This is a genomic window from Bradyrhizobium sp. CSA207, assembly GCF_029051685.1.
In the GTDB taxonomy this organism is placed as follows: domain Bacteria; phylum Pseudomonadota; class Alphaproteobacteria; order Rhizobiales; family Xanthobacteraceae; genus Bradyrhizobium.
Map to the genome: position 1 here is coordinate 1 of NZ_JAACFT010000051.1, position 47,145 is coordinate 47,145.

The 47,145-nt window shown below is 59.6% G+C and carries 34 protein-coding genes, 7 pseudogenes and 1 riboswitch; of the genes and pseudogenes, 30 read left to right on the forward strand and 11 right to left on the reverse strand.

The genetic code is table 11. The annotated features are described in order from the left end of the window. Positions 1–467, reverse strand: a 467-nt coding sequence (locus GWG65_RS36545) for a transposase (RefSeq protein WP_275200282.1), incomplete at its 3' end; no start/stop codon positions are given. Positions 468–707: 240 nt separating this feature from the next. Between GWG65_RS36545 and GWG65_RS36550 the strand changes: the two are divergent. The 3 genes and pseudogenes from GWG65_RS36550 to GWG65_RS36560 all read left to right on the forward strand — a co-directional run. Next, positions 708–923 (forward strand): annotated as a pseudogene (locus tag GWG65_RS36550) (transposase); the annotation flags it as partial. Positions 924–1,611: 688 nt separating this feature from the next. Further along, a complete protein-coding gene (locus GWG65_RS36555; protein WP_148740563.1) occupies positions 1,612–1,929 on the forward strand; it encodes a helix-turn-helix transcriptional regulator in 318 nt (105 codons plus the stop codon). Beyond that, a complete protein-coding gene (locus tag GWG65_RS36560) occupies positions 1,904–3,178 on the forward strand; it encodes a HipA domain-containing protein (protein ID WP_148740562.1) in 1,275 nt (424 codons plus the stop codon). The genes GWG65_RS36555 and GWG65_RS36560 overlap by 26 nt, the downstream gene beginning before the upstream one ends. A gap of 49 nt (positions 3,179–3,227) precedes the next feature. On the opposite strand, the pseudogene GWG65_RS36565 reads toward GWG65_RS36560, so the two are convergent. The 3 genes and pseudogenes from GWG65_RS36565 to GWG65_RS36575 form a co-directional block, all read right to left on the reverse strand. Continuing rightward, positions 3,228–3,386 (reverse strand): annotated as a pseudogene (locus GWG65_RS36565) (6-carboxytetrahydropterin synthase); the annotation flags it as partial. Positions 3,387–3,737: 351 nt separating this feature from the next. After that, positions 3,738–3,968: a hypothetical protein gene (locus GWG65_RS36570; protein ID WP_148740561.1), complete on the reverse strand. Its 231-nt coding sequence runs from the start codon at positions 3,966–3,968 to the stop codon at positions 3,738–3,740. A 398-nt stretch (positions 3,969–4,366) separates the two neighbouring features. Then, entirely contained in the window at positions 4,367–4,600 is a 234-nt protein-coding gene (locus GWG65_RS36575; protein WP_148740560.1) for a hypothetical protein, read from the reverse strand. 1,111 nt (positions 4,601–5,711) lie between these two features. Between GWG65_RS36575 and GWG65_RS36580 the strand changes: the two genes are divergently transcribed. Together GWG65_RS36580 and GWG65_RS36585 are read left to right on the forward strand one after the other, a co-directional pair. Further along, positions 5,712–6,473: an MATE family efflux transporter gene (locus GWG65_RS36580; protein WP_235939763.1), complete on the forward strand. Its 762-nt coding sequence runs from the start codon at positions 5,712–5,714 to the stop codon at positions 6,471–6,473. A 14-nt stretch (positions 6,474–6,487) separates the two neighbouring features. Further along, positions 6,488–6,967, forward strand: a complete 480-nt coding sequence (locus GWG65_RS36585) for an MATE family efflux transporter (protein WP_275200290.1) — start codon at positions 6,488–6,490, stop codon at positions 6,965–6,967. A 527-nt stretch (positions 6,968–7,494) separates the two neighbouring features. On the opposite strand, the gene GWG65_RS36590 is transcribed toward GWG65_RS36585, so the two are convergent. Continuing rightward, complete coding sequence (locus tag GWG65_RS36590; RefSeq protein ID WP_235939750.1) at positions 7,495–8,262, reverse strand: IclR family transcriptional regulator; 768 nt, start codon at positions 8,260–8,262, stop codon at positions 7,495–7,497. Positions 8,263–8,349: 87 nt separating this feature from the next. Between GWG65_RS36590 and GWG65_RS36595 the strand changes: the two are divergent. From GWG65_RS36595 to GWG65_RS36620, 6 genes and pseudogenes are all read left to right on the forward strand, one after another. After that, a pseudogene (locus tag GWG65_RS36595) lies at positions 8,350–9,108 on the forward strand (ABC transporter ATP-binding protein); the annotation flags it as partial. Beyond that, positions 9,082–9,867: an ABC transporter permease gene (locus GWG65_RS36600; protein ID WP_275200291.1), complete on the forward strand. Its 786-nt coding sequence runs from the start codon at positions 9,082–9,084 to the stop codon at positions 9,865–9,867. The pseudogene GWG65_RS36595 and the gene GWG65_RS36600, both read left to right, overlap by 27 nt. Before the next feature lie 54 nt (positions 9,868–9,921). Next, the gene (locus GWG65_RS36605) at positions 9,922–10,923 is read left to right on the forward strand and encodes an ABC transporter substrate-binding protein (RefSeq protein WP_235939736.1); all 1,002 of its coding nucleotides are present in this window, start codon (positions 9,922–9,924) and stop codon (positions 10,921–10,923) included. Between the two features lie 54 nt (positions 10,924–10,977). After that, positions 10,978–12,243: a CoA transferase gene (locus GWG65_RS36610; protein ID WP_275200283.1), complete on the forward strand. Its 1,266-nt coding sequence runs from the start codon at positions 10,978–10,980 to the stop codon at positions 12,241–12,243. A gap of 54 nt (positions 12,244–12,297) precedes the next feature. Then, a complete protein-coding gene (locus GWG65_RS36615; RefSeq protein WP_148740555.1) occupies positions 12,298–13,125 on the forward strand; it encodes a citryl-CoA lyase in 828 nt (275 codons plus the stop codon). Further along, positions 13,122–13,989 (forward strand): annotated as a pseudogene (locus GWG65_RS36620) (SMP-30/gluconolactonase/LRE family protein). The gene GWG65_RS36615 and the pseudogene GWG65_RS36620 overlap by 4 nt, the downstream one beginning before the upstream one ends. Before the next feature lie 27 nt (positions 13,990–14,016). Here GWG65_RS36620 and GWG65_RS36625 read toward each other — a convergent pair. Then, complete coding sequence (locus GWG65_RS36625; protein ID WP_275200284.1) at positions 14,017–14,238, reverse strand: hypothetical protein; 222 nt, start codon at positions 14,236–14,238, stop codon at positions 14,017–14,019. Positions 14,239–14,375: 137 nt separating this feature from the next. Then, the gene (locus GWG65_RS36630) at positions 14,376–14,891 is read right to left on the reverse strand and encodes a GNAT family N-acetyltransferase (protein ID WP_235939727.1); all 516 of its coding nucleotides are present in this window, start codon (positions 14,889–14,891) and stop codon (positions 14,376–14,378) included. Between the two features lie 595 nt (positions 14,892–15,486). On the opposite strand from GWG65_RS36630, the gene GWG65_RS36635 reads away from it, so the two are divergent. From GWG65_RS36635 to metE, 3 genes and pseudogenes are all read left to right on the forward strand, one after another. Next, positions 15,487–16,701 carry an EAL domain-containing response regulator gene (locus tag GWG65_RS36635; protein WP_148740554.1) on the forward strand — a complete coding sequence of 405 codons (1,215 nt, stop codon included), beginning with the start codon at positions 15,487–15,489 and terminating at the stop codon, positions 16,699–16,701. 615 nt (positions 16,702–17,316) lie between these two features. After that, positions 17,317–17,520 carry a 4Fe-4S binding protein gene (locus tag GWG65_RS36640; RefSeq protein WP_148740553.1) on the forward strand — a complete coding sequence of 68 codons (204 nt, stop codon included), beginning with the start codon at positions 17,317–17,319 and terminating at the stop codon, positions 17,518–17,520. 890 nt (positions 17,521–18,410) lie between these two features. After that, positions 18,411–18,611, forward strand: a riboswitch (cobalamin riboswitch). A gap of 98 nt (positions 18,612–18,709) precedes the next feature. Continuing rightward, a pseudogene (gene metE / locus GWG65_RS36645) lies at positions 18,710–21,024 on the forward strand (5-methyltetrahydropteroyltriglutamate--homocysteine S-methyltransferase). Positions 21,025–21,839: 815 nt separating this feature from the next. On the opposite strand, the gene GWG65_RS36650 reads toward metE, so the two are convergent. Beyond that, a complete protein-coding gene (locus GWG65_RS36650) occupies positions 21,840–22,907 on the reverse strand; it encodes a cytochrome-c peroxidase (protein WP_148740552.1) in 1,068 nt (355 codons plus the stop codon). Positions 22,908–22,929: 22 nt separating this feature from the next. Here GWG65_RS36650 and GWG65_RS36655 point away from each other — a divergent pair, with 22 nt between their 5' ends. From GWG65_RS36655 to GWG65_RS36665, 3 genes are all read left to right on the forward strand, one after another. Continuing rightward, positions 22,930–23,271, forward strand: coding sequence for a hypothetical protein (locus GWG65_RS36655; protein WP_275200285.1), 342 nt, complete (start codon positions 22,930–22,932; stop codon positions 23,269–23,271). Positions 23,272–24,889: 1,618 nt separating this feature from the next. Further along, on the forward strand, positions 24,890–25,207 hold the full coding sequence (locus GWG65_RS36660; RefSeq protein WP_235939725.1) for a hypothetical protein: 318 nt from the start codon (positions 24,890–24,892) through the stop codon (positions 25,205–25,207). 308 nt (positions 25,208–25,515) lie between these two features. Continuing rightward, positions 25,516–25,857, forward strand: a complete 342-nt coding sequence (locus GWG65_RS36665; protein WP_148740549.1) for a helix-turn-helix transcriptional regulator — start codon at positions 25,516–25,518, stop codon at positions 25,855–25,857. A 298-nt stretch (positions 25,858–26,155) separates the two neighbouring features. Here the strand turns inward: GWG65_RS36665 and GWG65_RS36670 are convergent. Further along, a pseudogene (locus GWG65_RS36670) lies at positions 26,156–26,458 on the reverse strand (superinfection immunity protein); the annotation flags it as partial. Positions 26,459–27,252: 794 nt separating this feature from the next. Between GWG65_RS36670 and nifD the strand changes: the two are divergent. The 12 genes from nifD to GWG65_RS36730 all read left to right on the forward strand — a co-directional run bounded on the left by nifD (position 27,253) and on the right by GWG65_RS36730 (position 45,087). Further along, positions 27,253–28,755, forward strand: a complete 1,503-nt coding sequence (nifD, locus tag GWG65_RS36675) for a nitrogenase molybdenum-iron protein alpha chain (RefSeq protein WP_148740547.1) — start codon at positions 27,253–27,255, stop codon at positions 28,753–28,755. An 81-nt stretch (positions 28,756–28,836) separates the two neighbouring features. Then, positions 28,837–30,396: a nitrogenase molybdenum-iron protein subunit beta gene (nifK, locus tag GWG65_RS36680; protein WP_148740546.1), complete on the forward strand. Its 1,560-nt coding sequence runs from the start codon at positions 28,837–28,839 to the stop codon at positions 30,394–30,396. A 117-nt stretch (positions 30,397–30,513) separates the two neighbouring features. Beyond that, the gene (gene nifE, locus GWG65_RS36685; RefSeq protein ID WP_148740545.1) at positions 30,514–32,157 is read left to right on the forward strand and encodes a nitrogenase iron-molybdenum cofactor biosynthesis protein NifE; all 1,644 of its coding nucleotides are present in this window, start codon (positions 30,514–30,516) and stop codon (positions 32,155–32,157) included. A 9-nt stretch (positions 32,158–32,166) separates the two neighbouring features. Then, complete coding sequence (gene nifN, locus GWG65_RS36690; RefSeq protein ID WP_148740544.1) at positions 32,167–33,573, forward strand: nitrogenase iron-molybdenum cofactor biosynthesis protein NifN; 1,407 nt, start codon at positions 32,167–32,169, stop codon at positions 33,571–33,573. Next, entirely contained in the window at positions 33,570–33,965 is a 396-nt protein-coding gene (gene nifX / locus GWG65_RS36695; RefSeq protein WP_148740543.1) for a nitrogen fixation protein NifX, read from the forward strand. Before nifN ends, nifX begins: the two co-directional genes overlap by 4 nt. A gap of 10 nt (positions 33,966–33,975) precedes the next feature. After that, positions 33,976–34,446: a NifX-associated nitrogen fixation protein gene (locus tag GWG65_RS36700; RefSeq protein WP_275200286.1), complete on the forward strand. Its 471-nt coding sequence runs from the start codon at positions 33,976–33,978 to the stop codon at positions 34,444–34,446. Between the two features lie 7 nt (positions 34,447–34,453). Continuing rightward, positions 34,454–34,654 carry a CCE_0567 family metalloprotein gene (locus GWG65_RS36705; RefSeq protein WP_148740541.1) on the forward strand — a complete coding sequence of 67 codons (201 nt, stop codon included), beginning with the start codon at positions 34,454–34,456 and terminating at the stop codon, positions 34,652–34,654. 13 nt (positions 34,655–34,667) lie between these two features. After that, positions 34,668–34,952, forward strand: a complete 285-nt coding sequence (gene fdxB, locus GWG65_RS36710; RefSeq protein WP_148740540.1) for a ferredoxin III, nif-specific — start codon at positions 34,668–34,670, stop codon at positions 34,950–34,952. Positions 34,953–35,097: 145 nt separating this feature from the next. After that, on the forward strand, positions 35,098–37,176 hold the full coding sequence (locus GWG65_RS36715; RefSeq protein WP_275200287.1) for a prolyl oligopeptidase family serine peptidase: 2,079 nt from the start codon (positions 35,098–35,100) through the stop codon (positions 37,174–37,176). Between the two features lie 846 nt (positions 37,177–38,022). After that, a complete protein-coding gene (locus GWG65_RS36720) occupies positions 38,023–39,141 on the forward strand; it encodes a TlpA disulfide reductase family protein (protein WP_275200288.1) in 1,119 nt (372 codons plus the stop codon). Positions 39,142–39,273: 132 nt separating this feature from the next. Then, positions 39,274–44,001 (forward strand): glutamate synthase large subunit, encoded by a 4,728-nt coding sequence (gene gltB / locus GWG65_RS36725; RefSeq protein WP_275200289.1) that lies wholly within the window; start codon positions 39,274–39,276, stop codon positions 43,999–44,001. An 876-nt stretch (positions 44,002–44,877) separates the two neighbouring features. Continuing rightward, positions 44,878–45,087 (forward strand): hypothetical protein, encoded by a 210-nt coding sequence (locus GWG65_RS36730; protein WP_187435963.1) that lies wholly within the window; start codon positions 44,878–44,880, stop codon positions 45,085–45,087. Positions 45,088–45,180: 93 nt separating this feature from the next. Here the strand turns inward: GWG65_RS36730 and GWG65_RS36735 are convergent. Both GWG65_RS36735 and GWG65_RS36740 read right to left on the reverse strand, forming a co-directional pair. After that, positions 45,181–45,380: pseudogene (locus tag GWG65_RS36735) on the reverse strand (hypothetical protein); the annotation flags it as partial. Between the two features lie 393 nt (positions 45,381–45,773). Further along, a complete protein-coding gene (locus GWG65_RS36740) occupies positions 45,774–46,364 on the reverse strand; it encodes a hypothetical protein (RefSeq protein ID WP_148740535.1) in 591 nt (196 codons plus the stop codon). Positions 46,365–46,679: 315 nt separating this feature from the next. On the opposite strand from GWG65_RS36740, the gene GWG65_RS36745 reads away from it, so the two are divergent. After that, positions 46,680–47,000 carry an iron-sulfur cluster assembly accessory protein gene (locus tag GWG65_RS36745; RefSeq protein ID WP_275200292.1) on the forward strand — a complete coding sequence of 107 codons (321 nt, stop codon included), beginning with the start codon at positions 46,680–46,682 and terminating at the stop codon, positions 46,998–47,000. Positions 47,001–47,145: the final 145 nt, after the last annotated feature.

Here is a 47,145-nt window from a genome sequence, read left to right on the forward strand (position 1 = left end):
GCGTGCGGACATTTTGGGATCAGGTGCGCGTGAAGGATTGCGTGCACTTCGTTCTTGATCCGGGTCCGATGCCGCACGACCTGGTAACGCCGGGCGATCAGCCTGCGCAGCCGTTCTGTGGCCGCGTCCGGCGTCCAGATTTCCGGCAGATAGCCGGCCGCGTACAAGCTGGCCAGCGTGCCCGCGTCGACCTTGTCGGTCTTCACATGGGCATGCGCGATTGCCTTCACCTGCAATGGGTTGGCGATGACCACCCGCTTCACGAACGGCGACAGCACCCGTGACACCGCCATGCAGTTGCCGGTCGCTTCGATCACCACCTCGTCTATCGGTTGAAGGCTTTTGCCAAAGCCTTCCAGTGCCGTGCGGGTCATATCGACGCGACCGGCCGGTCGAAGTCTGCCATCTTCCCAGAAAACCACCTCGCCGAAAGTTCGGTGGATATCCATTCCGATTATGCGTCGCATTTACACCTCCTGTCATATGACGGGAACGGTGGGCGACACGACAACTACGGATCCGCGCTCACGGCGCAACCGGGCTAGTCGTAGAGGCGGCCAGCTACTAACTCGAGCTCGTAGCTCATCGTACGCATCGGCCTGCCCACACCTTCGTGCTCCCGGTGCCTCTGTCCCGGATGGTCGCACCATACGCCACGATCTTGAAAACCGCAGCCGAACATCAGCACCGAGAATCTTATACCGGTTACCAACCCGATCGAGCGCCTCAACGGCGAGATCAAGCGGCGCACCGAGGTGGTCGGCATCTTCCCCAACGAAAACGCCATCACTCGCCTCATCGGAGCGATCCTGCTCGAACAGAACGATGAGTGGGCGGTCCAGCGCGCCCGCTACATGACGCTGGAAACCATCGCCCCGTTGAGCGATGATCCGACCGTCAGCCTTCCGGCTATCGCCAGCTGACCTGCCCGGCTCCTGCCGGTGAGCGCGGTGACCCGCCGTCAGCTACACCATGCCAGGGGACACGATCGAAGTCCTCGCATTCGAACGTGTATCTGTTCGCGAACCAATAGTCGTCTTGGTCGGCCTTCTCCCGAGCACGGGCGGTCTCGATCGGTTCGAAGTTATACGCATCCGTGTGGTAGCGTTCTGGCTTCCTTCGCGGAAAGTCCGGGGGCAGCCCGAGCAATGTCGAAGGCTCGCTCGCACGCATGTGGATTGGCCCGATCCAACATCCAGACGTGTTTTTCGCACTCGCGGATGGCACCGGCTTCCTGTAGTACCGCGATGGCCCAGCAGCGCGGCGTCCGGACCGGCGGCAGTCTCTCTTTATTCATCGGCATCGAACCACTCCTGCCGAGCGAATCTCTTTCGGCCGCCCGTGTATTCTCGGCGGGTAGCACGGAGCAGGGGTTCCGAATTGCCAAAGCAGGACTTGTGCACGTGTTCCTTGGCGGGCATTTCGCCTCCGATAGCCAAGACGCGCCTCTCCCGCGGTCGAGCCGTCGGGCTTGACCTTTTCCGATAGAAAGATGCGTTTGCGGATCATTTGATGGTTGAATGGTATGCAAACGGATCAATTAGTTGACAGCTTTGACCTGAAAAGATACCTTTGCGTTCCCTTGCTGGAAGAAAGATACGAAAACAGATCATGGAACGGAACTCAGAAGCGACCCATCACCTAGGACGGCTTCTCCGGGACGCGAGGAAACAAGCGGGCCTGACTCAACAGCAGGTGGCCGAACGCGCAGGCATTTCCAGGCCACGTTACCGGGATATCGAGCAAGGCGATGCTGCTGCGCGGGCAAACACGCTTATCAACGTCGCGCGAGCGCTCGGCATGGAGTTGATGCTGATCCCACAAGCAATGGTCCCTGGCGTCAACGCTCTGCTTCGCCCTTCCGACGACGAAGACCGACCGGCATTCACAACCGACGCGGATGATGAGTACCCAATTCCGCGCCCCTAATACCATCCAGTCGCTGGACGTGTTCCTTCAAGACCTCAAGGTCGGAACGGTCGTACGTACGCCAGGCGATTTTAACGCCTTCAGTCTCGACCCAGCCTATCGAGCCATGGAAGGGCCTCCGATCTTGAGCCTCTCGTTGCGCTCCGCCGATGGAGGCCTTCGCAAGGACCCGAAGCCTGCAGCGCACATGCTGCCGGCGTTCTTCGCAAACATGTTGCCCGAGGACAAGCTCCGCGAGGCGATGGAAAAACACCATGCGGGATTCGTGAGGCAGGGAAACGACTTCGATCTATTGGCGGCGCTCGGCACGGACTTGCCAGGCGCGGTGCGCGTCGTACCGAGCGACGGCAGCACTACGATAGCGGCTCGAGAAAATCCACGCGAGATCAAAGCTCGGTTTTCCTTGGCGGGAGTTCAGATGAAGCTTTCCGTGATGAAGAACACGGGCAAGGGGAGCGGGCTGACTTTGCCAATCGGCGACGAGCAAGGTCAGTACATCGCAAAATATCCTTCGACCAATCTGGTAGGATTGTCGGAAAACGAGTTCGTCATCTTAGCGTTGTCCGCCGCGCTCGGAATGGATGTACCGGAACGCGAGCTTGTAGAAAAATCCGATTTCGAGGGAATACCCGAAGAGTTCAACACTCTGTCGACCGGCAAGGTCCTGCTGGTGAAACGTTTCGACCGAGGACCCGCAGGCACCCGAATTCACATCGAAGACTTCGCTCAAATCTTCGGCCGGCAGCCGTCCAAAAAATATGATGACGCTTCGTACCACGACATCGCCTCCGCGCTGAACGTGGCGGTGTCGACAGGCGCCGCACTAGAATTCGTTCGCCGAGTGGCCCTTGCCGCGCTTGTCGGCAACGGCGACATGCACTTGAAGAATTGGTCCACGATATATCCGGGCGACGGTTGCACTCCGGCGATCGCCCCCGTGTACGACGTCCTATCGACCACCGCATATTTTCCAAAGGACGATATGGCCTTGTCCTTGGGAGGAGAGAAATCGTTCAAGGCGCTTACTGCAAACCGCTGGCGAAAGTTTGCCAATCGGGCGCGGCTGCCCGAACCGGCGGTCATCTCGGCCGTCGAGGAAGTCGTGTCGTCGACGAACGATCATTGGTGGAATCTCCCGGAGCGGGATGTCGTCCCGACCGCCGTCCTCGAGAAGATCGATGCCAAAATCAGGGAGATGAGCTTGGTTCTAGATCCCGGCCACGCTCCGAAGTCTTTGCCTACTCGCTGAAGAGTCGCGCGCATTCAATTTGACGAGTTTCGGCGAAGAGCGGGGCCGGCTCGAAAAAATCCACTACGAACGCGGTGTGCGGGTCGACCGGCCCGTTCAGCACGACCTCGATCCGATAGGAATGACCGTGCATCCGATGACAGCGATGTGTCTGGGGGAGTTTTGGAAGTCGGTGCGCTGCCTCGAACTTAAATAAAGCCCGGCGGATAGTTCGCCCACTCGGCCAGATGGATGTGACGGGTACTCTGTCGGTGGTCAGGACGGCTGGCGTCCCAGTCGCAGTTGAACCACCCGAGGTCGTATCCCGCGTTGCAGAACACGGTGCTGCCCCGGGGCCGGTGGATGATAGACTTGACCCAGCGGCCGACGGCCGACCGCATCAACGAGCCGTCGCCGACGATGCCAGCCGACGTAGCGGTCGAGCGTCTCGACGGTCTGCCGGATGTCGCCGGTGATGATCCCGTCGAGATCGATGTCGGACGGCGAGCCGTCGCTCGATCCGAACGGCCGCCACACGTGCTGATGGAGGGCAAGAACATGAGTGACGGCATAGTCGACGTCAAGTGCGCGCGCGCCGAGACCGGAGGCGAGACCATTGCGGATCGAGGTGATGGTGACCAGCCGCGAGGAGGACCGTGCATCCGAGCGCGTTCGCTACTCGCTGCTGAAATCCCCCGGCCTCAGTCAGCATGTCGCGCATCGTCAGCATGGTGCCCGGGTCGTTACCGAACGCCGGGAGCTTCGCGCATTCGTGCCTGATGTTGCCCTTGGCCGTGATCATGGAGTACATGGCCCGCGCGTCCTCCAGCGATATCTGGGTCGATCACAAAAGTTATGCACAGCCCAAGGTTTCGCGCGCATCGCCAGACCTGTTCGTGGTAGAATGGGTTACGGCGGCGACCGCAGCACGCGTCAGGTCTCTTGCCACGCCTTTCGCGCTGGTACGAGAGGAACTTCGGTCCGGGCTTGGTCCTGGACTTCCTCGGACTCACTAGAACCTCCAGGTTGATTTCCCGGGCTTCGTGTCGTGCATTCGCATCACAGCCTCGTACTGCGGCTGCGGCTCGGTCAGGTAGCCGTTCGCCTCGTAGTAGTCGGACAGCGACGCGAGGAACGTAACGGTGCTCAGGTCGGTCTGCGCTCGGTCCGTGCCTTGAGATAGGTTCCGATGTTGCCGTCGTATATCTTCTAGGGCTCGGTCTTCGGCCTCCGCTTGCTAGGCGGAGTTCGGTAGTCGGACGAGGCGGGGGAGCCGTAGGACATGGGCGCCCGAGCCGCGAAGCCGGACACGACATCCTCCCACGTCTTGCCTGCGGAGCGTATCAGCTTGTTGGCCATGCGCATGGCGGCGATGGCCTCGCCGTCGTGGTTGGACTCCGTGAGCCTCAGAATCTTGAGCAGGCGCTCGCGGTCTATTATCATCCCCTCTTCCCCTCTTCTCCTCTTCGATGGCCATCGCGAGCCACGTCCTGATCTGCGCTAGGTTCTTGTGACCGACACCCGGAAGAAGCAGCATGTCCCGGTCGGACATCGCCGCCACCGTCTTCAGATCGATTAGCTCGATCTCGAGATGGCGCATGATGGCGTGACCGCCGCGCATCTGCCACAGCGGTATGAGCACCGGGCTGAAGAAGTCCAGAAGCACGCCAGTCGGCGCGCCGATAATCGGGATCGACAACTGCAGAGGCCCCGAGCGGTCAGTGACCAGACGACACGTGGCGCAAAATGCGCACGGAGATCGAGGAGGCTGGCGGCAACGCACAAGCAGATAGCGAGTATCTTCATCTGATGCCCGATGTTTGTGGGTTTGCACCTGAGTCTCCATTTCGAATGAGCCAGGCAGTACGCGACGGCCTGCCGCGTCTGGTCGACCTCGTCGGGGCCCGGTCCCGGCCGGCGTGCGGGTCGGCGACCATCCCGTGCAAGCGCTTGATGAATCTCATGCAGACGCTGGAGCGTCCACTACAAGATCCCGTAGATGCCAAAGCCAACTTAAGGCCCTGGGGTCCCGCCCTGTTCCCCGCCGAAGGAAGCAGAAGTGAACGCAAACGACGAGAAGCCAACAAGGGGCAGAGCGGCACAATATGACCGGCAGAACCTAGGTGGCCACGCCACGCACACCTCAATCGGGGTCCTCGCTATTCTGTTAAGGGCCCCAGACGGTTACGATAGACGGGAGGCGTATGCCTACGGAAAATCGACATGGCAAAAATCAGCTTGTGAAAAACGTCAACCGGTCGACGCGATCACGGCGATCGACCGGCGCAGACGAACTTACCCGCGGCCGTGCAAGATCGGATCCGGAGAGGGTTGCACTGAGTACGCGATTCAGCGAATTTGGAACAGCTCGCGACACGTTCATCCATGAATGAGCCGGACACGGAATTCGCCATCGACAGCGAGCGCAACGTGATGCCCAAGAAAAACAGCACGTCGATTTATCGGACCCGAATCTCTCGGCGTTATCCTGCGGCTCGCCATTCCATCTGTAGTTGGGTTATCGATTCATGCGCTGCAGCAGCTCGTCAACGCGATCTTTGTTGCCGCACTTGGCGCACTTGGCACGCAGGCGATCGCAGCTGTCAGCATGACCTTGCCGATCGTGGTCCTGCTCGCTGCAGCCGGACAGGGGATCGGGGTTGGAACAGCGTCGTTCATATCTCGTCATCTGGGCGCTCGTGAGTACTTAGAGGCGAGTCGAGGCGCAAGTACAGCACTCGCGCTCACGGCTCCGATCGGCATAGCTACCGTCGCTCTGCTTCCAAATCTGCCAGGGATATTCGCAACGCTCGGAGCAACTCCAACCATCATGCCCGTGGCGCTCGACTACGCGGGAACGCTTTTGTTTGGGTACACTCTCATGCTTCTAAATATCGTCAGCGGGTTTATTGTCAGAGCCGAAGGCCGTCCACGATTCAGCATCTGGGCGATGATGACCGCGTTCTTACTGAACGCTGTGCTTGATCCCGTCTTCATATTCTTGCTTGACCTTGGTGTGCGAGGCGCAGCCCACAGCAACGCTGGTATCGCAGATCGCTGCTATTGGAATCTATATCACGTATTTTACGAAGCTTGGAGGGACAGTTCTCGTCAGGATATCTCACCTATCGCTGCGAGAAGATCGCATCAGACAGCTCGCGTTGGTGGGCGCGCCGGCGACAATAGTATTTTATCTGCGCTTGCCGTTATGCTCTTGTACGGAGCTGCTGCGCCGTTCGGCGATGTTTCCATCGCCGCGGTTGGAATAGCTGTGCGAATCTTGATGGTCGGGGCACTATCACCGGGTTCTGTATAGGCGCTCAAGCTATCCTGGGGGCCGGTTGGGGCGCACGCGACTATGCCCGTATTCTGAAGGCAGCGAAGTTCATGCTCTTCGTGACGGTCGCATTCTCCGTGGTGTATTCTGCGGCCGTTGTCATTTTTGCAAGGCCTTTGGTGAGCCTATTTAGCGATAACGAGAAGGTCACGGAAATTGCCGTCTCGACCTGCATCGTGTTCCATCTCTTCTTTGGACTGTTTGGGATTCAGAGTTTCGTGACGGCAATGCTTCAGTCTTTTGGGAGAGCACGCCTCAGTGAAATTGTGTCCCTGGCGAGGCAGGGGTATCGCTTCATACCGGCCGTACTGTTATTCCCGGTGGTCGCGGGTATTAACGGACTGTTAGCCAGTCAAGCAATCGCTGAGCTGGGCGCCGGAATGATCGCTCTGTTCGTCATGTTCTACCAGTTCGGTGAGCTCAGACGAGCGCTCCGGCGCCGTCCTTCAAGAGCGATCGGGATAGCGGGTTGACCTGAGAACGTATGTCATCGAAGCCCAGAGCATTGGGCGCAAGCCTCCTGGGAAGCTCGCGGCAAGATGCGCTGCCAGTGGGCACGGATTTGCCGCGCAATCCGCGCAACGTGCTGGCCGCGCTTGCATCGATGTCGGCGCGCCGCGGCTTGGCTGTCAGCATATGCCGGCTCCAGAACACGCACACCAGCACATATATCGAGCAGCGTAATAGCCTTTGAAGACGCCTCTCTCCTGATGCCCCGTGCATGGGGGGCATCGAAATCGAGAATGATCTGCGGCGGATCACTTGGGCGCCTCCAGGAACAGCTTCAGGGGCGCTCCACCACTCCAAGCTGATCTGGCACTACACTCTGTCGTCTTCAGGGCATTCCTTGAACCACCAAAAAATCCGGTTGCAAAAGAACGCCTCGCCCATGCGCGCTCCGATGCGCCTCAACAATGTGAGAAAAGCACGCTACGCTCAGGAGAGGTCCTTGCGGTACCCGCTGAGCTGTGCGTCATAAACAGAACGCTGCCATTGTAGCTCAGCGCTCGCTTGCAGGCAGCAGACCAATCAGCGCTTTAGCCTCGGACTTCAGAACTTCAATCGCAGCCTTCCGAGCATCTGCATCAAAGCGAGTCCGAATGGCGGAGACCGAGAGGGCGCCGCGCAATTGGCCATGTATGTCGATCACGGGCACAGCTGCGGCCGCGACCTCAGGATCCCGCTCGCCGATCGAGACGTAGAAGCCACGATCTCTGATCTTCTTTCCATCGGCTGATGCAGAATCGCGGTAGGCGGTAAGAACACGGCCGGCAGCGCCGCGGTCAATCGGCAATCGCTGACCCTCTTCGAGGTGATGCCGGACCGAACGCGGAGAATTGACGCGATAAAGACAAATGCGCTCGTCGCCCTCCGCGATGTAGAAGGATGCGGTCTCTCCAGTTGCCTCGACCAGACGATGGAGCGAGGGTCTGATCAGATCAGCAAGGTCGAGCCCGCGCTGATAGAGCGCCCCAAGGCGCCATAGCTCCGGTCCGGGTCGAAAAAGTCGGTCAGTACCCCGCACCAGGAATCCATCCGCCTCCAGAGATGCGGCAAGGCGAAGGACTGTGCTCTTGTAGAGGTCAGTCGCATCCGCAATCTCCGTCAGAGTCATCGCGGCGCGCTCGGGGTCGAACGCCTTAAGGATTGCCAGTGCCCGCGCCACCGCATCAACCCCTGTTCTTACCATCAAATTCTCCGGTTCTGTTGTGCAGAAGCTATAAATCGGAATCCGCTCCGGAGTCCAGCCAGCTAGTAGAAGCGCCATTCTGCCCACCAGAATACGATTGACTGCTCACTAGACGCGGTGCTACCGCAGTTTCGAAACATAGAACAAGTTCTATGGAGTGAAACAATGGACCGGCCGGGAGTTGCCGTGGACTTGCGCGACGTGATGGTTCGCTTCGGCGACTTCACGGCCGTGAAAAGCATGAACCTCCAGGTGGGCGAGACTGAATTCGTTGCAGTGGTGGGGCCGACCGGCTGCGGGAAATCGACCATTCTCAACACAGTCACCGGACTGCTGAAGCCCGCCGCGGGAGATGTTCGCATCTTCGGCAAGTCGCTTACGGGCCTGAACGATCAGTCCGGCTACATGCTGCAACAGGAAGGCTTGCTGCCCTGGAAGACGGCCCAGGACAATGTCGGCCTCAGGCTCGTGTTTCAGGGCAGCTCGATCGCGAAAGCGCGCGAGCAGGCAAAGCCCTGGCTCGCCAAGGTCGGATTGAAGGGATTCGAGGAGCGCTATCCGAATCAATTGTCCGGCGGCCAGCGCAAGCGCGTTGCGATGGCACAGACCCTAATCATGGAGCCCAAGATCGTTCTCATGGATGAGCCGTTCTCCGCGCTGGACGTTCACACACGCCGCCTCATGCACCGCATCCTGCTCGACCTCTGGCAGGCGGACCGGCGCTCGCTCGTCTTCATCGCCCATGATCTCGATGAGGCGATCACGATGGCGGACCGCGTCGTTGTGGTTGCCGACGTCAGGATTACGCTGCCTCGTCCACGCGACGTTTCGGCGCTGCAGACCACCGACGAATTCGTCGCGCTCTATCGTGAAATTTGGTCGCTGCTCGGCGCCGAAGTGGAGAAAAGCTATGCCACGCGGGGTAAGGTCGCTCTCACGCAGTTCGTCATCGTCCTTGGCGTGATCCTGATCTGGGAATTGGGCGTGCGGGCCGGACTGATCGATCCCTTCTTCTTTCCGGCACCGTCGACACTTGTCGTAAGGATCGGGGAGTGGATGTCGACGGCGGACTTTTGGACCGATGTTGGCATAACATTGCTGGAGACGGTCCTGTCGTTCCTGGTTGGTATCGGGATCGGCACAGCACTTGGTATTTGGCTGGGCCTAAGCCCCTTCGCTGCCGAAGTCGTTCAGCCCTTCATCAAGATGTTCAATGCGATCCCGCGCATCTTGCTTGGACCTATTTTCGTCATCTGGTTCGGATTGGGCCCCACCTCCAAGGTTGCGCTCGGCGTGACGCTGGTTCTGTTCGTCGCATTCTTCAACACGTTCCAGGGCGTCCGCGAGGTCAATCCGGTCGTGCTGGCGAATGCCCGCCTCCTGCGTGCATCGAAGTCCTCCCTGCTACGGCACGTCTACCTGCCATCAGCCACGACCTGGATTCTGTCGAGCCTGCGGGTGTCCGTCGGCATGGCCGTTATGGGATCCGTAGTCGCCGAATATCTCGGCTCGTCCGCAGGATTGGGGCACTTAATTGCGCAGGCCGAAGGTGTCCTCGATGCGACCGGAGTGTTCGCAGGAATCATCGTCCTCTCCGCCTTCGTCGTTGCCCTCGACGCCATCGTCGACCGCGCGGAAAAGCGGCTCCTCGTCTGGCGGCCGGCGCTTGCCCAGGAAAGCTGATCGTACGCTCGCCCATCAATCATGGAGGTTCGCATGCACGTTTCCATAAGACTGATGCCGGTCGTGGCGCTGGCCGCTTTCTCGGTCATTTCGGCGCACGCCACCGAGCCCGAGAAAACAAAATTGAAGATCACCGTGGGGTCACAGATCCTGAACTATATGCCTCTCGAACTTGGCTTGAAGCTTGGCTCCTTTAGGGAAGAACGCCTTGACGTTACCGTCGAGAACTTCCAGGCTGGTGGCTCAAAGGCTCTGCAGGCCCTGATCGGCGGCTCCGTCGACGGGGCCATCGGCTTTTACGATCACACCATTCAGATGCAGGCGCAGGGCAAGCAAATTTCCTGCGTGTTCCTGCTCAATGACATTCCCGGCGTCCTGCTCGGTGTCCGCAGCGACCTCGCCGACAAGGTCAAAACCGGCGCCGACCTGAAGGGTCTCAGGCTCGGGATCACGGCGCCGGGGTCATCGACGGATACTATGGCGCGTTACTACATCAAGAAATCAGGATTGGGTCCACGCGATGTGAACATCATTGCGGTCGGCAGCGGCGCACCGGGCATGGTGGCGCTTGAGGCCAAGAACGTCGATGCCCTGGTCTATTTCGATCCTATCGCGACGCTTCTCGCGCGCACGAAGAGCGCGACAGCGTTGTTCGATGCGCGCACGATCGAAGGCTCAAAGCAGGCCTTCGGCGGATCCTATCCGACCGCGTGTCTCTACCTCCAGCAGTCCTTCATCGACAGAAATCCCGAAACGGTCCAGCGCCTGGTCAACGCCTTGCTCAAAACTCACCGCTGGATCAACGCAACGCCGACGGAGCAGCTCGTCGATACGATTCCTCCTGGTTACAAGACTGACAATCGCGAGGTGAACATCGAAATCATGAACGCGTCGAAAGCGCTGTTCTCGCCAACCGGGCAGATGGACATCGAGGCGGCCAAGGTCCCGCTAGCTGTCCTGAGCGACTTTGATCGAAGAATCGCTGCCGCAAAGATCGACCTGAGCAAAACCTTCACCAATCGCTTCGCGGAACGCGCCGCGCAACAACTGAAATAGCTGCCCGCAGACCAAGCCCTCACCTTCGGATCACCTAAAGGAAGGCTTTTTCAGATGTCTCTGCCGCTAACCGGCATCCGCGTCCTGGACCTGTCGAACGTACTGGCCGGTCCGTTCTGCGGTTATCATCTCGCGCGTCTTGGCGCGGAGGTCATCAAAGTCGAAAACCCAAACGGCGGCGATCTCGCGCGGCGCCTCGGCGCCGATCCGCAAAGAGCAGAACGCCTGCAGGGACTCTCCTTCGTCGCGGTGAACGCCGGCAAGCAATCCGTGGCGCTGGACTTGAAGTCGGAATCGGGCCGCGAGGTATTCCTGCGACTCGTCAAGGAAGCCGATGTGGTGCTCGAAAACTTCCGGCCGAAGGTAATGGAACGGCTTAGCCTGGGCTTTGATGTGCTCAGCAGGCAGAACCCGCGTCTCGTCTACTGCGCGATCTCCGGCTTTGGGCAGAGCGGACCGTGGTCCGCCCGTCCAGCCTATGACCAGATCGTCCAGGGTCTGTCTGGTGCCATGAGCGTCACCGGCGATACGGCCTCGGCTCCCCTGCGCACGGGCTTTCCGATCTCAGACACGATTGCGGGACTGACTGCTGCCTTTGCCATTGCCGCGGCTCTGGTCGAACAGCGGCATAGCGGCCGCGGTCGGTTCATCGACGTGTCCCTGCTCGAAGCCACCGTTGCAGCGATGGGATGGGTGGTCTCCAACCACCTCAACGCTGGTGTCGAGCCGCAGCCCATCGGCAACGAGAACTTCACCGCGGCTCCCTCCGGCACGTTCCGCACCGCAACAGGCCCACTGAACATTTCCGCCAACGAGCAGAAGCAGTACCAAGCCCTATGCGACCTGATTGGCCGACCGAACCTGAAGACGGATCCACGCTTTGCTGGGCGCGAGATGCGCAAGGTCAATCGCGCAGCGCTGAACGCGGAGTTGAACAAGGCGTTGAGTTGCAAGCCCGCTGAAGAATGGGAGGCCCAAATGAATCTGGCTGGAGTCCCCGCAGGCTGCGTGCTGACGGTCTCGCAACTTTTGCAGCAGCCACAGCTCCTCGAGCGCGGATTCGTCGAGACTTTGGCCCCAGAACAAGACGGTGCGCAGCCGTTACGAATCACGCGGCCGGGGTTCCGGCTGGATGAGGAGTTTTCGGTGCCTTCACCACCTGCGACGCTCGGTGCAGACACCGAGCGATGGCTGCAGCGGCTCGGCTATTCGTATGCGGAGGTTGAGCAACTGGTCTCAAGCCGGGCTGTCGGGACGCCAAAGCAACGAGAGGCTGATTTCCTGCCCGTGCGCGTAGCCGCGGACGGACCGATATCATGATATCCGATGGCTTGCGGCGGTTGCCGATCGGCAGGTTGAATGGACGAACCGGAAATGAACGAAGAAGAATTGCGACAGCAAGCGGCCCGTTGGTGGCGAACCTCCATCTGCGATATCGCGCCCGGTCGCATCGCCTATCGAGGCTATCCAATCGAAGAGTTGATAGGCCGGATTTCCTTTCCCGCCATGATCTGGCTGATGTTGCGCGGCGATCTGCCGACGCCAGCGCAGGAGCGGTTGCTGCAAGCTGCGCTGGTTGCGTCCGTTGACCATGGTCCGCACGCGCCCTCCATCGCAATTGCCCAGATGGCGGTGAGCTGCGGCCTGCCCCTGAACGGTGCCATGGCCTCGGCGATCAATACGCTCGATGACGTGCATGGCGGAGCAGGGGAGCAGGCTATCGAACTCTACGAAGATGTGCTGCGACGGCGCGAAGGGCGAGAGATCGAGCAGGCCGCTGGCGCCGCAATCGACCATTTCACCGCAACACGCAGCAAATATCTGCCGGGCTTCGGCCACCGGTTTCATCCAGTCGATCCGCGCGCGGCGCCGCTGTTGGCGCTGGTGGATGCCGCAGCCGACGAGGGCCGTGTCGGCGGCGATTATGCCAAGGCCGCTCGCGCGATCGAGCGCGTGATGCAACAGCGCAAGAGCAAACTCATTCCGATGAACATTGATGGCGCGACCGCGGTCATCTACGGCGAGCTGGGCTTCGCCTCTCCGCTCGCGCGGGGGGTCTTCTGCTTGTCGCGCGCGGTCGGAATCCTAGCGCACGCCTGGGAGCAAGCTGGGCGCAAGGATCGCAACAAGGGCCCGATGCCCAAGCAGTTCGGCTACAACTACGAGGGCCAGCCGCGCCGCGGGCTGGAAGGCGCATCATGATGTATCTCGAAAAGCCGCCCAAGCTGATTGAGACCCGCATGTTCTCGTCGATGCCGCCGGAGTTTCGTCGCCCGGGTGTTTCCTCGGAATGGGCAGACGCGAACCGCGGGGGACATCCAGTAGATTGTTTCATCGAGGGACCATCGTTTGACAAGTCCGGGAATCTCTATGTCGTCGACATCCCCTTCGGCCGCATTTTACGGATTTCACCGGATCGCGCCTGGTCTCTGATCATCGAATATAGCGGCGGCCTAATGGACTGAAGATCGCGCCGGATGGCCGGATATTGGTCGCCGACTACATGAACGGCCTCATGGAACTCGATCCGCAGCGGGTACTATCAGGCCCTTTCTGGGGCACCGCAATTCCGAGTCCTTCAGAGGCTGCAACGACCTGCATATCGCGACCAACGGCGACATCTATTTCACCGATCAGGGGCAAACTGGATTGCACGATCCGACCGGCCGAGGTTGCTTGATTTCCAACGGGCCGAGTCCGAACGGCCTGGTGCTCAGTCCGGACGAGACCGTGTTGTTCGTTGCAATGACGCGCGACAACAGCGTCTGGCGCGTGCCGCTGATGCGTGACGGCGGGGTTGCGAAGGTGGGACGCTTCAGCTTGTTCTTCGGGACGAGCGGTCCTGACGGACTGACGATGGATCAAAAAGGGCGGCTCTTTGTCGCGGATGCCTCCCTTGGCCAGGTCTTCGTCATGGCGCCGAACGGCGAAACGATCGCCCGCATCAAGTCCTGCGCTGGGGTGACCTGCACGAACCTCGTATTGTAGGCGGCAAACGGCACATTGCTCATTACGGAATCCTCTACCGGATCAGTGTTGATGGCTGATCTCGCTCACCTTCCTTGAACGTTCGCCAGCAGGAGTGACAAGGTCCTACCGAATTCTTTCACGACGGTCCGCCGAATTAAGATGCAGGCTTTTAGCCGGGCAGGTCTCGGCTCGCGGTCCACGAGCCTTGAGAAGACCATCGTATCGCTTCGCACAATGAAGAACGATTTGATGGCTGATATTTTGAACGTTGCCGCCAAGAAGGTCGAAGAGGTAACCGCTCGCAGTGGGAGTAAACACCGCATCAGCGTCGAGGTTCTCGATCATGCTCGGCCGCGACGCACGCGTTGGAGCGTTCGTTTTGAGAACCAACAAGCCGCAGGATCTGCTGCTTTGAAAGATTTTACTGATAGCACGCTAGCCCAGGAGCGCTTTAACTCTGTGGAGCAGAGATCGCAGTACTGTCACAGCCTCTTGCGCGCGCGCAATCCTGCAACCCGATATCCCCTCTCCTCGTAGAAACGGCGTACCCGTTCTAAGGCCGGATAGCCATCCGGAGGCAACGTAACCTCAATCATCTGCCAGCCTCGGCGCTTCGCCTCCGAATGTACCGCATCGAGCAGATGCCGACCGTGGTGAGAGCTTCGGAAATCGCGAGAAATCCATAGCTCCTGAAGCACACCGTACGCTCCGGCTGCTCTCACGGCCTGAACGGCCGAGACGGTAGCGACCCCTACAATCTGCCCCGTGGCTTGTTCCTCGATGACAAAAATGAAGCCGTCTTCGGGATCCCGAATCAGGCGCAACGCTGCCTGCTTCGTGCCTTCAAGGCTGAACTCTGGTCCGGGGCCACCTAATTCAGAAAGTAGCTTTTCGACCGCTTCTGCGATCGCGTTCTCATCTCCTGGCAGGCCTTTGCGCAAAGCCATGCCCCCGTGGGGCAGGCCTTGCGCTTCAGCGCGAACCCGAACACCCGTCACGTTAGTCCCTCGTGAAGAAATCCAGACTCAGGAGGATACAGAAAACGCAACTGAGAGCAACTATCAAGCTCGGTAGGGAATAGGACGTCCGCACTCGCTATAAGCAACAGAGGTGAGGTAATTGCAAGCTGTTGCCGTTCTCAGAATCGACTGCGGCTTGACCAGCTGCGAACTCATGATGGACTTCCTTCGATTGGAAACAAATCCACCAGACGGCACATTCGCGCGTGGGCAGGCCGGCCATGCCAGATCAAACATTCGTAAGAGTGATTGCCGATCGTCACTCACGAGCTACTTCATTCAGTAGTAGATCTTGCACCATGATGATCGCCGCGCCGTAGGGCGCATCAGCTCGGCGCGTCCGAACGTGAGAGTTCCCACACTCGCGTGCGTTACTCGTACAAAGTTGCGCGAAGCGCGACAGGTATCATAAGCGTGCGCCCGACAAAATCGTCTGAACAACATCGCGAAAGAATTTGCACGCTAATGCACTATCTTAAGCTTACCTCGAAGAATCGAAAGATATTGGGAAGCACGGCTTGTTTGGACCTCCGCTCCTCGTTTAAGGGACCGTCACGGAGCGGGAGTGGTTGCGATGGAGCATGGGCAGGCCGAACTGGTCGGAGGGAAACCTGTAATCTTCGGACAGCGTAAGGTGCGGCCGCGAGCGTGCGTGGCCGTCGGCAAGCGGCATCTGCGCGCCTTTCTACGGGATGTGCTGGAGGATATGGGGTTTGTTATCTGCGAATGCAGGACTGCTGACGAGCTGCCGCACGTACTTTGCACTGAGTTCCCTGATCTGATCCTGCTCGGCATTGGCTCGGATCGCATCGAGCCTGGACGATTGCTCGAGATACTCGTACGCGAAGAATTTGCAGGCAGAGTGCTGGTGTTCGGCGCCCGCGAGTCGATCGTCGTGACGGCAGTGCAGCAGGTTGGTGGGGAATATGGACTTGCTATGCTGCCGCCGCTGAGAACGCCGTTTGCAGCCGAGACGCTGCGCGATCGGGTCGCCATGCTCTTGCCCAGAGAGCCGGCGCCCCGACCCGCGGTCCATGTCGGAGAAGCCTTACACGCCGGCTGGCTTGAGCTCTGGTATGAGCCGACGTTTGACGCGTGTACCCTCAGCCGCCGGGGTGCCGAGGCGCTTGTGCGAATGCGGCACCCGACCTGGGGCGTTGTTCCACCGGCCTATTTCATCTCGGAGCCTCACGATCCACATTTTAGGGAGTTGTCGCAGTTCGTGATCGACCGCGCGATCAAAGATTGGCAGTATCTTCTGGAGCAGCAAACTTCGATCGATCTCTCCATCAATCTCCCGGCAGCATTCCTGATTGACCCGCAGGCGGTACGCGATCTTTGTCAACGCATGCCGTCGCACCCCGCTTTCGGCGGCTTGACGATCGAAATCGAGAGCGAGGAAGCCATCCAGAACCTAGATCTCCTGATCGAGGTCGCGCGTGAGGTTCGCTTTCACAACATTGGCCTTGCAATCGAAAATGTCGGCGACAATTGGCCGCAGCTGATGGGGGTGGAGAAATTCCCGTTCATGAAATTGAAAGTGGACCGGCAGTACGTCGCCGGTTGCGGAAATGGGCCCCTGAAGCGAACGGTGTGCCGCCATATCGTCGATCTAGCCAATGAATACAGTGTGCGCACCGTCGCCGAAGGTGTGGAGAGCCATGCCGACCTGATCGCTGTGACCGAACTCGGCTTCGACCTTGCGCAGGGCCACCTGTTCGGAAAGGCAATGCCGCTGAAGCAATTTGCACAGTCATCTTTCAGCACTGCTCCACTTCTTCCAAAATAGTTGCATGAGGAGTGGCTGAGCACAGTCAAGCAAAACGTAGCAGCGCTCGCCCACACCGCCATGCTTACTCGGCACCAGGCATGAGGCTGACTGCAATTCTCGGTCAGTTTGCAAAGCCAGTGTCGCTCGTCCCGGCGCGACTTCATTTCCCTCCGAAGCGACGCCGAAGCTTATTGTAGCACAAATCCGTTTTGGCAAGCCTCCAGCGAGTCAATCCGCGGAGGTAACGTTGCAGCCATGAGCGAGGCTTGCACAAAACCTCCAGTCAGGGCGTGTGCCGGAGGTTTGCCGAGATCCGGCGTAGACGTGCGTCGGCTCGCGGCTTTTAGTCGCGGCGCCGGTTTCGGAATCGTCGAGCGTCGCTTGGCCCCGCGCTGCCGTGCCGGACAAACCGACGGAAGCTCGCAGCGCTCGAGTCGCGACTGGCTCTCGGAGTAGGGCCCGAGGGCTCTCATAGCTTGAAATTGAAGCGGCCTGTTGTGTCGCAGGTGCAACATGGTCTCAGACCCGGGACAGCACAATTGCGCAAATTGCCCGCCATTGAGCGCGTCTGTGTTTGGCACGGCATTTGAAGGGGATCGCCAATGGCATCGCTCGCCTAAGGAGTCGGAAGGCATGGCTTACAAGATCGTCGCTTCGCAATGCACCGTTTGTGGTGCATGTGAGTTCGAGTGTCCCAACGCGGCGATCAGCCTCAAGCGCGACATTTACGTTATCGATGCCAAAAAGTGTACGGAGTGCGAGGGCCATTCCGACACGCCGCAATGCGCGGTCGTCTGTCCGGTGCCTGACACCTGTGTCCCGTCTAAGACAGCATAAGCAGCCCGCGTCCATAAGGCTTCATCTATGTCGCGAACGAAGTAGTCTATGTCGACTCCGAGAAGCTCTCGAAGGGCTCTGTCGGAGGACACCGTCAAATTTATCTCGAATAAGGACAAGGCCGCTTCGATGCTCCAATGGCCGCGTTGAGGCTTGTCGTCGCTGGCTGACGAGCCGAGGCGAGGTGGACATGCAGAATATCTAAAACTACGTCACGCCGAAGCCGAAGAGACGGTCTCCTCGCGCGACGAGATCGTTCCGGAGATCCTGAAGACGTACGAGAAGCTCGGCCTCCGCTTGCCCGTGGTCACCTGCACGAGTGCATGGAGCGTAGGGTCATAGCGCGATCCCGCCGCCCGCGCTCTCGCCGCTTACTCCAGTTTCGCAACTCAGCATGCATCCTGAGGTCAGGAACTGTTCCTGCATATCGCCCGGCCAGCGTCCAGGCTCCACTTGCCAAGCGGCGACGGACGCATCGAAGGCGCGCGCCAAAGTCGCTCAGCACGTGAATACCTGCCGCACCGAGGAGATCATCTTGACCAACGTCACGGAGGCGATCGAGCTCATGGCTCGTCGCGGGGCCAGCCGAACACCAAGCAGTCCGACCTGATCATCCGTGCGATCCTAGAGTAATCCGGCATTGGCAATTCCTAAGCCCGTCGCGATCACACAGATATCGAAGCGGCCCGGGTTCGTTCCGGTCGCGGAGCTCATCCGGTTACCCGAACAGGGTATTGAACGCGAACGCATTCACAGGCGGAGCCTCCACAGATCCACGCGTGTTCACCAGACCGGGAGCAAGGACCGTCGTAGCCAACCTGGTCCAGCTCGCAATCACTTGGGCAATATCGCAGTGACAATCAGTAGGTTGACGCATCGATCCTCGTGCGCATAATGCCAGCCGTCGTGGTCTCCGGATTTCGTTTGATCCGGAGCTAAGAGGGAAGCCGGTGCAATGCCGGCGCTGCCCCCGCAACTGTAATCGGCGAGCCGCTGTCCAACGAAGTCACTGAAGCCATGCAGCTTCGGGAAGGCCGGACGGCAGCGACGACCCGCGAGCCAGGAGACCTGCCTCGACAAGATATCGTCCACGGCGGGGTGTCCCGGTGTGCGCCAAGCAGCTATCGCTCACGCGACATTCGCTGCATGCGTCCGCCATGGCCTTTGCCCCAATCATGGGGTCTAAGCTATGTCTATTCTTTCGCTTCCCGTTGCCACACTGGGGACGTCACGCATCGGCCCACGACGCGAACTCAAATTCGCGCTCGAGAGCTACTGGGCGGGAAAGTCCAGCGAAGCCGAGCTCCTCGAGGCCGGGAGTGGACTTCGTGCCGCTAATTGGGCACGGCAGAAATCCCGCGGTGCGACCGTTATTCCTTCGAATGACTTCTCGCTCTACGACCATGTGCTCGATACCAGCGTAATGGTCGGCGCCATTCCCGACGTCTGCGGCTGGACCGAAGGTCCTGTGTCGCTCAAGACCTACTTCACCATGGCGCGTGGCGCTCAGGACGGTGGTCACGCTCAGCATGGGCCTGGCGTAGCGGCACAGGAGATGACGAAGTGGTTCGATACCAACTACCACTACATGGTGCCGGAATTTCACCAGGAACAGATTTTTAAGTATTCCTCTCGGAAGCCGATCGAGGAGTAGGAGGAGGCGAGAAGCCTCGGCTACCAGACGCGCCCCGTCCTAGTTGGCCCAGTCACTTTCCTGAAGCTCCGCAAAAGCGTAAATCCCGCATTCAATCCGCTGTCGCTGCTTGATCGTCTCCTCCCAGTCTATGTCGATGTTCTCCGCGAACTAGCCTCGCGCGGTGCTGAATGGGTTCAGCTCGACGAGCCATGCCTAGTGATGGACGTCGACGAAGCATCTCGGGCGGCTGTCCGCCGAACCTATGCTCATTTCGCTAAGGCTGTGCCGGCCCTTAAAATCATGCTGGCCACATATTTCGGGGCCGTTGGCGACAATCTTGAAACAACCTTGGCCTTGCCCGTTGCCGGGCTTCATGTCGACCTGGTTCGGGCACCCGACGAGTCGGATGCGATTGTCGCCACAGCCCATAGAGATCTCGTAGTCTCGCTAGGCGTCGTTGATGGTCGCAACGCGTGGCGCTCCAATCTCCCGGCGCTGCTCGACCAACTTGATCCTATGGTCAAGAAACTGGGCAAGGACCGTGTTCAGATTGCTCCCTCCTGCTCGCTGCTTCATGTTCCGATCGACATTGAGCTAGAGACCGATCTCGATCCCAATCTGAAGACGTGGCTGGCGTTCTCAGTTCAGAAGATCGAGGAACTTTCGATATTGGGCAAAGCGCTGGCCGGCCATGCTGCCGAGGTGGCCGATGAACTCGCGCTCTCGGAGGACGCAGCCGTCACCCGCGAAACATCGCCCAAGATCCACAATGCGAATGTCGCCGGACGAATGGCCGCGATCGACGATAGCATGCGTCGCCGTCGCAGCGCGTTCACCCAGCGTGCCGACGTCCAGCGCGTCGCGTTCGCATTGCCGATTTTCCAACGACAACCATCGGATCATTTCCGCAAACGGCCGACGTCCGGAATGCGCGTGCGGCTCATGCGCGGGGAGCGCTGAATGACACGCAGTACGAGCAGCTTCTGAAAGCGGAGACAGCCCGTACCGTCCAGTGGCAGGAAGATATCGGCCTGGACGTGCTCGTACACGGTGAGTTCGAGCGCAATGACATGGTTCAATACTTCAGCGAGCAGCTGTTGGGTTTCGCTTTCACCAAGCACGGTTGGGTTCAGTCTTATGGCTCGCGGTACGTTCGTCCGCCCATCCTGTTCGGAGATGTCTCCCGGCCGAAGCCTATGACCGTTGAATCGTGGCGCTATGCGCAGTCTCTGACCAAAAAGCCCATCAAGGCTATGCTGACCGGACCGGTGACGATCCTGAACTGGTCGTTTGTCCGTGACGACGTCTCGCGGAGCGAGACATGCCGACAGATCGCTCTCGCGATCCGAGATGAGGTCATCGACCTTGAGGCGGCTGGAGCGACCATGATCCAGATCGACGAGGCTGCGTTGCGGGAGGGATTGCCGCTACGCAAATCGCAGTGGAAGAACTATCTCGATTGGGCAGTAGACAGCTTCCGCGTTTGCTCCTCCGCTGTGGCCGACGGAACCCAGGTCCATACCCATATGTGTTATTCCGAGTTCAACGAAATCATCGATGCGATCGCAGCAATGGATGCCGACGTCATTTCAATCGAGACCTCGCGTTCTAGAATGGAATTGCTCGACGCCTTCAAGAGCTACAAATATCCTAATGAGATCGGGCCCGGCGTCTATGACATTCATTCACCGCGCATTCCCGCAGCGGCGGAAATCAAGCAGCTGATTGTGTTGGCGCGGCAGCGAGTGTCTGATCGGCAACTCTGGATCAATCCCGACTGCGGACTGAAAACTCGAAAGTGGGAGGAGGTGCGTCCCACGCTCGTCAATATGGTGGCCGCCGCACGCGAGTTGCGGGCTGAGCCATGATGATGCGGAGCGTTTCGCCACGCTTTTGTGAATGAGATGCACACGCTTTGGGGGCCTGCGATGTCCTTGCGAGCTTCCCAAAGTTCCCAGAGACGGGGAATGCCGGCTGGCATTGGCCGAGGCGGTCGCATACAGCCGGCGACAAGCTCGATTCTCGATCCGACGGCCGATAGCCTGCCGGCGATGCCGATCGAAGTCATTAACGCTCGACGCTAGCGTTAGCCCTACTTTTTCATTTATCCATCGCGTGGATGCGTCCCATCACAACAATCTATTTTACCGCCCTTACGGAATGTCATACGAAATTGGCGCCTTGGCACGATCTTCGGGAAGATAATCGAGCGTTGCTGGTGTTTTGGGGATGCCAAATGCTGCTGCGCGACGGCAAGCGGCCGCTTGAGTTTCAGGGCGCGGCGCCCAAGCCGCTTGCGCGAAGGATCCCAGTTCGATCAAGGCACTGCCTTGCCAGCCGGACGCGGGCGAGTGGTCGGCAAGTCCTGAAGTGTCCCACAGGAGCGGAAGGCAAGCGGCTCCAGATTTCGCTGAGGCGATATCCGCTTCTCGTTGTTTGACGGCGAATGCCCTCGCCGTAAAGCGATCGCCGGTAGTCCTCCCTACCGACGAAAGCTGGTGCGATGCGTAAAGCAGCGTCGCTCCTGCGTGACTTTCGCCCGGCCTCCCGAGTAGGCCGGGCGCTTTTTTATGTGCCTGGTTATGAGTGACAGCACGGGATCATTCATTTTGACGTCATTGCGGGACGCCGGGTACGTGCATCGCATCTGCTACAGCAAAGCATGAGGCCGGTGCTGTTAATCCTATCTGTCTATAGAAGGCTTTGGCGTCGTGTTCGTACGCGTGGGTAGTATCGGATACTCGATCTTAGATACCCGCCCGGTCAGCGAATTCAGAAACGCTACGATATCGTTCTCTTCCTCATCGCTAAGCTTGGCGCCGAGCTGGATTTCACTCATCAGGGCAACAGCTTGCTTCAGGCTCCAAACTTGGCCCGAATGAAAGTAAGGGGCTCGCAACGCGACGTTCCGCAAGGGCGCCGCGCGGAAGACATATTCGTCACCGACTGCCTTGGTGACCGCGAACCGGCCCTTATCGGCGGCCGGAAGCAGGCTTGCGTCAGGCTTTTTCATCATGCCGAATGGGAAGTAGGCCTGTCCACCGATGTTGATTCCATTGTGGCAAGCGGAGCATCCCTTCTCTATAAACAGCGCCAACCCTGACTTCTGCTGATCATTGAGAGCATGTGTATTGCCCTCCAAATACTGATCGAATGGGGCCGCAGGTGTAATGAGAGTCGCTTCAAAAGCCTCGATTGCCTTCGCAAAGTTTTCGAAGGTGACTGGTCTGGCTTCGTTGGGGAAAGCGTTTTTGAACAGGGCGACATAGGTGGCCATTGAGTTCAAGGTGTCGAGCACATGATCCGGAGTCGCATTCATTTCGGCACTCGCCTGCACAGGGCCGGTGGCTTGCGCCTTGAGGTCCGCGGCGCGTCCGTCCCAGAATTGCGCCGCATTGAACACTGCGTTGTAGACGGTTGGGGCCCGACGTAGGCCGACCTTCCAGCCGTGACCGACGGAGGTCGGACCGGCATCGACTCCGCCGCTGCCGAGATTGCGGCACGTATTGCAGCTAATGATCTCGCTTGCCGATAGCCGCGGATCGAAGAACAGCAACTTGCCAAGCTCGACCTTTTCATGCGTGACTGGATTGTCCTTTACCGCAGGAATGACTGAGGGGATCGGATGGAAGATCTGCTTGGCGGTTCTCATCAGATCATCGTCCGCGTTAGCTCCTGACGACATCAGCAGCCCAATCGCCAAAACAGATGCTTCAGCCACAAGCCGAAGCTCCCGGATCGATTTGTTCATTCACCCGCCTCATCAGTTCTGATTGTTAATCAAGGAACAGTCGAAAACGATGCCACCCTCCGTTGCTTCAACCGGTCGGCGCAGCATGCACCGGATCGTCTGCAAGCGAGACTGCATCAAATGTGCGATTTCGAGGTGCTCACTGCCGGCGTTCGCCCACGAAGCTTTCGGCCCTTATTTGATTGGCGAGTTCGCTTTGAGCGAGATCACGACGTTCGTGTTGGTAGATCAGACTCGCGCCTCAACCTTCGGCGTGATGATCGATCTGACTACAACAGGTGTGCCGCAAAAGGGTAAGCTGTCCGGTGGCCGCATCGGTGCTCCATTAAGCGATTGGGTGGCCAATACGCTCCCGCGAAGTTGATGTTCCGTCTTACACCGCTGGTCGCGCTCACGGTGTGGCTGGACAATAGCAACCGCGATGCCAGTTGCATCTGACATGCAATCTGCTGATTTAGTTGCAGAACGAGTCCGGGCGAACAAACAACGTCGGATGTCTTGCTTTGATGACTACATGCGGTGTCACAGATGCGACAAGCGCCAGTCCCGGCTAGACATCATCGCACAGAGACTTTTGTGATGAGATCCGATTGCCAGCTTGCGGGCCGCACGCGGGAACGGCGGTAATAAGATCTACGCAGGTGTGGCGAGACACTGAGCCGAGGCGCCCGGCGGTTCGCATCGCTCAAGATTTCGTTGAGCCCTATCCGGGCTGCTCTGGCGCGCCGCCGCCGCGAAATCCCGCTCGTTTGTAACAGACGAGCCCTCGAGCCTGAACATGGCTTGTCTTCAATCTCACCTGAGGTTCGCTGGCATGGCAATTGCTGACCTCAAATCTGAAAGGCGCGGTTACCAGAGCTTGACGGTGCGACCGTCCGATTAGTCGATACTCCCATTCGGCACGCGCTTAAGTGGCCGGCCTGACACGTGATCCGGCCGGGTGTTGGTTGGAACAAGATAGCCATTCGGTCCATCCACGGGCTAAGCCGGCTTTTGAAATCCTGCGCGCTCATGGCAAAAAACGCTGAACTTCTGCAGAAGCAACCGTCACTTCGTGCTCTTGCGTTGAAAGACTGCGATACAAGAGGACTTGCTGGGAGCAAGATCGTGACATCATGTCCGCAGATGGCCAGGTCGTGAGATCTCATCGGCGTCTTACCGAGGAAGGACGTGTTGACCAGTTGTCCATGGCTGGTTCAAGTTGGATACGGTATCCGTGATGGCTTCGATTGACGATCGCTTGAATGAGATCAGATACGTGCGGAATGACATTTGGCGCTATCGCAGAAGGCTTCAAAGCGAGCTAAGTGATCTCGAGCGTAAGATCCTCGAAGAGCGTCTGCTTGAGCGGCAGTCTGCCTTTGAACGGCTCCTAGCGACCACGTTTCCTTTTACATTGACACTGTGAAGCAAAATTCCGGACCTGCGCCGCGGGGTCATTCCGCGGAAAATGGCGTCCGCTACAGAACGCCTGCGCCTGCGTCAGGAACGTAGCGCTCCGGCGCCGCGGGCCGTCGCGCCCCTCATGGCCGCCGCCGAGCTGAAAGGCGTCGGTCCACAGCCGTGGTTCACCGACGTGCTGGCCCGGCTGCGCACCGTGAGGCCGACAATGAAACCGTTCGAGGCGCCCATCCAGGCTACTCACGGTGACCGCGGTGTCGCAGAAACGGGGCGATCTGTATCCCTCCGGCGGTGGCCTGTCATCCGACAGAACGATCGAAGAAGCTTGAATCGGCCGTAGCGTCAGATTGTACAGAGCAGGCGAACGATATTTCCAGACCAGGTGTAGCCGAATGACAAAACCCGTTCTCGCTTTTGTATTATGTTCCGCTTTCGAGTTACTCGGGCCAAGCACGGGCGCAGTTGCGGGCACAAGGCGGTACGCATGCACCATCACTGCCGCCGATCGAGAGCCGGTCGGAGTTCGGAATGAGCGGGCCATTCTTACGGTTCAATATGGCTGTCGGATCGCGGATGGTCTCTTGAGCGACGCGGGGATCACAGCAGTGTCGGTCAGCGAGTGGGCTGCTGACAAAGGAACATACTTGGCCTCCCTGGAATTTCACCGCGCGCTGGAGGGAGTTGCAATTGGGCAACTCTCCGAGGCGACCGGATTCTCTAGCATGGAAGGCGAGCAAGGCGTTGCGGTCGCAACTTCCGGCACGGCAGTATTCAAGTTCGCATCTGGCTCATTGGCCGCCCTTTCAGGCAAGACCCTTAAATTCACGACCAAACTCACTGGCCTACGTAGCTTCGAATTGGAGTTCACAGATTGGCCAGAATCTCTTCTATGGAAGTGACTCGTGTCTTACTCTGATTTCCGCTGGCGCTCGGACGCACCAATTACTGTCCATACTCTTCGCCTCACACAATACGTGCTCCCGGCCTGTGTGCCGTCCTCCAAGACGAGCACCCGCAACAAGTTAACCTAAAACTCCGAAGGCACTCGAGCGCGGTAGAGCGTTCAAATTAACCTTCACCCGAGGCGATCAGCAGCTCTTTAGGGCACCGATCAGCATCAGGGACGAACTGGCCTCGCAGAAGGGGGCATCTCTTCGGCAGAGCCTGCGCGGCACCGAAGCTATCCACAAGGAAAAAAGCCAGCCCGATGATGAGCACGAAGAAGAAGCTGCCCGCCCACAGCCGGGGCTCCGGCAACATTTTTACTGATCTCGGCCTGCCGAATGCCCACGAGCACCAACTCAAGGCTGCCCTCGTCGTACAACTGAAGCGGTTGATGGCGGAGCGGGAGATCACGCAGACCGAAGCCGCGAAGCTGGTGGGCGTGAAGCAGCCCAATCTTTCCAAGCTGCTTCGGGGGCAGTTCAGGCTGGTTTCGGTGGAAAAGTTGCTGCGTATGCTGACGGCGTTCGATCAGGACGTCGAAATAACGGTAAAGCCACGTCGGAAGAGTGGCAGAGCGGGCCGGATCACGTTTATTCCGGCCTAGGAGCTGCCGAAAGGGGAGGGTTCATGACATCTAACGCGACGGCGGCCAAAACCGCTCATGAACCCACCCTGTAGTGCCCGAACTGCAATGATAACATTCGGCTGACTGAATCCCTCGCCGACCCTCTTCTCGCAGAGACCCACCCGCGTTTCCAGGAACAAGTGGGCGAGCAAGGACGCGGAGGTCGCCCGAGAGACCGAAGCGCCCCAGCAGGAGCGCGAGAAGCTCCAAAGGGATCGTGAGCAGGTCGAACGCCAGGTCGTGAACCGACTGGCGGCTGAGCGCAGCCAACTCGTCGCTACAGAAGCGAGGAAGGCGCGCGCGGCAGCTTGATGGATTCGGCTGATTCCACCGGGGCTCCCTCTCTCTCGAAGAAGATCTCGGCTTGCAAGACGGGCATCTTCCATCCGGAGCGCAGATCGTAATCGGACATCGTTAAAGCGGGATCCCCGGCTGGAGTCTTCGCCAGGCCGAGTGCCGAACGCTGTGACATGGCGTCCAATGCGGATTTCCTAGGACCAATCAGCGCCCACACGAAGAACCCAAGCCAGCCGAGCACGGTGAAGCCAAAGACGACGTTCAGGATGGCCAACACCCAGGCGTAGTGATGCCGAACCTAGAAGGCGATGATGGTTGGCAGAAGGTACGCCGCGGCCAGCGGGATCATTCCGACCAAATCCGACGGACATGCTCATCAAAGCGGAAAGCGCGATGATGGCGGCGATGAGTCCGATCCCGAAATGCAGGTGCTCGGTGATGTTCGAGGTGAGCGATGTCTCCTTGGCGATATCTTTCTTCGTCCCTGACTCGACCTTCGATGCAGCGAATAACCGATCTTTGGCGGCGTCGATTTCGCGGAGAGCGCAACTGATTGTTTTGTTTCAGACAGGGCGTTAGCGGGTATGCCTGTCGGTGCCAGACAGGGTCAGGTTTCTAACAATCCGCATCCTGCCAGCTATCTATCTCTACAGACGTGGGTTTTTGTATTCAACCAGCGCTGGCACACTCGTTGCAGACCCCTGCGCAAGAGGCGGCTGTTAGCCCTTTGCATCAACATGCAGAGGGCCACGCCCCTGATGGCAGGCAGTGAGTAAAGAAGCCGATATGACCAACCGCTGGAGAGCAGGCATGACTTCACCGAGACGCGTCTTGGTCAGCGATCCCGTCGACAAATCAACAGCGTCACACACACCGCGCTCGCAAGCGCTCAGCCGAGATGAACTACAAGATCGTGAACGACCGCTGCCGCATGGTCCAGAAGGCTGCGAAGTTGCGATCGGTAGGACCGGTCACGGAGATTCCACGCTTTACACCTGAACGCCGGATCGGAAATCCGTCGGTCTACCGGAAAAGCGTCGCTTCTTGATTTGAGACGACAATCGAAAGGAAATTTGTATGAGCCGAGCAACTACCCAGAGCGTCGCTGAGATCAAGGCGCGCAACAAGCAGCTAATCGATGAGGTGTTGAAGGTCTACCCAGAGAAGACCGCCAAAAGGCGCGCCAAACATCTCAGTGTTCACGAGGCGGGGAAGTCGGATTGTGGCGTCAAGTCGAATATCAAGTCCATTCCGGGCGTGATGACCATCCGTGGCTGCGCCTACGCAGGGTCCAAGGGCGTGGTCTGGGGGCCGATCAAGGACATGATCCACATTAGCCACGGTCCGGTCGGCTGTGGTCAGTACTCATGGGGCTCGCGGCGCAACTATTACGTCGGCACGACCGGCATCGACACCTTCGTGACACTGCAGTTCACCTCCGATTTCCAGGAAAAGGATATCGTGTTCGGCGGCGATAAAAAGGTCACCAAACTCATCGATGAGCTCCAGGAGCTATTTCCTCTCAACAGGGGCATCACCATTCAGTCCGAATGTCCGATCGGTTTGATCGGCGACGATATCGAGGCGGTCTCCAGAGAAAAGTCAAAGGAATATGGCGGAAAAACCATCGTGCCTGTGCGGTGCGAGGGTTTTCGTGGCGTGTCACAATCGCTCGGCCATCACATCGCGAACGACGCAGTTCGAGATTGGATCTTCGACAAGAGCGCCCCAGAGGCCAGCTCTAGATTTGAGCCGACGCCATATGATGTTGCGATTATCGGCGACTACAACATCGGCGGCGATGCCTGGTCCTCACGGATCCTGCTCGAAGAAATGGGTCTGCGCGTCATCGCCCAGTGGTCCGGGGATGGATCTCTGGCTGAATTGGAGGCGACGCCGAAGGCGAAGCTCAACATATTGCATTGCTATCGCTCGATGAACTACATCTCACGGCACATGGAGGAAAAGTTCGGGATTCCCTGGTGCGAGTACAACTTCTTCGGGCCTTCAAAAATCGCGGAGTCGCTGCGCAAAATTGCAAGCTTCTTCGATGATAAGATCAAAGAAGGCGCCGAGCGCGTCATCGCGAAATATCAGCCGCTTGTCGACGCGGTGACCGCGAAATACCGGCCGCGGCTCGAAGGCAAGACCGTAATGCTGTTCGTCGGCGGCTTACGTCCTCGCCACGTCATCGGCGCCTACGAGGACCTCGGCATGGATGTTGTCGGCACAGGCTATGAGTTCGGGCATAACGATGACTACCAACGCACCGCTCAGCACTACGTCAAAGATGGCACGCTGATCTACGACGATGTCACCGGCTACGAATTCGAGCGCTTCGTCGAAAAGATCCGGCCAGACCTCGTAGGTTCCGGTATCAAGGAAAAATACGTCTTCCAGAAAATGGGCGTGCCGTTCCGTCAAATGCATTCCTGGGACTACTCGGGTCCCTACCACGGCTACGACGGCTTCGCGATCTTCGCCCGCGACATGGACATGGCGATCAATTCCCCGATCTGGGGGAAGACCACGGCACCTTGGAAGGACGCTCCGCGGCCGAGCCTCATGGCGGCGGAATAGGAACGCCGACGCCCGGGCCCTTTCTTCCGCAGCGGAGGGCAAGGGCAGGAGAACGAACACAAGAACCCAAAGAGTGCCATGATGACACAGAACGCCGAACACATACTCGACCACTCTGAGCTTTTCCGGGGAGACGAATACCAGCAGATGCTGGCCAATAAGAAGGCGCTATTTGAGAATCCGCACGATCCCGCCGAAGTCGACCGTATCAAAGAATGGTCCAAGACGCCCGAATACCGCGAGAAGAACTTCGCCCGCGAGGCGCTAACCGTTAATCCGGCGAAGGCTTGCCAGCCGCTAGGTGCGGTGTTCGCCGCGCTCGGGTTCGAGAGCACACTGCCGTTCGTCCATGGCTCACAGGGCTGCGTCGCGTATTATCGCAGCCATCTGTCACGGCACTTCAAGGAGCCGACCTCATGCGTCTCCTCGTCCATGACGGAAGACGCGGCTGTGTTCGGGGGCCTCAACAATCTCACCGACGGGCTTGCCAACAGCTACAACATGTACAAGCCGAAGATGATCGCGGTCGCGACGACCTGCATGGCGGAAGTCATCGGCGACGACCTCAACGCCTTCATCAAAACATCAAAGGAAAAAGGTTCAGTCCCCGCGGACTACGACGTACCATTCGCTCACACTCCTGCATTCGTCGGTAGCCACGTTACGGGCTACGACAACACGCTCAAGGGCATCCTCGAGCATTTCTGGGATGGCAAAGCCGGCACGGCGCCAAAACTCCAGCGCAGAGCGAACAACACGATCAACTTCATCGGTGGCTTCGACGGCTACACTGTCGGCAACATCCGTGAGATAAAGCGCATCTTCAAGCTGATGAGGATCGGCTATACGATCCTCGCGGATAACAGTGACGTGTTCGACACCCCCACCGACGGCGAGTTCCGCATGTATGATGGCGGCACCACACTGAAGGATGCCGCGAACGCAGTCCACGCGAAAGCAACCATTTCCATGCAGCAATATTGTACGGAGAAGACGTTGGCCTTCATCAAGGGGCACGACCAGGAGGTCGTCGCCTTCAATCACCCGCTGGGCGTCAGCGCCACGGACGAGTTCCTGATGACGCTGTCGCGTATCACCAACAGGGCAATTCCAAATGCCCTGGAGCGGGAGCGCGGGCGTCTGGTAGACGCAATGGCTGACTCCAGCGCGCATGTTCACGGCAAGAAGTTCGCGATCTACGGCGATCCGGACCTCTGCTATGGCCTGGCCGCATTCTTGCTGGAGCTCGGCGCTGAGCCGACCCACGTGCTGTCGACGAACGGGAGTAAGGCCTGGGAGCAGAAGATGCAGGCGCTGTTCGCGAGCTCGCCGTTCGGTAAAAACTGCCGCGCCTTCCCAGGCAAGGATCTCTGGCACATGCGTTCGCTCCTGTTCACAGAACCGGTCGACTTCCTGATCGGTAACACCTACGGCAAGTATCTCGAGCGTGACACTGGAACGCCACTAATCCGCATCGGGTTTCCCATCTTCGATCGCCATCATCACCATCGTTATCCAGTGTGGGGCTATCAGGGTGGCATGAATGTGCTGGTCAAGATTCTCGACAAGATCTTTGATGAGATCGATAGAAAAACCAGCTCGGTTGGCAAGACAGACTACAGCTTCGACATCATACGCTAAGGCGAGCGCCCCGCCTCATCGTCCGCAGGAACAGCGGCGCTGTGGCGGGGATCACAGGTTATCCGCCGGCCATCCTCTTGGTCTGTGCGGTGTCTTGACATCCCCGAAAGAGACACCATGACTTCGCTTCCCACGACCATACAGGACGTCTTTAACGAACCGGGCTGCGCCAGGAACGCGAGCAAGTCGAACGTCGAGCGCAAGAATGGATGCACCAAGCAGCTGAAGCCGGGCGGCGCCGCCGGCGGGTGTGCCTTCGATGGCGCCAAAATCGCACTGCAGCCCTTCACCGATGTCGCCCATCTTGTGCATGGTCCAATCGCCTGTGAGGGCAATTCCTGGGACAATCGCGGTTCCGCCTCCTCCGGCTCCGATCTGTGGCGCAGAAGCTTCACCACTGACATGAGCGAGACCGACGTCGTGTTCGGCGGCGAGAAGCGGCTGTACAGGGCAGTCAAGGAGATCACAGAGAAATACAACCCGCAGGCCATCTTCGTCTACCAGACATGCGTGCCCGCAATGATCGGTGACGACATCGATATGGTCTGCAAGGCGGCCTCTGCCAAATTCGGCAAACCGGTCATTCCCATCAATGCACCGGGATTTGTGGGGTCGAAGAACCTTGGTAACAAGCTCGCAGGCGAAGCACTGCTGGAGCACGTCATCGGTACTGGAGAGCCCGATTACACCACTCCGTATGACATCAACATCATCGGCGAATACAACCTGTCCGGTGAGCTCTGGCAGGTCAAGCCGCTGCTCGATGAACTCGGAATTCGGATCCTGTCGTGCATCTCGGGGGACGGCAAGTATCGCGAGGTCGCTTGTTCGCACCGAGCCAAAGCCGCGATGATGGTCTGCTCAAAGGCAATGATCAACGTCGCAAGCAAGATGAAGCAGCGCTACGGCATCCCGTTTTTTGAAGGCTCGTTCTACGGTATTGAGGATTCCAGCGATTCACTGCGCCAGATTGCGCGCATGCTGATCGAACGTGGCGCGCCGGCTGAGCTGATGGAACGAACGCAAGCCCTGATCGCACGCGAAGAGACCAAAGCCTGGACTGCGATCGAACGTTTCAAGCCGCGGTTTGCCGGCAAGAGGGTCGTTCTCATCACCGGTGGCGTGAAATCCTGGTCGATGGTGGCCGCTTTGCAGGAGGCCGGGCTCGAAATCGTCGGCACGTCCGTGAAGAAATCGACCGAGAAGGACAAGGAACGTATCAAGGAATTAATAGGCCAGCACGCCCATATGATCGAGGACATGTCACCTCACGAGATCTACAAGATGCTCAAGGGCGCAAAAGCCGACATCATGCTCTCGGGCGGCAAGTCGCAATTCGTCGCACTAAAGGCGGCGACGCCATGGCTCGATATCAACCAGGAGCGCTGCCACGCCTATATGGGCTATGTCGGGATCGTCAAGCTCATGGAGGAGATCGAGAAAGCGCTCTACAATCCGATATGGCATCAGCTCCGCCAAGCCGCGCCCTGGGATGAGTTCGATTGGAAGCGTCAGGCAAAGGCGGTTGCGCAGATGCATGCGCAAGCGGTTGATCCAGTTCGGGGCGCGAACACGAACGGCGTCAAGACGATAAGTTTCTCCAACAAAAGTGAGGTCGGCGATGGTGAGAGCGCGATTGCGGCGCATGGCCCGAACCTCGTCGAACCCGCCAAGTCGTGCACCAATTCCACCGCAAGGTGTCTTGCTTGTAAGGACATTCATTCCGATCTCCAGCCCCCGGCGCTGCAGGCGGCGGAGTAGGAGAACGACATGGCGATCGTCACTGCCTCGAAGAAAGCCTGTTCGGTCAATCCGCTCAAGATGAGCCAGCCGATCGGCGGCTCATTTGCCTTCATGGGCCTGCGCGGCGCGATGCCGCTTTTGCACGGCCCGCAAGGTTGCGCCTCCTTCGGGCTGACGCTGTTCGTGCGCCATTTCAACGAAGCCGTGCCGATGCAGACGACCGCCATGAGCGAGGTTGCCACCGTGCTCGGCGGTCACGAGAATCTCGAACAGGCGATCCTCAACATCTACAATCGCGTCGAGCCCGAGATCATTGGTATCAATTCGACTGGCGTCACCGAGACCAACGGCGATGACGTCGAGGCCTTCATCCGGTTGATCCGGCAGAAGCATCCGCAGCTCGAAAAGCTTCCCCTTGTCTACGTCTCGACGCCGGATTTCAAGGATGCCTTTCAGGATGGCTGGGGCAAGACAGTGGCGCGGATGATCGAGGTGCTCGTGGCTCCCGTCGACGCAGCGAGACCGCGCGATGGCTCCCGCGTCAACGTGCTACCTGGCTGCCACCTCACGCCCGGCGATCTCGACGAGCTTCGCACGATCTTTGAGGATTTTGGGCTCAAGCCCTCCTTCCTGCCGGACGTTGCCGGTTCGCTTGATGGCCACATCCCCGACGAATTCACGCCGACCACGATCGGCGGCATTGGATTGGACGAGATCGCGACCATGGGGCAGGCGGCCTGGACGATCGCGATCGGCGCGCAAATGCGCCGTGCGGCCGAGATCATGCGGGCGCGGACAGGCACGCCGTTCCGTCTGTTCGAGCGGCTCTGCGGCCTTATTCCAAATGACGAATTCATCGCGTTTCTGAGCGAGATCAGCGGCCGGTCGGTGCCTTCGAAATATCGCCGGCAGCGTGGACAGCTGGCAGACGCCATGCTGGATGCCCATTTCCATATCGGCGGCCGCAAGCTCGCGATCGGCGCCGAGCCGGACTTGTTATTCGATCTCTCCAGCTTCCTCCACGAGATGGGGGCGCAGGTAACGGCTGCGGTGACGACGACGAACTCACCGGTGCTCCAGCGGGTCAGGACCGAGGACATCCTGATCGGCGATCTGGAGGATCTTGAAGAGCTTGCAAGGTCACGTGACTGCGACCTCTTGATGTCGCATTCACATGGTCGGCAGGCCGCTTCGCGACTCAATGTTCCGTTCCTCCGGGTGGGCTTTCCGATGTTCGATCGCCTTGGCGCTGCGCACCTCACGACCGTTGGCTATCGCGGCACGCGCGATCTGATCTTTGATATCGCCAATCTGATCATCACCGACCGCGAAACCAACCATGGGCCGACGCCCGACACCTGGCCATCACCTGCGGTGACCTGCAGGTCCATCCGCCCCAGTTGCATTGAGCAGGGAGAGAGAAAACACGGATGAAAGTTGCATTCGCCACTCAGGACTTGAAGCACGTCGATGCGCACTTTGGCTGGGCCAAGAACATCGCGATCTACGAGGTCGGCCCGGACGGGCATCGGTTTATTGAGGCAGTTCAGTTCGGCGGTGACCTCACGGAAGACGGCAATGAGGATAAGCTGGCGCCGAAGATCGAGGCGATCAGGGACTGCGCAATCCTCTATGTTGCGGCGATCGGCGGCTCGGGTGCTGCGCGAGTCGTCGCGAGCAACATCCATCCGATGAAGGTGCTGCAACCAGAGCCCATCGACGACCTTTGCGTCAAACTCGAAACCGTGCTGAAGGGGTCGCCGCCGCCCTGGCTGCGGAAGCTGCTCACCAAAAGCCCGGAACGTACGGTGGATTTCGAAGCCTGAAGGAAAGAGGATGCCCGATCGGTGTGAAATCACTCCAGCCGCCGCCGCGGCGGAGCGGCCATTTCTCAAAGAGCTCATCAAGATCTGGCGCGCCCAGGACACCCACGGCGCCTGGGAGGGCAAGAAGGACCTCGACCTGCTAGAACCCTACATTCTCGACAAGCGCAAGCGCCGTGCGCTGCCGATCGTCGGCAATCCCGACCCCGCCACGACATGGCGGCTGCAGTTGTTCTTTGACGCCATTGCGCTTTCGATCGAGAAGGCGACGGGTGTGATGATCTCGCCAATACTGAAGATGCATCATGAAGGGTTCGGCCGGATCGTGCTGATCGGGGGCCGGCTCGTTGTCGTGAGCAAGCAGCTACGGGACGTGCATCGCTTTGGTTTCAACGATCTCTGTCATCTTGCGGACCAAGGCGACAAAATCGTCAACAGTGGTGTTGAGATGATCCGCGAGTTCCCGGAAGTGGCGAATTATTGAGGCAAGTATGAGCGATGTTGAAAGCCTGAAAGCGGAAATAAAGAAGCTGTCGGCCAAAGCGACCCAGGCCAAGATGGACCTCCACGACCTCTCCGAGGAGTTGCCTGTCAACTGGACCGCGATCCTGAGCGTGGCGCAGAAGGCCCACGACGCCTTCAGCGAGCTCGAAAGCAAGCGCCAGGATCTCCAGGCGCTACACAAAGCATAACGGACCTCAAGCCATGTCATTCAGGACCCGCGACGGCCGCGATTGGAGGCCGGATTACCTGGTTTGGATCGATCCAAACAAGTGCATCGGCTGCGGCCGCTGCTACAAGGTCTGCGGCCGCGAGGTCATGACGCTGAAGGGTCTGAGCGAGGACGGCGAGATGATCGATCTCGATGAGGACGACGATGAGGTCGAAAAGAAGATCATGGTGATGAAGGACGAGGGGGCCTGCATCGGCTGCAGCGCCTGCGCCCGGGTCTGCCCGACAAACTGTCAGACCCACGCGCCAGCTGCTTGAACCGACTTTTCTCTCGCTATGAACAGGGGTGGTTTGCCAGAGACAAAGGTAGCTCGGGAGATCCGGCATCGAGCCGACGACATGTACGGCGCGAAGCCTTGAACCCTGTCGAAAGTGCGCGTCAATGCTAAGCTTGGAGTGAATCATGGTCAAAAAAGGTGTGCCGTTGAAGTCGCGGATTGAAAGGCCAACGGCCTCGACTCCAGATGATGATCCCTATCTATGGTTGGAAAAGATCGAAGGCGGACGGGCGTTGAACTTCGTCGAGCGGCAGAATAGCAGAACGGTACGGGTGTTTGGCGGAGCGGCGTTCGAACGCGACCGCGATACGCTCGCCGCGATCTACGATCGGCCCGACAAGATCCCCTATGTCAGCCGGCGCGGCGAGCATCTGCACAATCTCTGGAAGGATGCCACGAACCCGCGCGGCCTGTGGCGGCAAACCTCGCTCGCGGAGTTTCGGAAACCGCGGCCGGCGTGGGAGACCGTGCTGGATATCGACCGGCTTGCGGCGAGCGAACGTGAAGACTGGCTGCTGAGTTCTATCAGCTCGCGGCCGGGAAGTTCGCGAGTCATCTTGAGCCTGTCGCGCGGCGGCAGCGACGCCGTCACCCTGCGGGAATTCGACGTCGACACGAGGAGCTTCGTCGCGGACGGCTTCGCACTGCCGGAAGCCAAGGGTGGCGTCGATTGGCTCGATCCGGATACGCTGCTGCTGTCCAGCGCTTATGGCGAGGGCATGGTCACGAGCTCCGGATATGCGAGGACCGTTCGGTTGTGGCGGCGCGGCCAGCCTGTCGATCAGGCGCAAGTGATCTTCGAGACCACGGCCGATCGTATGATGGTCTATGGCAGCGCCGACGACACCGGAGCTAGGCCGCGCACCTGGATCACCGACCAGATCGACTTCTTCCACTACGGCATCTGGCTGCGCGATGAAGCCGGCACCACGAAAAAGCTCGACCTGCCGACCGGCATCTGGCTGCAGGCGCATAGCGACTGGTTCGCGATCAAGCTGCGCGAGGCCTGGTCGAGCGAAGGACGAACCTATGCCGCTGACGCCGTGCTCGGCATTTCGCTCCCGGCGTTCATGGCCGGCAGCCGCGACTTCACGCTGCTGTTCGAGCCGGGACCGCGGACCGCGTTACAAGGCTTCTTCTGGACCGCTGGGAAGCTCGTGCTCTCGATCCTCGACGAGCTTAAGCCGCGATTCGAGATTTGCACGCCATCCGCTACGGGGTGGCGCCGCGAGACACTCGGCGGCCTCCCCGACATCGGCGTCGTCGACGTCTGGCCGCTCGATTGCCATCCGTCCGAGAGCAATGGCGATTTGCTTGCCAATGTGCAGGGTCCCCTGACGCCGCCCTCGCTGCTATTGATCGAGCGCGGCGTCGAAAGCCCGACCGTGTTGAAGCAGGCGCCGAAGACGTTCACCGCCGATGGCCTTGTCGTGACGCAGCACGAGGCGATCTCGATCGACGGCGAGCGCATTCCCTATGTCCAGACCGGCCCCGCCGGCGAGACCGGCGATGCGCCGGTCTATATGAGCGCCTATGGCGGCTTCGGCCATTCGGTCAAGCCTTACTACGATCCATCGCTCGGCAAGCTATGGCTGGAACGCGGCGGTACCTCGGTGCAGGCGAATTTGCGCGGCGGCGGCGAGTTCGGCACGCGCTGGCACGATGCCGGCCGGCTCGCCGGCAAAAAACTGTCGCACGACGATTTTGCAGCCGTTGCCGCCGACCTCGTGCGCCGTGGCGTCACGAAAGCAAAGCGCATTGCAGCCGAAGGCGGATCAAATGGAGGCATCCTGATCACCAACATGCTGGTGCGCTACCCGGAGCGTTTTGGCGCGCTGTTCTGCACCATCCCGCTGATCGACATGCGCCGCTACACCAAGCTGCTCGCCGGCGCGAGCTGGATCGCGGAATACGGCGATCCCGACAAGCCGGAGGAATGGGACTGGCTGAAGACCTACTCCGCCTATCACAACGCAAAACCCGGCCAGCCCTATCCGCCGATCATGATCGCCACCACGCGGCGCGACGACCGCGTCCATCCCGGCCACGCGCGCAAGATGGCGGCAAAGCTGCAGGCGATGGGTTACGAAGCCTGGTTCTACGAGCCGGCGGCGGGCGGCCACGGCTACGGCAAGGACAACAAGGAGCGCGCCGGCTTCGAGGTGCTCGGCTTTGAATTTCTGAAGAGCAAGATTGGCTGGTAGGACGGGGAGGCGTCAGCCAGCTGACGCAATTGCCAAATGACATTCGTACGATATCGACCAGAGCGAGGGCGATCTGACCGACGTCCAGAACTCCCGCACGACCGATTCGAGATCCTGCGCGCTTGAACCAACGCATGGTGGAGTTAGTGTCTCGCCGGGACTTTGATAACGACCGTTTCTCTTCACCAACTCTATCACCTCACTTGCGTGCTGTATCTCAGCCCGGTACTGCGCGTGATCTTCCAGGACCGTGACTGGACTGCGTCTTGTCTGCTTCTTGTCTGCCCTTTAGAATGTATCCTCACAAAAGCTCGCGATTTAAAGTTCGAATTGCCTTTTGTACGTTCCGCAGGCGCTCAATTCGGCGACAGGATTATCTTCCAGCAGCCGCGGCCGCGCTTTCTTTAGGAAGCAGGAACACCGAGTAGGAGGAGCGCAATCAGACGGGCAAAGCGAGCGAGGCTCATACTAACAGCTATTTGCCGGTGCCGCGCGCCGGCGGTTGCGGCAGCGATCATCAAAACGCCAGGAGCGATCGTCGTGATGGGCGGGCCACAAACCCCGCGGCCCGAAGCGCACGATCCGCGTCCGATGTCTGACATCGAACGAGACCGCCAGCTACAAACGCACGTCGTGTTGAGCCGCCGAGGCAATCTTAGACCGAATCAGGTGCGTGATGTTCGTTGCTGGCGTTGGCACGGCCATTGCTGCTGAGATTGAGCACGGTGTCAGGCGGAGTGCATGCAGACGTGCTCTCTCGTTCATTGAACTCGTGCCGCGTTTCTTAGAGACAAACGAGCTTGCGCAAACAATCGCGACAAGGTTTGGGCAGCTTTGGAGAACAACATGATTCTTCGTATGGAGTCGCCAGCTCCTCCGATCAGGGTGGAAAGCTGGGTACGTGGCGAGCCCCTCACCAACTTTAAGCTGGGTACGCTGTATATAGTCGAGTTTTGGGCAACTTGGTGCGGCGGATGTGTGGCGGAGATGCCCCATCTCGCGCAGCTGCAAGAGAATTACAACGATAGCGCAGTTGAGGTCATTGCAGTTGCAGCTTCCGAGCGAGGCTCAACGGCCGAGGAGGCGCGAACAAACTTGGACGCGTGGTTGACCAAGAAAGGCTCCAAGCTGAACTTTCGGATAGCGTTCGATTACGCGGGAAAAATGAAGAAGTCTTGGATGGCGCCCAGTTTTTCTACCACTATCCCCACCTCATTCGTCATCGACCGTGACGGTCACGTCGCCTTTATCGGTCACCCTATGCAACTGTATGACGTGTTTCCAAAAATCGTAAATGGCACCTGGCGCACCAGCGATGAAGCCAAAGCAGCGGATGCGGAGCGAATCGCTGAAGCAGAATCTAAAATGCGCGAGAAAGCCCGGATGCAAGCATTCTGGGGCAAACTTGGACCGGCGCTGAAGGCGCAGGATTCGTCGACGGCGCTTTCGGCCGCTAAAGAGGGCGTCGCAGTGATGCCGGACGACATCGACGTTCACCTAGTTCATGAGGATCTAGCCCTGCACAAAGTCCATGACATGCAGACGGGATTACCCGTTATGCGTCAATTGGCTCGCGATGCGATCGAAAAACAATTCGAGTTGTGGAAGGTGCAAGCGATCCGCCAACTCTCTAATCCAGCGGAGAAGAACTCTGATGTCCCGCATTCTGATCGCTTTGCGATTGGCAAGGACTTGGCCGAACACATCCTCGCGCTGAACTCTCCAGAAGGCCGGGCCGGCCCCAAGTTTCTGTCTTATGTGGCGGTCGCTCAGTATTATTTCGAAAGCGGCGACAACGATCGTGCGGTCGAGTTAATTGAGTCGGCGGTGAAGTCGCTGGACGGCCCGCGGCCCATGGGGGCTGAACAGAAGGCGCACTACCTGCGGCTGTTGCTTGAGGCCTTGGCCAAGTACGAGGATGAGGAGGCAAAGCCGTTCTCGGGGACGAAGAGCGCCTTGGCCTGAATTCTTGGCCTGAATTTAAGAAAATGCGGCTCGCTAGCGGACGAGCGGTGACCCAGAAGCGGGTGCCGCGGAACGCCCAAGGTGCGCCGAAGATAGCGGTGAGGCAGCTTGCCGCATGGAGAGGACGAGGACATGAACGGGTCGCAATTCGAGCGCGCAAACATCGTGGCAGAAGAGCTGTCGGCGACGGTCGCCTCGAAAACGACCGATCCGATTCAGGAACACAGTTCGCGTCCGCCGGCTGAAGGCCTTTACGATCCGAGCCTGGAAAAGGATTCCTGCGGCGTCGGCTTCATCGCCAACATCAAGGGCAAGAAGTCTCACGAGATCGTCTCGGACGCGCTGAGCATCCTCTGCAACCTCGAGCATCGCGGCGCAGTCGGTGCCGACCCGCTCGCCGGCGACGGCGCCGGCATCCTGGTGCAGATCCCGCACGCCTTCTTCGCCCGCAAGGCCAAAGAGCTCGGCTTCGCGCTGCCCGACCCCGGCGAATACGCCATCGGCGCGCTGTTCATGCCGCGCGACACCGCCTGGCGCAACGTCATCAAGAGCATCATCGCCGACCAGATCAAGGAAGAAGGCCTGACCCTGCTCGGCTGGCGCGACGTGCCGACCGACAATTCCTCACTGGGCGTCACCGTGAAGCCGACCGAACCCGCCTGCATGCAGGTGTTCATCGGCCGCAACGGCACCGCCAGGACCGAGGACGAGTTCGAGCGCCGGCTCTACATCCTGCGCAAGTCGATCTCGCAGGCGATCTACCAGCGCCGCGACCGCGGACGTGCCGGTTACTACCCCTGCTCGATGTCCTGTCGCACCGTGATCTACAAGGGCATGTTCCTCGCCGACCAGCTCGGCAAGTACTATCCCGATCTGCACGAGAAGGATTTCGAGAGCGCGCTGGCGCTGGTGCATCAGCGCTTCTCGACCAACACCTTGCCGACCTGGTCGCTAGCGCATCCCTACCGCATGATCGCGCATAACGGCGAGATCAACACGCTGCGCGGCAACGTCAACTGGATGGCGGCGCGCCAGGCCTCCGTGAGCTCGGACCTCTACGGCAAGGACATCAACAGGCTTTGGCCGATCTCGTACGAAGGACAGTCGGACACCGCCTGCTTCGACAACGCGCTCGAATTTCTGGTGCAGGGCGGCTACTCGCTGCCGCACGCCGTCATGATGATGATTCCGGAGGCGTGGGCCGGCAATCCCTTGATGGATGAGACGCGCCGCGCCTTCTACGAATATCATGCCGCGCTGATGGAGCCGTGGGACGGCCCCGCCGCGATCGCTTTCACCGACGGCCGTCAGATCGGCGCCACGCTCGACCGCAACGGCCTGCGGCCGGCGCGCTATCTCGTCACCAAGGACGACCGCATCGTGATGGCGTCCGAGATGGGCGTGCTGACCATCCCCGAGGACCAGATCATCACCAAGTGGCGGCTCCAGCCCGGCAAGATGCTGCTGGTCGACCTCGAACAGGGCCGCCTGATTCCCGACGACGAGATCAAGGCCGAGCTCGCCCGGAGTCATCCCTACGAGGAGTGGCTGGAGCGGACCCAGATCGTGCTGGAGGAGCTGCCGAAGGTTGCGACCACCGGCGTTCGCTCCAACCTGTCGCTGCTCGATCGCCAGCAGGCGTTCGGCTACAGCCAGGAAGACATCACCATCCTGATGACGCCGATGGCCTCGATTGGCGAGGAAGCGGTCGGCTCGATGGGCAACGACACGCCGATCTCGGCGCTGTCGGCCAAGGCCAAGCCGCTGTTCACCTACTTCAAGCAGAACTTCGCCCAGGTCACCAATCCGCCGATCGACCCGATCCGCGAGGAGCTCGTGATGAGCCTGGTCTCGATCATCGGACCGCGGCCGAACCTGTTCGACCTCCAGGGGATGGCCACCACCAAGCGTCTTGAAGTGCGTCAGCCGATCCTGACCGACGCGGATCTCGAAAAGATCAGCTCCATCTCCGACGTGGCCGAAACCCACTTCAAGTCGCGCGCGCTCGACACCACCTTCCACGCCGGTCTCGGCGCGGCCGGCATGGACCAGGTGCTGGATGAGCTCTGCGCGCGCGCCGAAAGCGCCGTGCGCGAAGGCGTCAACATCATCATCTTGTCCGACCGCATGGTCGATACCGACCGCGTCCCGATCCCGTCGCTGCTCGCCTGCGCCGCCGTGCATCACCATTTGATCCGCACCGGCTTGCGCACCTCGGTCGGCCTCGTCGTCGAATCCGGCGAGCCGCGCGAAGTGCATCATTTCGCCTGCCTCGCCGGCTACGGCGCCGAAGCGATCAATCCCTATCTCGCGTTCGAGACCATCATCGCGATGAAGGACCGCCTGCCCGGCTCGCTCGACGATTACGAGATCGTCAAGCGCTACATCAAGTCGATCGGCAAGGGCCTGCTCAAGGTGATGTCCAAGATGGGCATCTCGACCTACCAATCCTATTGCGGCGCACAGATCTTTGACGCCGTCGGCCTCAAGGCCGACTTCGTCGGAAAATTCTTCGCCGGCACGCATACCCGCGTCGAGGGCGTGGGCCTTGCCGAGATCGCGGAAGAGGCCGTGCGCCGTCATGCCGACGCGTTCGGCGAGGCGCGGGTCTACAGGACCGCGCTCGATGTCGGCGGCGAATACGCCTATCGCAGCCGCGGCGAGGACCATGCCTGGACCGCCAAGTCGGTGAGGCTGCTTCAGAACGCCGCGCGAGGCAATTCGCTGAAAGACTATCACGACTTCGCCAAGATCCTCAACGAGCAGTCGGAACGCCTGTTGACGCTGCGCGGCCTGTTCCGGGTCAAGAGCGCCGAGGAAGAGAAGCGCAAGCCTGTAGCCCTCGACCAGGTCGAGCCGGCCAAGGACCTCGTCAAGCGGTTCGCCACGGGCGCGATGAGCTTCGGCTCGATCTCGCGCGAGGCGCACACCACGTTTGCGATCGCCATGAACCGGATCGGCAGCAAGTCGAACACCGGCGAAGGCGGCGAGGAAGTCGATCGCTTCAAGCCGCTGCCGAATGGCGACAGCATGCGTTCGGCGATCAAGCAGGTCGCCTCGGGCCGCTTCGGCGTCACCACGGAGTATCTCGTCAACTCCGACATGATGCAGATCAAGGTGGCGCAGGGCGCCAAACCCGGCGAAGGCGGCCAGCTGCCCGGCCACAAGGTCGACGCCACCATCGCAAAAGTCCGGCACTCGACGCCGGGCGTCGGCCTGATCTCGCCGCCGCCGCACCACGACATCTACTCGATCGAGGATCTGGCGCAGCTCATCTACGACCTCAAGAACGTCAACCCGGACGGCGCGGTTTCGGTCAAGCTCGTCTCCGAGATCGGCGTCGGCATGGTGGCGGCGGGCGTTGCCAAGGCGCATGCGGACCATGTCACCATTGCGGGCTTCGAGGGCGGCACCGGCGCTTCGCCGCTGACTTCGATCAAGCATGCCGGCAGCCCTTGGGAGATTGGGCTGGCCGAAACCCACCAGACGCTGGTGCGCGAGCGGCTGCGCAGCCGCATCGTGGTCCAGGTCGACGGCGGCTTCCGCACCGGGCGTGACGTCGTGATCGGGGCGCTACTGGGCGCAGACGAGTTCGGCTTCGCCACTGCGCCGCTGATCGCGGCCGGCTGCATCATGACGCGCAAGTGCCACCTCAACACCTGCCCGGTCGGGGTCGCGACGCAGGATTCGGTTCTGCGCAAACGCTTCACCGGCCAGCCCGAGCACGTCATCAACTATTTCTTCTTCGTCGCGGAAGAAGTCCGCGAGATCATGGCGAACCTCGGCTTCCGCACCTTCAACGAGATGATCGGCCAGACCCAGCTGCTCGACCAAACCAAGCTGGTGGCGCACTGGAAGGCCAAGGGCCTCGACTTCTCCAAGCTCTTCGTCCGCCAGAAGGAAGAGAAGGGCCAGAAGATCTACCATTCGGAGCGCCAGAACCATCATCTGGAAGCGGTGCTCGACCGCTCGCTGATCGAGAAGGCGCAGCCCGCGCTCGACCGCGGCGCGCCGGTCAGAATCGAGGCCGCGATCAACAGCACCAACCGTTCCGCCGGCGCGATGCTGTCGGGTGCGGTCGCCAAGATCTACGGCCATGCTGGGCTGCCGCATGACACCATCCATGTCAGCCTCAAGGGCACCGCGGGCCAGGCGTTCGGCGCGTGGCTGGCGCAAGGCGTCACCTTCGAGCTCGAGGGCGAAGCCAACGACTATGTCGGCAAGGGCCTCTCCGGGGGCAAGATCATCGTCAAGCCGCCGAAGAACAGCGGCATCGTGCCGGAAGAGAGCATCATCGTCGGCAACACCGTGATGTACGGCGCGATCCAGGGCGAGTGCTACTTCCGCGGCGTCGCCGGCGAACGGTTTGCCGTGCGCAACTCCGGCGCGGTCGCCGTGGTCGAGGGCGCGGGCGATCATTGCTGCGAATACATGACCGGCGGCATCGTGGTCGTGCTCGGCAAGACCGGGCGCAACTTCGCAGCCGGTATGTCCGGCGGCATCGCCTATGTGCTGGACGAGACCGGCGATTTCGACAGATTGTGCAACCTCCTGATGGTCGATCTCGAGCCGGTGCTGTCCGAAGAGCTGATCAACGCCGGTACCTATCATCACGCCGGTGACCTCGAGGCGCATGGCGGGGTCGACGTGTTCAACAACCTGCTCGATTCCGACGTCGAGCGGCTGCACGTCCTGATCACGCGCCACGCCAAGGCGACCGACTCCAAGCGCGCCGCCGACATCCTTGCCAATTGGAAGGATTGGCTGCCCAAATTCCGCAAGGTGATGCCGGTCGAGTACCGGCGCGCGCTGCGCGAAATGGCTGCTAACGCGGACGCCGAGCTCGGGAGCCTGAGATAGTACCACTGACGTACCGAACACCGCACGCGCCCGAAGATGGGCAGATATAGCGCTAATAGCGCTTCCACACGCGTCCGCCAGCGCAACCCGAAGCAGATCCTGACGAGGTAGGGCCGGCTGAGACGTTCCTGCCGGGTGATCACGCGAGATCGTTTTGACGTCCCCACGCGTCGTTCTGAGGAAGGTACGGGATCGGGGCCCCTGGAGCGCAATGACAGTGAGGGTTGCACGACGGCAGGTGAGGGCTGCTATACGCTCGCCGTCGCCTAGTCAGTTGAAGTCCATCGAAGATCGACAAAAAGACGCATGATTTGATCGTCACTGCGCTGCTGATTGCATCAATCAAGATCAATTGTCGCTTACTGTAGGCAATCCCGACGAAGGCGCTTGGAATAGCGCGCGCCGCTTGCCAGGGAGGCGCACACCAGAGTCACACTCTGGCGCCGGTGGTCCGTACATGCCGCAAGCATCGCAATTGGCGACCCGCAGTTGAAGTGCGTGCGCCGTGTCGCGGAAATGGGAGATGCATGGGGAGATTCCAGGTAACGCCGACAGGAAGGCGAGAATGCGCAATGACTATCATGCTTCCGACCACGGGTCAGCGAGGTTCTGCGCGGTATGCGGTGGAAGATTAGGGCTTATCCGCTGCTACTGCTGGAAAACGGCGCTTTGTTCTAGGAAATGCGTCAACCGCTTCAACGCGCGGCGCGAGGCCGACCACAAATGGCTTCGCTTCTTGCGAACAGCTTGATGCGTGGTACCCGACTAGCTGTAGCTGCGGCGGCCGTGCTCTCGCAAAGATGGACGCCGGCAGAATAGTTCTGCTGCGATCATGGACCTAGGCGTGACGCTTTCAAGAGTGAGTGGACGAATCAGATGACAGAGACCTCGGCAACAATCATCGACTTCACTGCTTACAGGATGAAGCGCGCTGCGGCCAAGCTGTCATCCGACACGGTCGGCTCGATAGCGCCCTATGAAGCGGTCGCATCTTTCTATTTCTTCTGGTGCTTGCTAGCCTTGATCCCGTTTGCCTCGCTCGATCTGCTCCGCATCGAAACAGCAACCTTCGTGAGCAATCCTTAAGGACGCCGCGGATGGCCGAAGCCGAGGCTGAAGGAGAAATCCACCCGCCTGCTCGACCTCTAGCGCGTGCTGTTGATTATAGCGGCGGGCACTCGGGCAGGTATCTCCGATCGAGTCCAGCACCTCCACCAGTTCAGCGACAGCTTCGCCTCCTGGCGCGCATGCGGGTCGGCGCGGTCCTGCGTCCAGCCGTGCTCCTCGCACTCGAGGATGGCGCCGGCTTTCCGCAGCACGGAGCTCGCCCAGCCGCTGAGCGTGCCGATCGCCGGCGGTCTTTCCTCGAACATCAGCATAGTGATCGCTCCTCGCGCGACATCTCAGCGCCGCTCAGGCCGGCAAAGGCCTGGAGCACAACGCCAAAGCTGATCCATACACCGTCGATCAGCCCTCTGAAATATGACCGCGATCATGAGCCGATCATCATTTGGAATGTTCGGATCCCGATGGACGCAGTCAGCCGGACCCTCGCGGCCAGCCGCCCCCTCGGTGTAATTGACGACAGTACTCATGGCCAACACACGATTAGCAGAGCGGCCGTGTGATCTCCCAAACGTACGCCGAGAAGTCCATCACGAGGGTTTGTCAGAGCCAGTCCCAGGCGAAGCGGTACAGCGACTCACTCTGGGTGCAGTGACTCTCTCTGCGGCAGACTCGTCGAGCTGGCGAGGGGGGTCTGAGGCGATGCCTCAGACGGGGCGGTTTTCGCCTCTGTTCTTCACCGGCTCCATTTTGGCCAAGCCGTCCTCGTATGAGATCTCGGTGTATGATCCATCGATGTCCTTGGCCGCGTCGAGCAAGTAGTCGAGCCTACCGGCCGTACCGAGCGTCTTGATGTCATTCTTGTCGACGCCGGCGAGGTCCATCATCTCCTTCCACACAGTTGATTCGTCGCAAGGCAGAATGCGGAAGGTGATGTCGCCTATCTTGATCCGGTACTTCGCGAGCAGATCAATGTTGTTGCAGAAGATGAAATAGCTGCCTTTGGGGCTCAGCCTGCCATCCAGCACCTTTGCGGCCTCGGGTAGATACGCCAGGGAATGCAAATATCCGGCAAGGACTGGGATGGTCGGTTCGCCTTCCTGCGCAATCGCAAGAACTTGTTCGATGGAATAGTCCGGCGGTCGTTTTTCGTCGGCGAGCTGGGCTTGGAACTTCAGCGCGATGTCGCCCCGGAATCCAAATCGCCCCGACTTCGTTGTTTCACTCTTAAGCACCGCATTCAGTAACCGCCCCTCCTTGTCCAACGGGCCAAGAGCGGTGTTGTCGATCGACGTCATGGAGGGCTCCTCATCAATGCCTGGTGTGCATGCGTCGCGCAATGCGACGTCCGCTACACTCATGCAAGTTGTTTGCCGTCCCGCTATCTCTGCGGCGTAAGCGGCGGCTTGGCGCTATGTGCATGGATACGTGCTGGCACCGTCATGAGGTCTCGGCCGGATGACGTCGGGACGCTGGAAAACCGCCTGTCGCAAACCCGACAGGTCGCAAATCGACTGGTCGGCGCCCGCAAAACCAACTGTGTTCAGCTGTATCTCGACTGGCATGGGATTTGCGAATCGTGCCTTGCGACAAGACTTGAGAGCGAGCCAGAGATGATCAACCTAACGGATAGCGCTATAAGCATACTGAAGGCTGCAATCGCCTCGACGACGCAGGCCGCAAGCGGTTTGCGGATCACGGTCGAAGGTGGCGGCTGTCAAGGGTTCACATACAAGATGGATCTTGCTCATGAGCCGAGCTCCGAGGAGACCGTGTTCGAACAAGGCGGGGTTAAAGTCTTCGTCGACAACGCGAGCCGAGCGCATCTGAGCGGCACCACGATCGATTTCGTGGTCTCGCTCGAAGGATCAGGATTTCGCTTCGATAACCCAAATGCCAAATCGAGCTGCTCCTGCGGCAAATCGTGCAGGTGAGCCGCGTTCGGACGATTCCGCAATGGAAGAACATCGAACATGGGCCTGAAGGATGAGCCAACGAACCAGTCTTTGACTGTTGAGCCTTCGATCGCGAGCGGATTATCCGCGCCGTGCTCGATGAGTGCGGCCGAGTCCCGCTCCC

Coding starts and splice junctions, on each gene's coding strand:
- GWG65_RS36555 (WP_148740563.1), top strand. CDS start 1,612: ATGGAACGGAACTCAGAAGCGACCCATCACCTAGGACGGCTTCTCCGG.
- GWG65_RS36560 (WP_148740562.1), top strand. CDS start 1,904: ATGAGTACCCAATTCCGCGCCCCTAATACCATCCAGTCGCTGGACGTG.
- GWG65_RS36570 (WP_148740561.1), bottom strand. CDS start 3,968: ATGTACTCCATGATCACGGCCAAGGGCAACATCAGGCACGAATGCGCG.
- GWG65_RS36575 (WP_148740560.1), bottom strand. CDS start 4,600: ATGATAATAGACCGCGAGCGCCTGCTCAAGATTCTGAGGCTCACGGAG.
- GWG65_RS36590 (WP_235939750.1), bottom strand. CDS start 8,262: ATGGCGCTTCTACTAGCTGGCTGGACTCCGGAGCGGATTCCGATTTAT.
- GWG65_RS36605 (WP_235939736.1), top strand. CDS start 9,922: ATGCCGGTCGTGGCGCTGGCCGCTTTCTCGGTCATTTCGGCGCACGCC.
- GWG65_RS36610 (WP_275200283.1), top strand. CDS start 10,978: ATGTCTCTGCCGCTAACCGGCATCCGCGTCCTGGACCTGTCGAACGTA.
- GWG65_RS36615 (WP_148740555.1), top strand. CDS start 12,298: ATGAACGAAGAAGAATTGCGACAGCAAGCGGCCCGTTGGTGGCGAACC.
- GWG65_RS36625 (WP_275200284.1), bottom strand. CDS start 14,238: ATGATCGAGAACCTCGACGCTGATGCGGTGTTTACTCCCACTGCGAGC.
- GWG65_RS36635 (WP_148740554.1), top strand. CDS start 15,487: ATGGAGCATGGGCAGGCCGAACTGGTCGGAGGGAAACCTGTAATCTTC.
- GWG65_RS36640 (WP_148740553.1), top strand. CDS start 17,317: ATGGCTTACAAGATCGTCGCTTCGCAATGCACCGTTTGTGGTGCATGT.
- GWG65_RS36650 (WP_148740552.1), bottom strand. CDS start 22,907: ATGAACAAATCGATCCGGGAGCTTCGGCTTGTGGCTGAAGCATCTGTT.
- GWG65_RS36665 (WP_148740549.1), top strand. CDS start 25,516: ATGATGAGCACGAAGAAGAAGCTGCCCGCCCACAGCCGGGGCTCCGGC.
- nifD (WP_148740547.1), top strand. CDS start 27,253: ATGAGCCGAGCAACTACCCAGAGCGTCGCTGAGATCAAGGCGCGCAAC.
- nifK (WP_148740546.1), top strand. CDS start 28,837: ATGACACAGAACGCCGAACACATACTCGACCACTCTGAGCTTTTCCGG.
- nifE (WP_148740545.1), top strand. CDS start 30,514: ATGACTTCGCTTCCCACGACCATACAGGACGTCTTTAACGAACCGGGC.
- nifN (WP_148740544.1), top strand. CDS start 32,167: ATGGCGATCGTCACTGCCTCGAAGAAAGCCTGTTCGGTCAATCCGCTC.
- nifX (WP_148740543.1), top strand. CDS start 33,570: ATGAAAGTTGCATTCGCCACTCAGGACTTGAAGCACGTCGATGCGCAC.
- GWG65_RS36700 (WP_275200286.1), top strand. CDS start 33,976: ATGCCCGATCGGTGTGAAATCACTCCAGCCGCCGCCGCGGCGGAGCGG.
- GWG65_RS36705 (WP_148740541.1), top strand. CDS start 34,454: ATGAGCGATGTTGAAAGCCTGAAAGCGGAAATAAAGAAGCTGTCGGCC.
- fdxB (WP_148740540.1), top strand. CDS start 34,668: ATGTCATTCAGGACCCGCGACGGCCGCGATTGGAGGCCGGATTACCTG.
- GWG65_RS36715 (WP_275200287.1), top strand. CDS start 35,098: ATGGTCAAAAAAGGTGTGCCGTTGAAGTCGCGGATTGAAAGGCCAACG.
- GWG65_RS36720 (WP_275200288.1), top strand. CDS start 38,023: ATGATTCTTCGTATGGAGTCGCCAGCTCCTCCGATCAGGGTGGAAAGC.
- gltB (WP_275200289.1), top strand. CDS start 39,274: ATGAACGGGTCGCAATTCGAGCGCGCAAACATCGTGGCAGAAGAGCTG.
- GWG65_RS36730 (WP_187435963.1), top strand. CDS start 44,878: ATGACAGAGACCTCGGCAACAATCATCGACTTCACTGCTTACAGGATG.
- GWG65_RS36740 (WP_148740535.1), bottom strand. CDS start 46,364: ATGACGTCGATCGACAACACCGCTCTTGGCCCGTTGGACAAGGAGGGG.
- GWG65_RS36745 (WP_275200292.1), top strand. CDS start 46,680: ATGATCAACCTAACGGATAGCGCTATAAGCATACTGAAGGCTGCAATC.